This is a genomic window from Pantoea sp. KPR_PJ, assembly GCF_041386365.1.
Taxonomy (GTDB): Bacteria; Pseudomonadota; Gammaproteobacteria; order Enterobacterales; family Enterobacteriaceae; genus Pantoea.
The window spans coordinates 1-57,671 of record NZ_JABMIK010000010.1; the positions used below are offsets into that span (position 1 = coordinate 1).

51 protein-coding genes are annotated in these 57,671 nt (G+C 56.5%); 42 read left to right on the forward strand and 9 right to left on the reverse strand.

Annotation, left to right across the window (positions count from 1 at the left end):
* Window positions 1-1,180 (forward strand): autotransporter outer membrane beta-barrel domain-containing protein (locus tag HP564_RS17785; RefSeq protein WP_371245159.1); only part of this gene is annotated, 1,180 nt, incomplete at its 5' end.
* 56 nt (window positions 1,181-1,236) lie between these two features.
* Here the strand turns inward: HP564_RS17785 and HP564_RS17790 are convergent.
* Together HP564_RS17790 and HP564_RS17795 are read right to left on the reverse strand one after the other, a co-directional pair.
* Window positions 1,237-1,440: an Hha/YmoA family nucleoid-associated regulatory protein gene (locus tag HP564_RS17790; RefSeq protein ID WP_371245160.1), complete on the reverse strand. Its 204-nt coding sequence runs from the start codon at window positions 1,438-1,440 to the stop codon at window positions 1,237-1,239.
* Window positions 1,441-1,878: 438 nt separating this feature from the next.
* A complete protein-coding gene (locus HP564_RS17795) occupies window positions 1,879-2,319 on the reverse strand; it encodes a PACE efflux transporter (RefSeq protein WP_371245161.1) in 441 nt (146 codons plus the stop codon).
* A 565-nt stretch (window positions 2,320-2,884) separates the two neighbouring features.
* Here HP564_RS17795 and HP564_RS17800 point away from each other — a divergent pair.
* Complete coding sequence (locus HP564_RS17800; protein ID WP_371245162.1) at window positions 2,885-3,142, forward strand: TraR/DksA C4-type zinc finger protein; 258 nt, start codon at window positions 2,885-2,887, stop codon at window positions 3,140-3,142.
* A gap of 1,382 nt (window positions 3,143-4,524) precedes the next feature.
* Entirely contained in the window at window positions 4,525-5,403 is an 879-nt protein-coding gene (locus tag HP564_RS17805; protein ID WP_371245163.1) for a glycosyltransferase family A protein, read from the forward strand.
* A 381-nt stretch (window positions 5,404-5,784) separates the two neighbouring features.
* Here the strand turns inward: HP564_RS17805 and yddG are convergent, their stop codons facing one another.
* Window positions 5,785-6,696, reverse strand: coding sequence for an aromatic amino acid DMT transporter YddG (gene yddG, locus HP564_RS17810; protein WP_371245164.1), 912 nt, complete (start codon window positions 6,694-6,696; stop codon window positions 5,785-5,787).
* A gap of 1,295 nt (window positions 6,697-7,991) precedes the next feature.
* Here yddG and HP564_RS17815 point away from each other — a divergent pair.
* The 10 genes from HP564_RS17815 (at window position 7,992) to HP564_RS17860 (ending at window position 16,129) form a co-directional block, all read left to right on the forward strand.
* The gene (locus tag HP564_RS17815) at window positions 7,992-8,288 is read left to right on the forward strand and encodes a hypothetical protein (RefSeq protein ID WP_371245165.1); all 297 of its coding nucleotides are present in this window, start codon (window positions 7,992-7,994) and stop codon (window positions 8,286-8,288) included.
* A 132-nt stretch (window positions 8,289-8,420) separates the two neighbouring features.
* Window positions 8,421-8,954, forward strand: a complete 534-nt coding sequence (locus HP564_RS17820) for an SRPBCC family protein (RefSeq protein WP_371245166.1) — start codon at window positions 8,421-8,423, stop codon at window positions 8,952-8,954.
* On the forward strand, window positions 8,955-10,121 hold the full coding sequence (locus HP564_RS17825; protein ID WP_371245167.1) for a zinc-dependent alcohol dehydrogenase: 1,167 nt from the start codon (window positions 8,955-8,957) through the stop codon (window positions 10,119-10,121).
* Window positions 10,122-10,191: 70 nt separating this feature from the next.
* Window positions 10,192-10,467, forward strand: coding sequence for a putative quinol monooxygenase (locus tag HP564_RS17830; protein WP_371245168.1), 276 nt, complete (start codon window positions 10,192-10,194; stop codon window positions 10,465-10,467).
* 413 nt (window positions 10,468-10,880) lie between these two features.
* The gene (locus HP564_RS17835; protein ID WP_371245169.1) at window positions 10,881-11,369 is read left to right on the forward strand and encodes a (2Fe-2S)-binding protein; all 489 of its coding nucleotides are present in this window, start codon (window positions 10,881-10,883) and stop codon (window positions 11,367-11,369) included.
* Window positions 11,366-12,358 (forward strand): xanthine dehydrogenase family protein subunit M, encoded by a 993-nt coding sequence (locus HP564_RS17840; RefSeq protein ID WP_371245170.1) that lies wholly within the window; start codon window positions 11,366-11,368, stop codon window positions 12,356-12,358. The genes HP564_RS17835 and HP564_RS17840 overlap by 4 nt, the downstream gene beginning before the upstream one ends.
* A gap of 23 nt (window positions 12,359-12,381) precedes the next feature.
* Window positions 12,382-14,649, forward strand: coding sequence for a xanthine dehydrogenase family protein molybdopterin-binding subunit (locus HP564_RS17845; protein ID WP_371245171.1), 2,268 nt, complete (start codon window positions 12,382-12,384; stop codon window positions 14,647-14,649).
* A 187-nt stretch (window positions 14,650-14,836) separates the two neighbouring features.
* Window positions 14,837-15,142, forward strand: a complete 306-nt coding sequence (locus tag HP564_RS17850; protein ID WP_371245172.1) for a hypothetical protein — start codon at window positions 14,837-14,839, stop codon at window positions 15,140-15,142.
* A gap of 208 nt (window positions 15,143-15,350) precedes the next feature.
* Entirely contained in the window at window positions 15,351-15,833 is a 483-nt protein-coding gene (locus HP564_RS17855) for a MarR family winged helix-turn-helix transcriptional regulator (RefSeq protein ID WP_371245173.1), read from the forward strand.
* 65 nt (window positions 15,834-15,898) lie between these two features.
* On the forward strand, window positions 15,899-16,129 hold the full coding sequence (locus HP564_RS17860) for a hypothetical protein (RefSeq protein WP_371245174.1): 231 nt from the start codon (window positions 15,899-15,901) through the stop codon (window positions 16,127-16,129).
* Between the two features lie 20 nt (window positions 16,130-16,149).
* On the opposite strand, the gene HP564_RS17865 is transcribed toward HP564_RS17860, so the two are convergent.
* Together HP564_RS17865 and HP564_RS17870 are read right to left on the reverse strand one after the other, a co-directional pair.
* Entirely contained in the window at window positions 16,150-16,404 is a 255-nt protein-coding gene (locus HP564_RS17865; protein WP_371245175.1) for a hypothetical protein, read from the reverse strand.
* A 570-nt stretch (window positions 16,405-16,974) separates the two neighbouring features.
* On the reverse strand, window positions 16,975-18,021 hold the full coding sequence (locus HP564_RS17870) for an SDR family oxidoreductase (protein WP_371245176.1): 1,047 nt from the start codon (window positions 18,019-18,021) through the stop codon (window positions 16,975-16,977).
* 735 nt (window positions 18,022-18,756) lie between these two features.
* On the opposite strand from HP564_RS17870, the gene arnB reads away from it, so the two are divergent.
* The 7 genes from arnB to arnF are packed head-to-tail and all read left to right on the forward strand — an operon-like array spanning window position 18,757 to window position 26,130.
* Window positions 18,757-19,893, forward strand: coding sequence for a UDP-4-amino-4-deoxy-L-arabinose aminotransferase (gene arnB, locus HP564_RS17875; RefSeq protein ID WP_371245177.1), 1,137 nt, complete (start codon window positions 18,757-18,759; stop codon window positions 19,891-19,893).
* Window position 19,894: 1 nt separating this feature from the next.
* Window positions 19,895-20,878: an undecaprenyl-phosphate 4-deoxy-4-formamido-L-arabinose transferase gene (arnC, locus tag HP564_RS17880; protein WP_371245178.1), complete on the forward strand. Its 984-nt coding sequence runs from the start codon at window positions 19,895-19,897 to the stop codon at window positions 20,876-20,878.
* On the forward strand, window positions 20,878-22,842 hold the full coding sequence (gene arnA / locus HP564_RS17885; protein ID WP_371245179.1) for a bifunctional UDP-4-amino-4-deoxy-L-arabinose formyltransferase/UDP-glucuronic acid oxidase ArnA: 1,965 nt from the start codon (window positions 20,878-20,880) through the stop codon (window positions 22,840-22,842). The genes arnC and arnA overlap by 1 nt, the downstream gene beginning before the upstream one ends.
* 11 nt (window positions 22,843-22,853) lie before the next feature.
* Window positions 22,854-23,738, forward strand: a complete 885-nt coding sequence (arnD, locus tag HP564_RS17890) for a 4-deoxy-4-formamido-L-arabinose-phosphoundecaprenol deformylase (protein WP_371245180.1) — start codon at window positions 22,854-22,856, stop codon at window positions 23,736-23,738.
* 30 nt (window positions 23,739-23,768) lie between these two features.
* Entirely contained in the window at window positions 23,769-25,430 is a 1,662-nt protein-coding gene (gene arnT, locus HP564_RS17895) for a lipid IV(A) 4-amino-4-deoxy-L-arabinosyltransferase (protein ID WP_371245181.1), read from the forward strand.
* Entirely contained in the window at window positions 25,427-25,759 is a 333-nt protein-coding gene (gene arnE / locus HP564_RS17900; RefSeq protein WP_371245182.1) for a 4-amino-4-deoxy-L-arabinose-phosphoundecaprenol flippase subunit ArnE, read from the forward strand. The genes arnT and arnE overlap by 4 nt, the downstream gene beginning before the upstream one ends.
* Window positions 25,756-26,130 (forward strand): 4-amino-4-deoxy-L-arabinose-phosphoundecaprenol flippase subunit ArnF, encoded by a 375-nt coding sequence (gene arnF / locus HP564_RS17905; protein WP_371245183.1) that lies wholly within the window; start codon window positions 25,756-25,758, stop codon window positions 26,128-26,130. The genes arnE and arnF overlap by 4 nt, the downstream gene beginning before the upstream one ends.
* A 119-nt stretch (window positions 26,131-26,249) precedes the next feature.
* Here the strand turns inward: arnF and HP564_RS17910 are convergent, their stop codons facing one another.
* A complete protein-coding gene (locus HP564_RS17910; protein ID WP_371245184.1) occupies window positions 26,250-27,329 on the reverse strand; it encodes an alcohol dehydrogenase catalytic domain-containing protein in 1,080 nt (359 codons plus the stop codon).
* Window positions 27,330-27,432: 103 nt separating this feature from the next.
* On the opposite strand from HP564_RS17910, the gene HP564_RS17915 reads away from it, so the two are divergent.
* From HP564_RS17915 to mqo, 3 genes are all read left to right on the forward strand, one after another.
* A complete protein-coding gene (locus HP564_RS17915; RefSeq protein WP_371245185.1) occupies window positions 27,433-28,203 on the forward strand; it encodes a helix-turn-helix transcriptional regulator in 771 nt (256 codons plus the stop codon).
* Between the two features lie 257 nt (window positions 28,204-28,460).
* Window positions 28,461-28,709, forward strand: a complete 249-nt coding sequence (locus tag HP564_RS17920) for a hypothetical protein (protein ID WP_371245186.1) — start codon at window positions 28,461-28,463, stop codon at window positions 28,707-28,709.
* A 722-nt stretch (window positions 28,710-29,431) separates the two neighbouring features.
* Window positions 29,432-31,087: a malate dehydrogenase (quinone) gene (mqo, locus tag HP564_RS17925; RefSeq protein WP_371245187.1), complete on the forward strand. Its 1,656-nt coding sequence runs from the start codon at window positions 29,432-29,434 to the stop codon at window positions 31,085-31,087.
* 236 nt (window positions 31,088-31,323) lie between these two features.
* Here the strand turns inward: mqo and HP564_RS17930 are convergent, their stop codons facing one another.
* A complete protein-coding gene (locus tag HP564_RS17930; RefSeq protein ID WP_371245188.1) occupies window positions 31,324-31,686 on the reverse strand; it encodes a DUF4174 domain-containing protein in 363 nt (120 codons plus the stop codon).
* A 688-nt stretch (window positions 31,687-32,374) separates the two neighbouring features.
* Between HP564_RS17930 and HP564_RS17935 the strand changes: the two genes are divergently transcribed.
* Together HP564_RS17935 and HP564_RS17940 are read left to right on the forward strand one after the other, a co-directional pair.
* Window positions 32,375-32,551, forward strand: a complete 177-nt coding sequence (locus HP564_RS17935) for an integrase core domain-containing protein (RefSeq protein WP_371245189.1) — start codon at window positions 32,375-32,377, stop codon at window positions 32,549-32,551.
* Between the two features lie 111 nt (window positions 32,552-32,662).
* Window positions 32,663-33,604 (forward strand): Rpn family recombination-promoting nuclease/putative transposase, encoded by a 942-nt coding sequence (locus tag HP564_RS17940; RefSeq protein WP_371245190.1) that lies wholly within the window; start codon window positions 32,663-32,665, stop codon window positions 33,602-33,604.
* 154 nt (window positions 33,605-33,758) lie between these two features.
* On the opposite strand, the gene HP564_RS17945 is transcribed toward HP564_RS17940, so the two are convergent.
* Together HP564_RS17945 and HP564_RS17950 are read right to left on the reverse strand one after the other, a co-directional pair.
* Window positions 33,759-34,313: a pyridoxamine 5'-phosphate oxidase family protein gene (locus HP564_RS17945; protein ID WP_371245191.1), complete on the reverse strand. Its 555-nt coding sequence runs from the start codon at window positions 34,311-34,313 to the stop codon at window positions 33,759-33,761.
* 182 nt (window positions 34,314-34,495) lie between these two features.
* The gene (locus HP564_RS17950; RefSeq protein WP_371245192.1) at window positions 34,496-35,605 is read right to left on the reverse strand and encodes a lactonase family protein; all 1,110 of its coding nucleotides are present in this window, start codon (window positions 35,603-35,605) and stop codon (window positions 34,496-34,498) included.
* 686 nt (window positions 35,606-36,291) lie between these two features.
* Here HP564_RS17950 and atzF point away from each other — a divergent pair.
* The 17 genes from atzF to HP564_RS18035 all read left to right on the forward strand — a co-directional run bounded on the left by atzF (window position 36,292) and on the right by HP564_RS18035 (window position 57,618).
* Complete coding sequence (gene atzF / locus HP564_RS17955; protein WP_371245193.1) at window positions 36,292-38,088, forward strand: allophanate hydrolase; 1,797 nt, start codon at window positions 36,292-36,294, stop codon at window positions 38,086-38,088.
* A 2-nt stretch (window positions 38,089-38,090) separates the two neighbouring features.
* A complete protein-coding gene (gene uca / locus HP564_RS17960; RefSeq protein WP_371245194.1) occupies window positions 38,091-41,708 on the forward strand; it encodes an urea carboxylase in 3,618 nt (1,205 codons plus the stop codon).
* Window positions 41,709-41,717: 9 nt separating this feature from the next.
* Window positions 41,718-42,416: a GntR family transcriptional regulator gene (locus HP564_RS17965; RefSeq protein WP_371245195.1), complete on the forward strand. Its 699-nt coding sequence runs from the start codon at window positions 41,718-41,720 to the stop codon at window positions 42,414-42,416.
* Window positions 42,417-42,447: 31 nt separating this feature from the next.
* Complete coding sequence (gene urtA / locus HP564_RS17970; RefSeq protein ID WP_371245196.1) at window positions 42,448-43,716, forward strand: urea ABC transporter substrate-binding protein; 1,269 nt, start codon at window positions 42,448-42,450, stop codon at window positions 43,714-43,716.
* A gap of 74 nt (window positions 43,717-43,790) precedes the next feature.
* Window positions 43,791-45,356: an urea ABC transporter permease subunit UrtB gene (gene urtB, locus HP564_RS17975; protein ID WP_371245197.1), complete on the forward strand. Its 1,566-nt coding sequence runs from the start codon at window positions 43,791-43,793 to the stop codon at window positions 45,354-45,356.
* Window positions 45,356-46,432, forward strand: a complete 1,077-nt coding sequence (urtC, locus tag HP564_RS17980; RefSeq protein WP_371245198.1) for an urea ABC transporter permease subunit UrtC — start codon at window positions 45,356-45,358, stop codon at window positions 46,430-46,432. The genes urtB and urtC overlap by 1 nt, the downstream gene beginning before the upstream one ends.
* A complete protein-coding gene (urtD, locus tag HP564_RS17985; RefSeq protein WP_371245199.1) occupies window positions 46,425-47,216 on the forward strand; it encodes an urea ABC transporter ATP-binding protein UrtD in 792 nt (263 codons plus the stop codon). Before urtC ends, urtD begins: the two co-directional genes overlap by 8 nt.
* A 1-nt stretch (window position 47,217) precedes the next feature.
* A complete protein-coding gene (gene urtE / locus HP564_RS17990; RefSeq protein ID WP_371245200.1) occupies window positions 47,218-47,916 on the forward strand; it encodes an urea ABC transporter ATP-binding subunit UrtE in 699 nt (232 codons plus the stop codon).
* Between the two features lie 518 nt (window positions 47,917-48,434).
* Window positions 48,435-48,827: a RidA family protein gene (locus HP564_RS17995; protein WP_371245201.1), complete on the forward strand. Its 393-nt coding sequence runs from the start codon at window positions 48,435-48,437 to the stop codon at window positions 48,825-48,827.
* Window positions 48,827-49,798, forward strand: coding sequence for a D-2-hydroxyacid dehydrogenase (locus HP564_RS18000; protein ID WP_371245202.1), 972 nt, complete (start codon window positions 48,827-48,829; stop codon window positions 49,796-49,798). Before HP564_RS17995 ends, HP564_RS18000 begins: the two co-directional genes overlap by 1 nt.
* Before the next feature lie 75 nt (window positions 49,799-49,873).
* Window positions 49,874-50,761, forward strand: a complete 888-nt coding sequence (locus tag HP564_RS18005; protein WP_371245203.1) for a transporter substrate-binding domain-containing protein — start codon at window positions 49,874-49,876, stop codon at window positions 50,759-50,761.
* Window positions 50,762-50,837: 76 nt separating this feature from the next.
* Window positions 50,838-52,364 carry an amino acid ABC transporter permease/ATP-binding protein gene (locus HP564_RS18010; protein ID WP_371245204.1) on the forward strand — a complete coding sequence of 509 codons (1,527 nt, stop codon included), beginning with the start codon at window positions 50,838-50,840 and terminating at the stop codon, window positions 52,362-52,364.
* Window positions 52,351-53,391, forward strand: a complete 1,041-nt coding sequence (locus HP564_RS18015; RefSeq protein WP_371245205.1) for an alpha-hydroxy acid oxidase — start codon at window positions 52,351-52,353, stop codon at window positions 53,389-53,391. The genes HP564_RS18010 and HP564_RS18015 overlap by 14 nt, the downstream gene beginning before the upstream one ends.
* Complete coding sequence (locus tag HP564_RS18020) at window positions 53,391-54,317, forward strand: ABC transporter substrate-binding protein (RefSeq protein WP_371245206.1); 927 nt, start codon at window positions 53,391-53,393, stop codon at window positions 54,315-54,317. Before HP564_RS18015 ends, HP564_RS18020 begins: the two co-directional genes overlap by 1 nt.
* Window positions 54,314-55,702 (forward strand): dihydroorotase family protein, encoded by a 1,389-nt coding sequence (locus HP564_RS18025; RefSeq protein WP_371245207.1) that lies wholly within the window; start codon window positions 54,314-54,316, stop codon window positions 55,700-55,702. Before HP564_RS18020 ends, HP564_RS18025 begins: the two co-directional genes overlap by 4 nt.
* A gap of 2 nt (window positions 55,703-55,704) precedes the next feature.
* A complete protein-coding gene (locus tag HP564_RS18030) occupies window positions 55,705-56,466 on the forward strand; it encodes a GntR family transcriptional regulator (RefSeq protein ID WP_371245208.1) in 762 nt (253 codons plus the stop codon).
* A 36-nt stretch (window positions 56,467-56,502) separates the two neighbouring features.
* Window positions 56,503-57,618, forward strand: coding sequence for a mandelate racemase/muconate lactonizing enzyme family protein (locus HP564_RS18035; RefSeq protein ID WP_371245209.1), 1,116 nt, complete (start codon window positions 56,503-56,505; stop codon window positions 57,616-57,618).
* Window positions 57,619-57,671: the final 53 nt, after the last annotated feature.

Genomic DNA, 57,671 nt, shown 5'->3' on the forward strand with positions numbered 1-57,671 from the left:
CACACCGGCAGCGTCAGACACACCGGCAGCGTCAGACACACCGGCAGCGTCAGACACACCGACAGCGTCAGACACACCGACAGCGTCAGACACACCGGCAGCGTCAGACACACCGGCAACGTCAGACACGCCGGTTGCAGGCGATGTCAATCCGGATACGGACACTGAAAAATCTGCCCAGGATGCGGCTGCTACAGATAAACAGGAGAATAAAGAAGAAGCCGAATCAGAAGAAAAAGTAACCGAGAAAGTGCCAGCGTTTAATGCGGATGACTGGTTTACCATTCAGGACAATCAGCCTCTGATTCGCAACACCCGCGCGCTGATGGCCTCGCGTCAGTACCTGTTGAGTGAAATGGTTAGCCAGTTGCATAACCGAAGTGATGTCATGCGGGGCTCACCGGAACGCAGCGGTGCCTGGGCAACGATTGAACAGCGTAAAGGCAGTTTCTTCGGCTTTAGTGCCGATCAGCAAACGCTGATTACAGGCTGGGATGCGCTGTATGACCGGCATCTTCTGGGCGTCAGCGCCAGCTATTCGCAAGGTCGGGTTAAAGGTGCGGGTCAGGAAGAACATCGTATGGCAACGGTTGGTGCTTATTATTCCTGGCAGTCGGAAAATGGATGGTTTGTAGATGCAGCCAGCCGATATCTGTTCCTTAACCAGGCGTTTACGTTTGATCCGGTGCTGGGAATAAATGACCAGAAACGCGACAGCCATGTGCTGGTGGGGGGGATAAAGACGGGGTATCAGGTTGGCTTTGCTGACAATGCCCTGGTGATTTCACCCTATATCGGGGCGAGTGCAGGCGTGCTGTCCGGATACAGTATGAAAGGCAAAGATGCCGAAATCGCTATCAGCTCAGCGAACCCCGTATATGGCATCGCGGGCATAAAGGTTGAGAAGCGCGGGCTTGGAACCGAACTGAAAAACGTCAATCTCAGTACCAGCCTTGAGTATCAGTATTCACCCGGAAAAAACGGCGCAAAAACGATGCTTGCCGATCGTCAGTCAGGGCGACAGTACGATGCCTGGTCTGATAACCGCTACCGGGCAAAAGTCGGTGTGGAGGGAGCAATCAATCGCGATCTGTCGGTAAACGCAAAAGTTGAACGCACTTTTGGCGGCGATTTTAAAACCGACTACAGCGGTATAGTCGGCTTCTCTTACCATTTCTGATTTAAATGTGTAAGCGCATCACGTCTGCAAAAGTGATGCGCTTTTTTACGTCATGTTCAGAATACCTGTCGCCAGATCTCAGCCGGGATCTCATTATAAAGCTTATTCATAATCAGCTCTGCTTTACGGTGGTCGTAAGCGCCTTCAAAAGAGCAAAGATCGGTCAGCGGAATTTTTTTACGCATATAGCTGGTAAAAATGTCAAGAATATCCGTAGAGGGGCAGTTCCTGAATTTTTCTAAATAATCTGTTTTAGTCATTTGTTGCTATTTCCGAACTAAACATTTCCTGAGCCATGCTGCTTAACAGCATCGCCTGGAATCCTTTTTTATTACCAGTTAATTCTCTGGCTTGCTCACCATGCTGAAATTTTATCGATCAACATGTTTTGCTGTGGCTGCATTTATAATGGCAGGCGCAAAAGAGGTCAACCTGATTGCATGAGAGCAAAATACCCGCAAAAAGGTCATAAAAGCGGGATAGCTGTCCAGGGAGAATAGCATCTGCAATCCTTAAAATGTTGTAATGTAAGGATTATTTCTGTTATCCGTAACGAAGGCAAGAAACTGATTATAACGGCAGGCTAACAAATATGAAGAAAGTAGCTAACGGCAGTTTCCAAAATTAAATTTCGGCAGCGGAGCCGTTTATTTTTGGTTGAGCTTTTTCGCCGGGCGGAAGAGGCGAATGTTGAGATATCATCTTTTACGACTAAGCCTGTAATCTCTGACTGTGTCCCACAGCAAATTGAACAGCAGCGTATAAATCAGGAAAAACAGTACCAGCCCGCATTCCAGTCTGAGCGCCGCAAGTAGCGAAATATCAAGCCACCAGGCAGCAAAGGGAATGAGCACCATCAGCAATCCTGCTTCAAAAGTCACCGCGTGAAGACTTCTTATCAGCAATCCTTTTTTGAAGCCCATATGTATCTGAAGGCGATCAAAAATCAGGTTAAAGAGATAGTTCCAGAGCATTGCCGTCAGGGAGGAAACAACCGTTAACACGCCTGATTGTGCCGGTGCTGCCGAGGTAAATAAAACCAATATTGAAAAGACCAGAAGGTTGGCCATTATTTCAAAACAGATCGCGTGTAATACGCGTTCGGTGGCGCTACGCGCCAGAGATAGTGGTAGACTCACGGCTTGTTTCTCTCAGCACCCATCAGGAAGAGCCTCATAAAAAATTACGGCTTAATAAACCGCAAATCATAATGCAGGTTCTCTCAGAGTTATTACTCATTTTTTAATGATGTATTGATGTGGGTCAATTTCTCTTTTTGAACAGAGAGGTTTGTTTATATTTTATTTGGTTTCACTATTTTAACTTTACACTGATGTCAACCGGCTTACTCATTGCTGGAAAGAATGTCTCTTCCTGATAAGGAACGACGCTCTCATTCCCGGCTGTCTGCTCGATTTCTTCTGGAGCCATAACATGAAAAGTTCGCATTCAGGTTATTCCCGGCGCGATGTGTGGGGGATCATGCTGCTGCTAAGTATGGGATTTTGGGGTAGCGTTACGCTTTTCGTATTCACGCTTACGCGATGACGTTTAATTCTGTTCGCTGGAGGCCTGACGAAGCGGAAAAGTGCGCGGATAAGGCAGTGAACGATCGTCTGGCGCCGTTTATTTCTTCCCGGAATCTGTTCGGGCGTAAAATAAATGCTGGCGTTATTTGCCTGCAGAATGTTTGAGGCTGACAATATGGCAGACATTATTGACGAAGCATCCGCAGCCATTGAGCGGACTGAAGACGCTGAAGTCGCGATTATTCGCAACAGGCTGACTGGTCCAGGTCGAAGCACCTGCGAAAACTGCGGTGAAGCAATACCCGCAGCGCGCCGTGAGTTGCTGCCTTCCGTAACAACCTGCATTACCTGCCAGGAAATTCTGGAACTGCGCCAGCGTACCGGACAGATCGCTGCTCGCAGGGGCGGGCCGGAGCAGGACAAAGATCTGTAGTGTATTGTCTGTTTCTGCCTGATATTCCTGTTACCCTGATTACGTATCAGGCGATATGCACCGGCTGCGCATCCCGAGAATTTAAAGCATTGTCACAAACCGCAAGAATATTTCTCTGGCGAATCCCGTCCCAAAACGCTGGTCAGTGCTGATCCTGTCGACGTCGCTGACCGTTAGCTGTCAGCATTGCACCCGGTGTCCTGCAGCTCGATTCAGGCAATATAATACCTGCATTCAGGGACACAAAGTTTCTGATTCTGACTCAGCCCTCGAGAAGCAGGCCACCTCGGCACTGAGTATCGTTAAGCGCACGGTAAGATGATTGAACGCAGGCGTGCTGTGTTCTGCGTTGTTTGCATATTCTGGTGCGGCATTTATACGTTAAATTGATGAACACTCTGCGTGGTTAGCACCATAACAGCGGATGAGTACAGGCTGTCACATGTTGACACGCTATTTAAGCTGTTTATTCGATAATGTTACCTATTAAAATTATCATATGGTAAATACCGAGCCAGGGAGATCTGTCATTTTATGAGGTTTTTTGACGCTGGAAAGAGTAATAATGCGACTCTCTTGTAAGCTGACAGATGTGATTATTTTTCTGGTTGTGTATGTGTTTGCTGGATGCCTCGTCTGGTTATTTCTGAGTAAGCTACATTCATTTGTGCGGTTCATTTTTCATTGATTTTCTGCCTGTGAGCGCGTTTATTTATCGTAAGGATTGCACGTCTCGAATATCGTGCGAAAGATGAGTTGAGGGAGATGTTTTAACCAGTCATGGTGATATCGTGGCGTTTTAATGAAAAGGCACTCAGCGGTGTCAATCATCACTCGGGCATGATTTTTACCGATAATAAAAACAAGAAGGGCGAGGCCTGCAAGGCCCCAGCCAAGCATAACTGTGCTGATTCTTCCTGATGATGCAGACATACCTTGAGCGTTTTTGTAGAAGCCGGACAGGCCTGAAATGTTAACAAGCTCTGGACAGATGATCCTGCCATTTAGATGCTTGAGGGCCAGTCAATCTGTCTGTTATAAGAACAGATATAAGAACGGTATGATTAATGTTATCTTTTGAAGAGCGTAAGCGTAATAAAAGCAGTTTTTTTTCACTGGGGTGTCCTGAATCATCTGCATTTTCGCACTAATGATAACACGCTGGCACAATTTTTAATGACGGTAGCATATTAAATAGCATATCTCTTACTATTGAGATAAACAGTGAAATGTTTATTCTCAAATGAGAGTGCAGGATGATTCTATGTGTCTTGTATTATAATAAATTTTTAAATTAATCGCGGTGAGCATATTATACTTATCTTTTTGTCTGTGGTGTATTAGCATTGGGGCTATGGCGGAATTAACTCAATGAATTAAACATGACCTCTGGAAGAACATTAAATTTTTGCCGCGCCTTATACGGCCAAAGACATGCCAAGGATAAATCCCATATTGACCTCACCCTCATAACGCATTTTTATTGTAATCAGATGACGATTGAATCCGTCACGTCGTTACTCAGGCAGTATGAGACCTATCCCGACAAGATACTGGACAGAACCGAGTTTATTATCGTTGATGACTGTTCTCCACTGAAATATGACCTGCCTGAACTGAATTTGAATTTTCGCTGGTTAAGGATCACTACTGATATCCCGTGGAATCAGGGAGGGGCTCGTAATCTCGGCGTCACGTTTGCTAAGTCTGATAAAATTGTTATGTCTGATCTGGATCATGCCTTTCCTGCCGATACGCTGAAATATCTGGTGAACCACCCCAATCCGGGGCGCAACTTTTATAAGCTGTGGCGCAAAAAGCCTGATGGCTCGATTTATAAAGGTCACGCTAATCTGTTTTTTATGAGTCGCGCTCGTTTCCTGCGTTTTTATGGTTATGACGAAGAGTTCAGCGGTCACTACGGGGCTGAGGACTATCGTTTTGTTAAATACCAAAAGTATCAGGGATCGCGTCAGGGCTATCTGCCCAAAACGGTATATTGCTATGAGCGATCGCTGGATCGTGAACAGAGTTATCACAGTCTGACGCGCGATCTGTCGGCAAATACGCCTGTTGATTTGCGTAAAAAAAACGAATGCAGCCTGTTCGGTAAGGAAGCTGGACACAGTCGCCTGTTCCTGAACTTTGAATGGGTTACGCTGGCACAGGGGATACGTCGTCCTGCTTCAATACCCACCGTACGCCGCTACTGGCGTTTGCTGTGGTGGTGGCGCTGGCTGAACGCCCGGGCGGCGAAGTGACAGGCCTGCTGTTACTGCGTTGCCTGGGATGTGGAAAGCGCAGGAGCATTCTTTCCCGGCTGTTTGAAACCGATGCGGAACTCTGTGAGACCTGCCTGCATCAACTGCGTGCACACCTTGATCTGCGTGAGCGCGGTTTATTTGCGAATGCTTGCCGGGACACCGAAGCAAACTGGCCTGCTGCCGTACCTGAACGCCATGAGTGAAGCCGGAACCGGCGCTAACATTCGCAGATGCCTTCTGCAAGTCTGTTACGCATCAGACCCGGCTGCTGTAGTGACCGGCTCACCGACAACAAGCCTCTGAATTTGCTCAAACCGTTCTCTTCTGCGGTTTCTGACTGGATGAACAAGGAAGGCAGAGAGCCTTCCCTGAGGGATGTTATCCCGCTTTGCGGAGTGTTTTTTGTCGTTCTGATGATCGGGTCGACCACCAGCATAGCAGCGATCCCAGGCAGACCATGGCCGTTCCCTGCCAGAAAGCGAACGTCAGGCTGGAACTCAGGATAACGGCTGCCAGCACCGATGAGATAATCGGGATAAAATAAGATGCCGCTGCCAGCAGGTTTACGTTGCCGTGCAGAATACCCGTATTCCAGGCTGCATAGCCAAAGCTCATTGCCATCGCGGCCAGCGCCAGACTGACCAGCACCTGTGGCGATAGTGAGAAGGCTGGCTGAGGTGAAGCCAGAAACTTCAGCCATAACGTCAACGCCGTTAAGATGAAAAAAAGCGTAATGCCATTGCTGCCGTTGGCGATTTTTTTTGTCACTACACAGTACAGGGCCCAGATAACCGCACCGCTAAACGCCAGCCCGTAACTCAACGGGTTATCCATCAGATTACTGCCGATCTCGCTGAGCGAAAATCCGCTATCGCCACCCAGTACCCGACCTATTCCGACAACTGCAAGCAGAACGCCGGGAATAATCAGTGGACTGGTTCGTTGTCGGTTAACCATGACCGTCAGCACAATCGTCATGCTGGGCCAGAGATAATTCACCATGCCGACTTGAATTGCCTGGCGGCCATTATGGGTAAACCCAAGCGACAGTGACAGGCAAAGCTCATAACAGACAAAAAGCACGCTGCCGATGATCAGGTAGCGGCGGGGAAACGACCGCAGGCTGGGAATACCTACGGTAAAAAGTAACAGGATGGCGCTTAAGCTATAAATCAGTGCGGCACCACCCACCGGTCCAAATCCTTCGCTGACGCTCTTTATCAGCCCTACAATCGCGCTCCATAGCAGAATAGCGATCAGGCCAATGAGCGTCGCCTTTTTTTGAGACATACCTGCTACCTCTGGTTTCGTGCTGTCTGCCTGTCTTCGGGGTGAACCGCCAGCATACTGCAAATCTCAGGGTTCTGTTTGCTCCTGCATTGTATCCTGATGATTTGAAAGTGAACATTTTTCCGCCTCCTGAATCAGCCGATCATCTTGCGCAGCGCAAGAAGGCAATGATGTCGCCTGTGCTGCTCTCTGTGGCAACATAAAGCACAGCTTTTGAAGCAACAGAGCAGGGTGACCCTTATCCGCAGCGTAGAGCGATAAACTGACGCGGCACCCGTCTGTGATAAGCGCTGAATGAGCACAATCAGGTTATACCTGACCGCGGTTAGCAGCGCGTAATCTGTTTTCGCCTGCATCTGCCATCAGCCCGTCTTTACCGCAGGAGCGTTGTCAGCAACAGAAGCGGCGTTAGGGCTGCAACAGGCATCAGCGAAGGGTGACAAGGTAACTTTTCAGCGAGCAACACATTATCACGCCATAAATGTTTCAGCGGTTTCTCGCCTGACCTGCCAGTTAAGGCCTACGCCTGACCTCGTCTTATAGCCGTTTTGCATGCGGAAAGCGCGTCCAGGTACTGACGGCTAACGCCATTTTCAGCCTGAAAATCACCATGCCAGACAATCAAACATTCCCATATAATCATTTGATAAAAAAGAAAAAAATCTCAGGCGCAACGGCCGGTAAAAGGAAAAATCAACCAGAGGCTGTTTTCCTGTAAAGGCGTCCTTATCGGATATTGTTTTAGCGACAGATTGACCAACGGACGTAAGCAAGGCTATCAGATCGCTGCGTCTGCTTTTGCCGTTGCCAGATGAAACAGCAAAGGGCTTATGTCGGGCGCAGAGCAGGCACAAGGCGCATCGCGTAGCAGAAGCTGTCAGCGGTTTACTTATATTCCGTATAAATCGTCACCATGCCCGGTGATGTCGTCCCGGCAAAAACTTTATAGCGTGCGCCAGGTCAGCAAGCCGACGTTGTCCTTACTTCTCGTCATTGAAGCCAGAGAGAGCCACAAGGCGACAGACAGAGCATGGCTGTTTTCCTTTTCAGGATAACGATCAACATTAACGAGATATTTTTGCCCCGGGCGGCTGCTTCTGTCATGCCTGCTGCTGAACAGCTTAGTCGGCCTCCTGAAAAGCATCCGTTAAGCAATACGCTGTCATTCAGGGAAAACAGGGATTTAGCAGAAAAGGAGCGGGCATATCGTCATGACAGGGCTGCTGATTTTTTCATGTCCCCTGCGTTTGTCCTGTATTGCACTACCCTTATTCTTTCACGCGAGAGGAGGAAAAATGGCTGATTCAATACTGATCGAAACGCTGCAATTTGGCCCCGACAATGCGCCAGTACAGAAGTATGAAATCTATGGTGACGATGAAAAAACGCCAACCTATGCGCTGATTTATCGCCAGCAAGACGGCGACTGGCAAAAGCTTGACGAAAAGCTGTCTTTTGCGGCAAGGGATGAGCAAAAAGAAGTGGCCGTTGCCATGGATTATGGCTCCGGTGACAGCTTACCTGAGCTGCGTGACCTGCCGGGCGAAGCCCGGGAGCGCTGTGAACAGCACTGGCAGAGCAGCCAGCCCTGAACTATGCCGGGAACCTTTCCCGGCTTTTCTTAACCCTCTCTTCAGGAATTAAGGCTACGGGTCCGCTCGCAATATCCCTCTCATGAACTTAACTCAAATTATCTATCCTGTTTCAAGCCTGAGGGGGGCCGTTTGGCTAATACATCACAATCTGAAGCCGCAGGCGAGGTGCTGACGCTTCGCCGCTGGATAAGCGTTGGGCTTCCCGCCACGGAGCTGTTTGCGCTCTGGCTCGAGCCCGACACCTTACCGCGCATCATGAGCCATTTTGCAACTGTCACGCCGGTTAATAAAAGCGATGCGCTGTGGCAGACAGAGGGTCCGCTTGGCAAACATTACCGGTGGGAAAGTCGTATCGTCGAGGCGCAGCCGGGTGAAATTATCGCCTGGCAGTCACTGGATGGCGCAGACATTCCTAATCAGGGCGAGTTGCTGCTGCGTCCTGCTCCCGGCGAGTGGGGAACCGAACTGACGTTGACGCTGAGGTTTACGCCGCCGGGCGGCGCGCTGGGCAAAAAGGTCACCACCTTCTTCGATCTGCTACCGAAAGAGATGGTCAGTAAAGCGCTGCATCGCTTCAAAAGTCTGGCCGAAACCGGCGAGATCCCCACACTGGATGGCCAGCCCGCTGGCCGTCACGCCGAACGTCAGGATAAGGAGAAATAGATGCGCGCACTTTGCTGGAACGGTGTTAACGATCTCAGCGTCGAAACCGTGGCCGATCCGGGCCTGCTCAATCCCCACGATGCCATTATCCGCGTGATCCTCACCACCACCTGCGGCTCCGATCTGCATGTTATTGATGGTCTGATCCCCAGCATGCGTGAGGGCGATATTCTGGGCCATGAGTTTATGGGCGAGGTGGTTGAGGTGGGCAGCGCGGTGAAGCATATCCGACGCGGAGACAGGGTTGTGGTGCCCTCGTTTATCTCCTGCGGCTCCTGCTGGTACTGCCAGCATCAGCTGCCTTCCTGCTGCGATAACACTAACCCGCAGTGGGAAAAAGGCGAAACGGTACTGGGACACGCGACTGGGGGTATTTACGCCTATAGCCATGCCTTTGGCGGCTACGCAGGCTCGCACGCGGAGTATGTTCGCGTGCCCTTCGCCGATAACGACTGCTTTGTGGTTCCCGAAGGCGTGACGGATGAGCAGGCGCTGTTTCTTTCAGATGCGGCTCCTACCGGTTACATGGGCGCAGATTTCTGCAATATCCATCCTGGCGATACCGTCGTGGTCTGGGGCTGCGGCGGCGTAGGGTTAATGGCGCAGCAAAGCGCCTGGCTGATGGGAGCGCATCAGGTTATCGGTATCGACCGCTACCCGGAACGGCTGGCGATGGCGCGCGACTATGCAGGCAGTATCACCCTGGATTACACCCAGGTTGATATCAACGAGGCACTGCTGGAGCTGACCGGCGGACGCGGCCCCGACAGCTGTATTGATGCCGTGGGCATGGAAGCGCGCGGAGAAGGGCTCAGCCAGGTTTACGATAAAACCAAACAGCTGCTGCATCTGGAAACCGATGTGGGTGCTGCGTTGCGTCAGGCACTCTACGCCTGCCGCAAAGGCGGCAATATTGCTATCCTCGGCGTGTACGGCGTGATGGATAAGTTTCCGCTGGGACTGATGATCAACAAAAGCCTGACGATTCGCACCGCGCAGCAGCACGGGCAGCGCTATATGCACCGGCTGCTGGAGCACGTCGCTAAAAATGAACTGAACCCGGCCTTTATGGCGACCCACCGCTTCTCGCTGGAGGATGCGCCGCGCGGCTATGACATGTTTAAGCATAAAGAGGATGGCTGCGTGCGCGCGATTTTTGCGCCATGACGCGGCCTCTTTCGCCGTGGGGCCGTCGGGTGTAAAAAGGACAGAAACCAGGATGATAAAAAGGAATAGCATGATTAAGCTGACTGGCCGGTTAGTTTGCACCAACAGTGACGAGACAGCACGTATACGCCGCTATCTTCCGGCACATACCAGACTGACGAAGCAAGAGGCAGGCTGCCTCCTTTTCGAGGTAAAAGAAACTGACGATCCGCTTGTCTGGACGGTTGAGGAGCTGTTTGAGAGTCAGGAGAGTTTTGACGCACATCAGGCAAGGACTAAAGCCTCGGTCTGGGGGCAGGAGACTCGCACCATTGCCAGAGAGTATGTTATTACTGAGGTGGTTTGAGCCATCTTGTGTAAAAGGGACCCGCCGCATGGCCGGTTCCTTTTTTTATGACAGCCGTCTCAGGCAAGGGGGCGCCTGAAGCGCTCAGCGCCACCCCTGATATCGGCGTGTTCATCCTGAGGCCCGTATGCGATCAGACGCCTGAATACAGGCCGGGCAGCGAGCTTCCGTTCGCTGCGCAATGTCTCTGCGGCCGGTGTCACTCGCGCTTTCTGCTCCCGTGAGACCGTACTGCTTACTCGCCATTCGCCCCCTTCACAAGGCCATACCACGCGAATAAGGCAACAGTTTTGCAGAATCTGGCGATCCCGCTTTCGTCTCGCCGTCTAGACTTAACCCACTGCACCTCACAATTCATTCTACATAACGTGCATAACTCCCTTTTTAAACCTGTTAAACACTGGAAAAGAGCTATGTCAGATAATCTACGTTTGCAACTGGAGATCAATGGTCAGCCGCACACGCTGCTGGTTGATCCCCGCATGACTTTGCTTGATGCCCTGCGTGAACACCTGACGCTGACCGGCACCAAAAAAGGGTGCGATCAGGGCCAGTGTGGTGCCTGTACCGTACACATCAACGGAAAACGGGTGCTGAGCTGCCTGACGCTGGCTGCACAGGCGAATGGCCAGTCCGTCACCACGATTGAAGGTCTGGCGCAGCCGGACGGCACGCTGCATCCGGTGCAGGCGCGCTTCCTCGAGCACGATGCCTTTCAGTGCGGCTACTGTACGCCAGGACAGATTATGTCTGCTGCGGCCTGTATCAGTGAAGGGCATGCCGGTTCGGCCGATGAGATCCGCGAGTATATGAGCGGCAACCTCTGTCGCTGCGGTGCCTATCCCAATATTGTTGAGGCGATCCAGCAGGCTGCCGCCGATCTGAGCAGGGAGGCAACATGAATCCGTTCAATTATGTTGCCGTCAGCAGCGCGGAAGAGGCTCTGCATCAGAAGCAGAACGACCGCAGCCGTTTCCTGGCGGGCGGCACCACGCAGATTGACCTGATGAAATGTGATGTCGAACAGCCTGACGCCCTGATTGATATCAACCAGCTGACAGAGATGCGTGAGATTGACGTTGGCGTCGACACGCTGCGCATCGGCGCGCTGGCGCGCATGAGCGATGTAGAGAATCACGCTGACTGCCGTCATGCCGCGCCTGCAATTTATGACAGTCTGTGGCAGGCAGCGTCACCGCAGTTGCGTAACATGGCCTCCATCGGCGGCAATCTGTTGCAGCGTACCCGCTGCGTCTATTTTCGCGATCCGCACACCTTTTCTGCCTGCAACAAACGTCAGCCAGGTTCGGGCTGTGCTGCACGCGAGGGTATTAATGGCAACCATGCCATTCTGGGCACCAGCGAGAGCTGTATTGCTGTCTATCCGGGCGATCTGGCCGTGGCCCTCACCGCATTTGATGCGGTGGTGATCGTGCGCAACGCGGCCCAGCGCGAACGTCGAATCCCGATTGATGAGTTTTTTCTGCTGCCGGGCCAGACGCCACACCAGGAGCACGACCTGGCGGCAGACGAGATGATCGTTGCCGTGGAGTTGCCGTTAACCCCTGCACTTCGCCACTCGCATTATCTGAAAGTGCGTGACCGCAGCTCCTATGAATTTGCCGCCGCCAGCGCCGCGGTTGGCATTGAGCTGGAGGGCGATCGCATTCGCGATCTGCGCATTGCGGTCGGTGGCGTCGCGACGAAACCCTGGCGCGCGCGTCAGGTCGAGGGCGCGCTGCGCGGCCAGCCTTTCGAGGAGCAGACGCTGCGTCGCGCGGCGGAGCTGGTGGTCCAGGACGCGGAGCTGCTACCGCAAAACCAGCATAAGAAACTGCTGGCACCGCGTGCCATCGCCCGTGCGCTGATGAAAGCGGGCGGAATGGCGTAACCCCCTGTAACAGAGGACAAGCAATGGATACGGCAGAAAAAAACTATCAGGCACTGGGCGAAAGGCGCGAGCGCGGTGACGGCACGGTAAAAGTCACCGGCGAAGCAACCTATGCAGCTGAGTATCAGCCAGAAAACGTGGTGTATGGCGTGGTGATCCAGTCCACCGTTGCCAGTGGGCGCATTACCCGCATGGAGACGGACGATGCCTGCCAGGCGCCGGGCGTACTGGCGGTCTACACCCATCTCAACAGCTTGAAAATCAACAAGCCTACCGCTATCGCAGACGGCGGCGCAGCGCAATCGACCTATACGCCCATACAGGATGACAAGATCATCCACAACGGTCAGAACATTGGCCTGGTGGTGGCGGAAACCTTTGAACAGGCGACCTGGGCCGCCAGCCTGGTCAGCGTAGAATATGAGACCGAACCCGCGCTGGTCTTCCTTGACGATCCGCGCGCTGAACGCAAAGAGAGCAGCGCGACCAACATCGATCTCGGTGATGCTCACCAGGCGATGGCGCAGGCTGAGGTGAAGATTAAAAGCCAGTATGTGACCCCGCGCGAATACAATATGCCGATGGAGCCGCACGCCTGCATCGCCTCGTGGCAGGATGGCAGGATGACGGTCTGGGAGCCGAGTCAGTGGGTAATGGGCGCGCAGACGGAAATTGCTGAGTGGCTGGGCATTGAGCAGAAGCAGGTGCGGATCATCTCTCCCTATGTGGGCGGCGGCTTTGGCTCTAAACCCGTCCCCTATACGCATGTCGCCCTCGCCTGCGTCGCTTCACGCGCACTGGGTCGGCCGATCAAAGTTGCCCTGACGCGTCCGCAGACGTTTACGGGCCTGGGCGGTCGTCCAGCCACCATCCAGAATCTGGAGATGGGTGCGTCACGCGACGGTAAGATTCTGGCTATCGTCCACGACGGCCTGAGCGATACCTCGCTCATTGATACCTTCGCTGAAGGCACCAACAAGGTCACGGGCCGCCTCTACGCCATACCTAATGTCTATTCGCGCCACTACGTTGCGGCGATTAACACCGTTACCCCGGGCTGGATGCGCGCGCCGGGTGAGAATCCCAGCACCTTCGGTCTGGAAGTGGCGATGGATGAAATGGCCTATGCGCTGGATATTGACCCGCTGGAGTTTCGCTTGCGCAACTGGGCCGATCGCGACTATCAGCTTAATGCGCCGTGGAGCACGCGTCGCCTGAAAGAGGCGTACGCGGCGGCGGCTGAGGCATTTGGCTGGGAAAAGCGCAGCATGGCACCGCGCTCTATGCGGGAGGGGCGCGAACTGATTGGCTGGGGCATGGCAACCGCTACCTATCCGGTCAGCCGATCCCCGGCCGAAGCAAAACTGATATTCCACCGTGACGGCAGTCTGGTGGTGCAGAGCGCAGGAGCGGACATCGGCACCGGCACCTATACCATTCTGGCGCAGACCGCTGCTGAAGTGCTGCAAATTCCCTCCAGGCAGATCCGCGTTGAGCTGGGTGATACGGATCTGCCGCGTGCAGGCGTGGCAGGTGGGTCACAGCTGGCGGGAAACCTGACCGCGGCGGTGCATAAAACAGCAGAAGCGATGCGTGACAAGCTTTTCACCCTGGCGACGCAGTCGCCCGACTCGCCGCTGTTTCAGGTTGAACGCGAGCAGCTGGTGCTGCGTGATGGCGCGGTCTGCGTGAAGCAGCAGCCAGAGCGGGCTATCCGTTACGATAAACTGGTGCAGCTGAATGACTCGCTAACGCTTTCTGTGCTCTCTGGCACCTTCTCTCAGGAAGAGAGCGAAGAAGAGCGTGATGAGGCTGTGCACTCGATGTCAAAAATGACGAAGCCAGAAAAATTCTCTGCACACAGCTGGGGCGCCCAGTTCGTGGAGGTGCGCGTCGATGAGGATTTTGGCACCGTGCGGGTAAAACGACTGGTCTCCGCTTTTGACAGCGGCCGTCTGTATAATCCTCAGCTGGCACGCAGCCAGTGGATTGGCGGCATGGTGATGGGGCTGGGTCAGGCGCTGCTGGAGGGGGGGGCCATCGATCCGCGCAACGCGCGCGTGGTGAATAACAACCTGGCGGACTATCTGATTGCGGTCAATGCCGATGTACCTGAGATCGTTACGATTGACGTTGGCGAGCCGGATCACCATGCAACGCTGATGGGCGGCAAAGCGGTGGGTGAGCTGGGTATCGTCGGGATGGCGGCTGCGATCAGTAACGCGGTCTATCATGCGACCGGTAAACGCATTCGCGATTTACCGCTTTCCCTCGATAAACTGATTGACTAAAACCTGGCGGCGATGTTCTGAGCATCGCCGCTCTGTTCTTCTCACTCACAAGCAGCAGTTTTAAATTTTTGTGAATGCAATGTTAATTTTAGTGCCATTCATAATAAGATGCGCTGGATATTAAAACTGATGCTAAAAGGGAGCGCATCATCATTTTCATGGACGACTCTTTCTGAGGATCCTGATGATGGCATCGTCCATTACAAATGGTATTGCAGGTCTTGGTCTGGTGTTAATGAGTACGCTGCCGGCCGTTGCCGCAGAAGGCACAGTCTCTCTTAGCGGTGTTATCAGCCAGGAGCCTTGCCGGGTCACACCGGAAAACAGTCAGCTGACTGTTTTCTGTGTTGACCAGGGTCGTGAGCAGACGCAACAGGTCACTGTCAGGCAGGTAACAGAAGGGCAGGTCAGTCTGCCTGGCGTGACTGACATTAGCCTGACCTATATGAATTTACAGAAGACACAGGCGGTGGTGCAGGTGGACTATAACTGATCAAACCCGGCGCAGCGCTGTAGCCTGTAGCACAGCGCTGTCACTTTTCGCCATGTGGGGTTGTCAACTTTACGCTGCGCAGGGCGATTCATTCAGTCATTATATTGACATCAATTTAATTTGGTTCAATATTATCAGCGCTGGATCAGATGGGCCTGGGCCTGCATCGGGAATCAGTATCTGAATACAGACAGAAAGTGGCAACGATATGAACGACGAATTACCTGAAACCTGCGGCGGGACGCCAGAGGGTAATGCTCCCGTGACGGTGGATCAGTTTCTCTGCTTTGCGCTCTATTCCGCGTCGCTGGCGATGACCAAGCTTTACCAGTCGCGGCTAAAACCGCTGGGGCTGACCTATCCCCAGTATCTGGTACTGCTGGCACTGTGGGAAACCGATAACGTCACCGTCTCTGAGCTGGGGGCGCGCGTACATCTTGATTCCGGTACGCTCAGCCAGCTTCTTAAAAGACTTGAGCAGTCTGGCCTGATTAGCAGACGGCGTGATGTCGGGAAGGATGAGCGCAGGGTATTGATCACCCTGACCGAACAAGGGCGCAAGCTGAAGGTTGAGGCGGCAGGCGTCCCGGCAGACATGATCTCCGTGATGGATACCCCGGTTGAGGAGTTATCCGAGCTGACGCGCAGAGTCGCCACGCTGCGCCAGAAACTGATCGACGCTATTCCCTGAACACTTTCGGCAGACGTTCTTGACCTGCGGAAATTTAACCTGACCGGCCCGGACCGTTAACCGAAATGAGCAAAATGAACGAAAACGCGTTGAACAGTGAAAAAGTGGAAAACCTGGATGATGCGCACGCCGTCATCGGGCAAATCGCCTCTTTGTTGTTTAAAACGGGTCGACCGCTTGAGGTGGATAGCCTGACAACACTGTTAAAACAGCGCGCCGATCAAACCGTCAGTTCACGACTGAAAAAAGAGTATGACGCTGCACTAGCGTTGATTGCGGAAAAAACAGAGTCCTGATGCCGATCGCAGGAGCGTGCCTAGTGAAGAGTGATATTACCGTCGATAAACAGGCTGTCGTCCTGCTGTTCGCTTTGGTCAGTCAGGGCGCTGAGGACTTCAATAATAGCCCGTTCGCAGGCTTCCCTTCTGTCACTACGGGTTTCAGTTGCAGCCATCTCACGTAATTTTGTGACCACCTGACCGGCGTGAACGGGCGTTCCCTGCGCCAGCAAGGCCATAACGGCTTCACCCATCAACACGTTAGTCAGCTTTTCGTCATCATCTATGCTCATATGGTCATCAGTTGTTATGTTATGCCCTTATCCCCGGCCAAAGCTGGTCTGTTCTGTCGCCGTTAATCTCTTATTTTGCTATGAAGAAAATGGCCAGCTGTCCGCTGCAGGATAAAAGCTTACCAAGTTTATGGCGGGTTTGCGTCAGGAATTTCCTCTGATCGTTTAAACTCCTCTCCTCTCTTTCTGCTTCTCCATTTCAGGCCAGTCTGCCTGGCTAAGCGCGCCGACCGGACTGTACCTGATGTCATGCCTGTGTCCTGACGCCCCCGCTGCCCTGTTAAACGCGGCCTGAATGGGTGGAGGTGAGGGCAGAGGGTTCAGGGATGATCGAGCGCCTGGCACCCCGCGCTGGCAACAACCCCCGTATGCGAGGTGGCTGAACCGTTTGCTGCGACCGTGCCTTTCACCTGCACTGCCGTTTTAATCGCTGCCTCCCGCCGAGAGTAGCCTGCCTGGTTGCGTGACTATCGTCTCTGGGCCGTTAGTTCGCGCGATACAGCTTTCGGTGGCGATGCGATAGCGCGCCGCGCGGATGCCCCCGTTCAGGAGGCGTGTTCAGCGCACACCTTACGGAATAAGTCTGCTGCGCCGCATCGCCTCCAGATGGGCAATCAACACCTCATCAGAACGTTTGATCATGGCATTAAAGCCTTCCTGTCGCGCCCGGGTGACGTCAAAGATGGCATCTTTCCGTACGTGAAAGATGAGATCACCAAAGCCGCCCAGAGCCAGTCGGTCGATGTCGTGCTCTTTCAGCTGCGCCTTCCCGGCAATCGAGGCCCAGAGCGGTTTCAGGGCGCTGAGCCGCTCGCTGAGCGACACGGGTTGCGCCTCGCCAACGGGCACGCCGAACCAGTCCGCCAGTTTTGGCCAGACGTGACTCCAGCGAAAAACGTCGCCGTTAGTGATATTAAAGGCACCATATTTTGCCTGTTCAGCTGCCCAGACGGCGCTCTGGCCAAGGATGCGGCTGTCGGTAATATTGACCAGCGTGTTGCGCCAGGCGTCTTCGGGACCGGGAAAGTGCAACGCCGTGCCCGTTTCCCGACAGAGGGTGCCATAGACGCCAATCAGATTGCCGAGGTTCATCGGCGATCCAAAAGAGTGCCCAATGACAATATCGGGACGCAGCGCGGTCCAGCCAATGCCACTCTTCTCTTCCAGCGATCTGGCGTAGTCTTCATGACGAAAATAGAGATTTGGCGGAAAATGGCGGCTGTCTTCTTCGCGTGCGGGCGTGCGATAGACGCCCAGGTGCGCGCCATATACCTTGCCTCCCTGAATAAAAATAATCTGTCTTAGCACGTGGCTGGCGCTGCGTACCGCCGTCACCAGGTTTTCAAACATCAGCGCGTTAATGTCCGCCTCGACGCCAGGATTCGCCTCCTGCTTCAGGGCGGCATAAAAGATATGCGTTACCGACTCCAGCGCAGCGCGCTGCCGGTTGAGATCGTCCAGCGCGGTCAAATCGGCGCTGAGATGAGCCGAGACGTGAGGGCTGTGTGATGAACGACCCAGCGTCGTAATCTGCCAGCCTGCCTGATGAAAGGCATCGTGAGCGGCAAAACCTACGACACCACTGGCTCCCACGATAAGGACATGCTTGTTGTTCATTTTTCTCTCCGTCTGGTTTTTCAACCTGGCTGGCAGTTACGCCTGGGAATTAATTCTGGATGGCGGTGGGAAGAGTGCCTGAAAAAATAGCGCTAAAGCGCGCAGGGCCGGTCATTTCATGTCGCTCAGAGCATGCCTGCCGTTTCGTTATAAATGAGGACGTTAACGTTTATTTTAAGCGAAATGGCGTCTGCGCATGTTCCCGGGTTAATGGGATGGCAGGTAGGCGTTATTCGCGCGTGGAGGACTGGCTGACATGTTGACTGAACGGCTATTTTTTCTCATCTGATGCCGTTTATCTGTTCGTATCCGCGGTTATCGGGCTATTTCTGCCGCTCGGAGGGCTTTGCGCCGGGTAAATACGACGCTTTTATTAAGTGAACATTAATTTTTTTACAATATGACGTGCGTTTGGCTGCCGTTTATTTAATTCCAAAATGAATAACACATACAGCGAAAATGTTAATAAAAGATAAAACTTTTTACATTTGCGCCGGGGCCATCTTTTTTTTGTTTAATGTTTCGTTAAGTTTCGGTGACTAATGTGGACATTCAAAGCAGGCGTCGCTCACCGTGATTGTTTTATTCGGGAAGCGAGAGAAAGTGCCGTACAGACGCCGTTTTATTTTTTCCTTTTTTACGCTGACTGTTTAAATGAGTGGTTCGCTTGCTCCCCTTAAATATGAGTGAGATCGCTCCCTTTTCCTGACCCCTTATTATTTACGGGATTTAACAATGGAATTTCTTCCCTTTTCTCGACCCTCACTCGGCGAGGAGGAGTTAGCGGCAGTAAATGCGGTATTTAAATCTGGCTGGATCACCACGGGTCCACAGGCCGCAGCGCTGGAACAGGATTTTTGCGAATTAACGGGGAATCAGCATGCGATAGCCGTCAGCTCTGCCACCGCAGGCATGCACGTCGCGCTGCTGGCGCTGGGTATTGGGCCGGGCGATGAGGTCATTACGCCTTCACTGACCTGGGTTTCAACCATCAACATCATTACGCTGCTGGGCGCAACGCCGGTCATGATCGATATTGACCGCGATACGCTGATGGTCACGCCTGAGCTGATTGAAGCCGCGATGACACCCCGCACCCGCGCCATCATCCCGGTGCACTATGCAGGTGCGCCGGCAGAGATCGATGCCATTCGTACCCTGGGTGAGCGATACGCCATTCCGGTTATTGAAGATGCGGCACATGCGACAGGCTGCCAGTTTCGTGGCCAGCCTGTCGGCCAGCGCGGTACGGCAATCTTCTCGTTTCACGCCATCAAAAACATGACCTGCGCCGAGGGCGGGCTGATCGTCACGGATGATGCAGAACTCGCCGATCGTATGCGAAGCCTGAAATTCCACGGGCTGGGCGTTGATGCCTATGACCGACACACGCACGGGCGCAAGCCGCAGGCGGAGGTCATCATGCCCGGGTTTAAATATAACCTGCCGGATATCAGCGCCGCGATTGCGCGTGTACAGCTCAGCAAGCTGCCAGTGTTTAACGCCCGTCGCGCTGACATTGCCCGGCGTTATTTGCATGAACTGGCGGATACCCCCTTTTTGCCGCTGGCTCAACCGGCATGGCCGCACCAGCACGCCTGGCATCTGTTTATTCTTCGCGTCGATGAGGCAACCTGCGGCATCAGCCGTGACGCCCTGATGGAAACCCTGAAAACGCAGGGGATCGGTACAGGTCTGCATTTCCGCGCGGCGCATACCCATAAATTTTACCGCGAACGCTATCCCGATCTCTCTCTGCCTGAGACGGAGTGGAACAGCGAGCGTATCTGTTCCATTCCGCTGTTTCCCGAGATGCGCGATGAGGATGTGTCGCGCGTCATCGCGGCCCTGCGTCACGTTGCTGGAGTATAAGATGCTGGAAGACAAGACCATCCGTAAAATTTCCGTGGTGATCCCGGTCTACAACGAACAGGAGAGCCTGCCGGAGCTGGTGCGCCGTACCGACGCTGCCTGCGCCTCGCTGAAGCTGGAATATGAAATTCTGCTGGTTGATGACGGCAGTGTCGACCGTTCCGGCGAGATGATTGCCGATGCCGCGGATATGCCCGGCAGCCACATTACTGGCGTGCTGCTTAATCGTAACTATGGCCAGCACTCGGCAATTATGGCGGGCTTCAGCCACGTCAGTGGCGATGTGATTATTACCCTGGATGCCGATCTGCAAAATCCGCCTGAAGAGATCCCTGCGCTGGTTAAGGCTGTACAGCAGGGCTATGACGTGGTGGGTACAGTGCGTCAGAACCGTCAGGACAGCTGGTTTCGCCGTCGCGCTTCACGCGCCATCAACCAGCTGATTCAGCGCGTCACCGGTAAAGCCATGGGCGACTACGGCTGTATGTTGCGCGCCTACCGCCGCCACATCGTTGACGCCATGCTCAACTGCCACGAACGCAGCACCTTTATTCCCATTCTGGCGAACACCTTTGCACGTCGCACGATCGAACTGCCGGTTGCCCACGCTGAGCGTGAATTTGGTGACTCAAAGTACAGCCTGATGAAGCTTATTAACCTGATGTACGACCTGGTGACCTGTCTGACCACCACGCCGCTGCGTCTGCTGAGTATCGTCGGCAGCCTGATTGCGCTGGCAGGCTTCGCTTTCTCGCTGGTGTTGATGGTGCTGCGGCTGTTCCTGGGGGCGAGCTGGGCAGGCAACGGCGTCTTCATGCTGTTTGCCGTGCTGTTTATCTTCGTGGGCGCGCAATTTATCGGCATGGGGCTGCTTGGTGAATATATCGGCCGCATTTACAACGATGTCCGCGCCCGACCTCGCTATTTCATCCAGCGCGTCATCCACCCACAACAAGATCTCTCTTCTGTCCAGGAACTTAAATAATGAAAACGATCGTCTTTGCCTATGCGGAAATGGGCTGTGCAGGCATTAATGCGCTGCTGAACGCCGGTTTCGACATCTGCGCCATTTTTACCCATGCTGATACGTCACCAGAGAGTCACTTTTTTGATTCGGTCGCGCGTCTGGCCGCTGAACGGGGCATTCCGGTCTATGCGCCAGACGATGTAAACCATCCGCTGTGGGTGGAACGCATCAAAGCGATGGCACCGGACTACCTCTTCTCTTTTTATTACCGTGCGCTGCTCAGCGATACCATTCTGAGTTGTGCCCGCCGCGCCGCCCTGAATCTGCACGGTTCGCTGCTGCCAAAATACCGGGGACGCGCGCCGCTCAACTGGGTGCTGGTCAATGGTGAAACCGAAACCGGCGTCACGCTGCACCATATGGTGAAGAGCGCTGACGCGGGTGACATCGTGGCGCAGCAGCGTGTTGCGATCGATCCTGAGGATAACGCGCTGACCCTGCACCGTAAGCTGGTCGCCTGCGCGACGCAGCTGTTGCAGGATGCCTTGCCTGCCCTCAGAGAGGGTAACGTGGTGGCGGTTCCACAGGATCACAGCCAGGCCACGGTCGTCGGCCGCCGCACGGCAGAGGATGGCCGTATTCAGTGGGAGCAGTCCGCGCAACAGATTAATAATCTGGTTCGCGCCGTCACTCACCCCTGGCCAGGGGCATTTGCCTTCGCCGGGACGGTGAAATTTACCCTGTGGAAAGGACGCGTTCATCACGACACGCCAGCGGCCAGACCAGGCACGGTATTATCGACAGACCCTTTTCTGGTTGCCTGTGGTGAAGGGGCGCTGGAGGTGATCACCGGCCAGAGCGACAGCGGCGTCTACATGAACGGCAGCCAGCTGGCGCAGAGCCTGGGCATGGTACCGGGTGCGCTGCTCTACTCTCAGCCGGTAGCGGCGGTGAAGCGGCGGACCCGCGTGCTGATCCTGGGCGTCAACGGGTTTATCGGCAATCACCTGACCGAACGTCTGCTCCAGGATGATAACTTTGAGGTTTATGGGCTGGATATCGGCTCAGATGCCATCAGCCGTTTCCTCGACCAGCCGCGTTTTCATTTCGTGGAGGGTGACATCAGCATTCATTCAGAATGGATCGAATATCACATCAAGAAATGCGACGTTGTCCTGCCGCTGGTGGCGATTGCCACGCCGATTGAGTACACCCGCAATCCGCTTCGCGTGTTTGAGCTCGATTTTGAAGAAAACCTGAAAATTATCCGCGACTGCGTTAAGTACAAGAAACGCATCATTTTTCCCTCAACCTCAGAAGTGTACGGCATGTGCACCGATCAGCACTTTGACGAGGACCACTCCAGCCTGGTGGTCGGGCCGATCAACAAGCAGCGCTGGATCTACTCGGTCTCCAAGCAGCTGCTCGATCGCGTGATCTGGGCCTACGGCGAGAAAGAGGGGCTGCGCTTTACGCTGTTCCGTCCGTTTAACTGGATGGGGCCTCGCCTCGACAACCTCAACGCCGCGCGCATTGGTAGCTCACGCGCCATCACCCAGCTGATCCTGAATCTGGTGGAAGGTTCGCCAATCAAGCTTATTGACGGTGGGGCGCAGAAGCGCTGCTTTACCGATATCAGCGATGGTATTGAAGCGCTGTTCCGCATTGTTGAAAACAAAAATCAGAACTGCGACGGACAGATCGTTAACATCGGCAACCCGGAGAACGAGGCCAGCATTAAAGAGCTGGCAGAGCGACTGCTGGCCAGTTTTGAACGCCATCCGCTGCGTCATCGCTTTCCGCCGTTTGCGGGTTTCCGCGAGGTGGAGAGTAGCTGCTATTACGGCAAAGGTTATCAGGACGTCGAGCACCGCAAGCCGTCCATTAAAAACGCGCGCCGCCTGCTGGGGTGGACGCCGTCGGTGGGGATGGAGACCACCATTGATAATACGCTCGACTTCTTCCTGCGCACGGTAGAGTGACAGGACGCGCCATGAAAAAAGTGGGATTGCGCGTTGATGTCGACACCTGGCGAGGCACTGAATGCGGCGTTCCGGCGCTGCTTGAGCTGTTCAGCCTGCATCAGCTACAGGCCAGCGTCTTCTTCAGCGTGGGGCCGGACAATATGGGGCGTCATTTATGGCGCCTGCTCAAGCCGCGCTTCCTGTGGAAGATGATGCGTTCGCGCGCGGCTTCGCTCTACGGCTGGGATATTTTGCTGGCAGGCACCGCGTGGCCCGGACGAGATATCGGGCGCGGCCTGGAGGCGGTTATCCGCGCCGTCGCCGATCATCACGAGGTGGGCCTGCACGCGTGGGATCATTTTGCCTGGCAAACCTGGGCCGGCGTGTGGCCAGAAGAGAAGCTGGTGGAGGAGATTGCGCGCGGCAAACAGCGGCTGGAGGCGATTATCGGCGAAGCGGTCACCTGTTCCGCCGTCGCGGGCTGGCGGGCAGATGGCCGGGTGGTCAGGGCCAAGCAGCATTTTGGTTTCCGCTACAACAGCGACTGTCGGGGCAACGGCCCCTTTTTGCCCAGGCTAAGCGATGGGGGGCTGGGAACGGTGCAAATTCCGGTCACGCTGCCCACCTGGGATGAAGTGGTAGGGCAGTCGGTGAGCGCCGAAGGCTTTAACGACTTTATCCTTGAGCAGATAGAGGCCGCCACCGGCTCGCCGGTGTATACCATCCATGCCGAGGTAGAAGGTATCGTGGGTTTACCTGACTTTGCCAGCCTGCTTGAGCGTGCGGCCCAACGCAATATTCGTTTCTGCCCGCTCAGCGAACTTCTTCCCGACGATCTCACCACGCTGCCCACGGGCAGGGTGGTGCGTGGTCACCTTGCCGGGCGTGAAGGCTGGCTCGGCTGTCAGGAATAGCCACTTCAGTTCTCTTTTCAGGAGTTACGGATGCGTACCGGCACCAGAACTGCGCTACTGATTGCGTTTTTTGCTCTCTATTATGTGATCCCCATAGAGTTTCGCGCCCTGTGGCAGCCCGATGAAACCCGCTATGCCGAGATCAGCCGTGAAATGCTGGTGAGCGGCAACTGGATCGTGCCGCACTTTTTTGATTTACGGTATTTCGAAAAGCCGGTGGCCGGTTACTGGGTCAATAACCTGGGCCAGCTGCTGTTTGGCCACTCCCGCTTTGGCGTACGCGCCGGGGCGATTGCCGGTACGACACTCAGCGCCGGGCTGATTTACTGGCTGGGCAGGCAGATGTTTGCCAGCCGTCAGGTTGCCCTGACGGCCAGCATCATTTTTATGACCACACTGCTGGTGTATGGCGTCGGCACCTATGCGGTGCTGGACCCGATCCTGCTGCTGTGGATGGTGGCGGCCATGTGCAGCTACTGGCGGGCAGTACAGGCCAGCACCACGCAACAGCGTGCGTTTGGCTATCTGCTGCTGGGTGTGGCCAGTGGTATGGGGTTTATGACCAAAGGATTTCTGGCGCTGGTGGTGCCGGTGCTGGCGATCCTCCCCTGGGCTATCTGGCAGCGCCGGCTGGGTGAGCTGCTGCGCTGGGGACCCGTTGCTGTCGCAACAGCCGCCGCGATCAGCGCACCCTGGGCGCTGGCGATTCACCAGCAGGAAGGTCAGTTCTGGCATTACTTTTTCTGGGTGGAACATATCCAGCGTTTTGCCGAACCCAATGCACAGCACAAAGCGCCTTTCTGGTATTACCTTCCGGTTCTGCTGGCTGGAAGCTTACCCTGGCTGGCACTGCTGCCAGGCGCATTACATAAGGCCTGGCGTCAGCGCAGCCAGCATGCTGGCGCGCTTTATCTGTTGAGCTGGGTGCTGCTGCCGCTGCTGTTTTTCAGCATCGCCAAAGGCAAGTTGGTGACCTACATCCTGCCGTGCTTCGCACCGCTGGCGCTGCTGATGGCGCACTATGCCTGTGGCAACGCGGTCCAGCCAGTCAGCGCGTTTAAAATAAACGGCTGGATTAACCTTCTGTTTGGGTCAGCGGCGGCGCTGCTGATGCTGACTGGGCTGGCCCCCTGGGGGCTGGCACACCATCCGCTTTATCATCAAGGCGAAACGGCCCGCGTACTCGCAGGTGCCGCCGCGTTTGCAGGGTGGGGCGTAATGGGCTGGCTGAGCCTGAAGCCGGGAGGGAACCGCTGGCAGCTGGCCGCGCTTTGCCCACTGCTACTGGCGCTTCTGGTGGGTTTCGCCATGCCACAAAGGGTGCGCGATGCCAAACAGCCGGAACGCTTTGTGAATGCGCTGCACGCAAAGCTGATGCAGAGCCGGTATCTGCTGGCGGACAATCCCGGTATCGCTGCTGCCGTGGCATGGAACGTGAAGCGCAGTGATATCACTTTCTACGATGCCAAAGGTGAACTGGAGTATGGGCTGGGCTATGCCGATGCTGCCACCCGTTATGTCCGTGCTGAACATATTGTCGACTGGCTGAGCGAGCATCGTCGACAGGGCAACGTTTCGCTGGTGCTGATGCTGGATGCCGGTGACAGCGCACCCGATCCGCACCTGCCCCCGCCGGATGCGGTTTATCGTCAGGGACGGCTGGTCTGGTATGGCTACAACGCCACGCCATGAATCTGATCCTGATCCTGCTGGTCAGCCTGCTCAGCTGTGCCGCCCAGCTGTGCCAAAAGCAGGCGGCCTCTGCCGATATCCGGCAGGATAAAAGACGGCTGGTAATGTGGATCGCCCTGAGCCTGCTGCTGCTGGGCGTCGCAATGCTGCTCTGGCTGGCGGTGCTGCGCGTGGTTCCCGTCAGTGTGGCCTATCCGATGCTTAGCCTTAACTTTGTCCTGGTGGCGGTCGCTGCGCGGCTCATCTGGCACGAAACCTACACGCGACGGCAGTGGCTCGGCACGCTGGCGATTGTGGCGGGTGTGGCGCTGATGGGAGGGCATCTGTGAAAGGGGTTGCGCTGGCGCTGTGCAGCGTGCTGCTGGTGTCGCTGGCACAGTTGCTGCTGCGTGTTGCGATGCGAAATTTGCCCTCTCCGGAAACGTGGCTTCAGCACGGTCAGTTTCTGCTTCTGCTGGGAACGGGGCTGGGTGCCTATGCGCTGTCCATGCTGTGCTGGATAGTCGCACTGCGCTATATGCCGCTTAACCGGCTCTATCCTCTGCTGAGCCTGAGCTACGTGCTGGTCTGGCTGGCCGCGATCGCTATCCCGGTGCTGGGCGAGTCCTTTCGCTGGAGCAGTTTTGCTGGCGTTTTGCTGATTTTGCTGGGAGTGACGGCGATAACGCTGCCGCAGAAACAGAAAGGCCAGGTGAGTTAAGCCCTGCCTTTTTAGCTTTACCAGCCGCCACAGCATCCCTGCTGTTGCCATCAGCGATCCCGGACCCAACAGGGAGAGCGGCAACTCAACGCGTGACGCCGGGCGACAGTGGGCGGCAGTCAGGGGCGAATAACCGTCAGGTTGAAGGGGCCGCTCTGTTGAGCGGCAGAGTCAACCGCACGATTGATCTGCGCCAGCGGAAATTCACTCACCGCATAGTGATCAAGATCCAGAAGCCCGGCGCGTATTAGCCCCACCAGCGTATGAACGGCCTGGGGGGCATACATCCACTGTCCTTTCAGGGTGATCAGGTTGCGCATAATCCAGGGATAAGGAAGAGCCAGATCCTCCCCGCCGAGCATTCCGACGCCGCCCATCAGCACCACGCGACCACAGGGCCTGACGGCCATAATGGCGTTACGCGCCACGGAAGCCTGGGCGGAAGGGGGGAGAAAATCCAGTACGGCATCCACAGGCTCTCCTGCCGCCTGACGCATCGCCTGCGTATCCCTGTCTGCATCGCCCGTCAGCGCCAGGGTAACAACACGCGAACCAAATCGCCTGTTAAGATCCTCGAGCACACGCATATTGCGCCCCGGTGCCACGACGCGCTTCGCCCCCATGGCAAGGGCGACCAGAACGGCAGAGCTGCCAAAATTACCTGTGGCACCGCTGACCAGCACCGTTTCACCCGCCCTCAGTTCCATCGCCAGCAAGCCGCCATAGGCAATCAGCAGCGTCACAATGGCGCACCATTTGCTCGCTTCCGCAGGATCGATGTCTCCGGTGGGGATGGCATTTTCCGTCGGAATCCGTATCTGCTCGGCAAAGGCACCATCAAGGTGGTACCGCTGGATTTTCTTTCCGCCTTCACCGCGCGCGCTCCATCCCTGGAGCACAATTTCAGGTGACAACGCGTTATCCCGCGAACGAACCGTGGGATCGCAAAATACCCAGTCACCCGGCTTCAGGCGTGCTGAATCCGGTCCCACTTCCCGCACCCGGCCAATCGCACCGCAGCCGGGAATGACCGGAGGGGGCAGAATATAGTTTCGCTGCCCGCTAAACACCTCGTTCGCGTAAGAGAGGAGAGGGGCAGCAACCACGTCAACCAACACCTCGCCCGTCCCCCTTACCGGCGCGGGCACATCCTTAACATTAAGTGGCTGACCAAAGGATTCAAGCACTGCAGCTTTCATAACAACGCTCCTTATTCAACACAGATAGGTCACTATAAGGTGGCGGAGAAGAATAAAAAATAAGCTACTTTTATACAGGTATAAACCACTAACAGGCTAAGCAATGACCAGAAACAGTGAGCTCGGTAATTTTCTGCTCTCGCGGCGTGCGCGGCTCAGGCCCGAAGGGGAGGAGCTTAGCCCTCACCGGCGACGCAGAACTCCCGGCCTGCGAAGAGAGGAAGTGGCCGCTAAAGTCGGGATAAGCACGGAATGGTATACAAAGATTGAGCAGGGGCGCGTCAGCAAACTTTCAGAACGCATCATCGCCTCGCTGAGCAAGGCGCTGATGCTCAATGAGACGGAACTGGCGCACCTGCGCGCGCTGACCCAGGCGCAGGCCGTCAATGATATCGGTCAGGAGATCCCTGAGGCGCTGGCGGCACTGGTACAGGGACTCCGGGATCCGGCTTACGTTACCAATAAGCGCTGGGACGTGGTGATCTGGAATCGCGCCGCAGCCGAACTGATTACCGATTTTGACGCACTCGACGCGGAAGAGAGAAACATTATGGTCTTTATGCTTACGACGACTGAGGCGCGAGAGCGCTTTGGTGCGAGCTGGGAGCAGGAGGCGCGGCGCATGTTAAGCCTGTTTCACGCTGACTATGCGCTGAACGCCCATGACAGGTTATTCACCAGGCTGGTGGCGCGTTTTGAACGTGAGTGTGCCGGGTTTTCGCAGTGGTGGCGCGAGCATGAGATCGCCGCACCGGTGTCCGGGATAAAAACCCTGACGGGCAAAGATCATGTGACAAGACGCTATTGTTACTCAACGTTTATCTCAAACGATGCTAAGCAGCTCAAGCTCGCGCTTTATACGCCTTACGCGTGACCGGTCTGGTTGAACCGCAAAACTATCTGACCCCGACAGGGGCGCTTTTTGGCCCTAAAAAGAACCGTTAACTGCCGTGAGGACAGGTCGCGCGTGCGCCGGATGGCGTAGCCTGTGCCTTTCAGTAAAGCGAGCACGGGTCCGGCGCGGTTCAGGTCGCGCGGAAAGCCAAACGCATAGAGAAATGGATCAATTAGTGTCATAATTCGCCATCGTTAACCCCCGTGATAATTGATAAGGTAAACAAGGTGTTATTAATGCGTGAACGGGTGAAAAGTAAAACTAAAAATCCCTTTTATAATCTGACCGGAAAGCAGTGGGTGCTGCTGGCGGGTGGGTGCGTTCTGGCTGCTGGCGTGATGCTGATTTTGCATCACAGAGACTCGGTTAATAATGCACTCGATACCGGTGCATGCCTGGCTGATGAAGGGGTAAAAGACTTTTTTGGTATGTTGAAGCACCTGCTGCATCAGGCTTATCGTTTCGTGTTTAAAGCCTGTGGTTAACTAGAATAGCGCTATAAACCTGTGAAGGAGTATATGAATTTCGAACTGAAATTTAACGGCCGCCCTTAACAGGAAAAGCAATAAAGCATATCCGCCCGCAAGCGCAATCACGACCCATAAAATATCTTTCAACAGCGAAGCGGAAAAAAGTCTCTTCACAAAAGTAAACCGTCCCTGCAGGTAAATTTAGCGAATGCCGACAGCGGGTGCCGCTGGCAACCTCAGATATTAGCAAACGCGCAGAGCCAATACTTATCTCTAAAAGCAACAACTGCAAAACAATAACTGGCTATAGCAGATTTTCAGCGTCCCAGCTCGAGCGTAAATATGATGTTAACTGACAGATAAAATAAAGCATAAGAGCAAACGACCCGAGGGACTATCAAAATATTAATGAGCCGCACCCTTGTTTAAGGAGTATTTGTGATCGGTGTCACCAATTAAATGGCAAAAGCGACCGGGAAAGCCCTGGATTTTTGATAAAAAAATTATCGGGTGGTCAACGGGAGGGCGCAGATTTTAAATCATGGCGCTGCACGGCGGTGATATTCAGCGGTAAAGCCTGAAGATGTGAATTTTTTAATTACAATAGTGTTTATTTATTTTTAAAATTAAAAATTTGTCAATTTTTTGATGTTGTAATTTATGTGTGATGTTTAAAAAAGAATATGAGTACGTTAAAATATTGCTTCATTCACCTATTTTTGACAGTACTTATTATAATGTTGCAACAAAATAAGTTTTTCCCTGCGTTATCCCTTATCGCACTGTTAGTGAGTTCAGCGGCACATGCTGAAGACGCGACTGAGAAAACAGACGTACTTCTGATTGGCGGCGGTATTATGAGTGCCTCAATGGGCACGTTACTGCAAGAACTTCAGCCCGACTGGAAACAGCTGATGGTTGAAAAGCTGGATGGTGTTGCACTCGAATCTTCCAACGGCTGGAACAATGCCGGTACGGGCCACTCAGCCAATATGGAGCTGAACTACACGCCAGAACGTCCGGACGGTTCGATTGAGGTTTCTAAAGCGCTGGAAATTAACGAAGCCTTTATGATTTCCCGCCAGTTTTGGTCATCACAGGTAAAGCGTGGCGTGCTGAACGATCCCCACAGCTTTATCAACTCAACGCCACATATGAGCTTCGTATGGGGTGACAAGAATGTTGATTACCTGACCAAACGTTACGCTGCGCTGCAACAGACTACCCTGTTCCAGGGCATGAAGTTCTCTACCGATCAGAACCAGATCAAACAGTGGGCGCCGCTGATTATTGCCGGTCGCGATCCGCAGCAGAAAGTGGCGGCCACCTGGACACCGGTCGGCACCGACGTGAACTATGGCGAGATCACCCGCCAGCTGGTGGGCAGCCTGAAAAAAGATGACAACTTTACGCTGGAAACCTCTTCTGAAGTCACGGGCTTCAAACGCAACGGCGACAATTCCTGGCACGTCACCATTACTGACGTGAAAAGCGGTAAAGCGCACGCAGTCGATGCGAAATATGTCTTTATCGGCGCAGGCGGCGGTGCTCTGAAACTGCTGCAGGAAACCGGGATCCCGGAAGCGGACAACTATGCAGGTTTCCCTGTCGGCGGCTCTTTCCTCGTCACGGAAAACCCGGAGATCACACGTCAGCATGCTGAGAAAGTGTATGGTCAGGCTTCAGTGGGTGCCCCGCCGATGTCCGTTCCTCACCTGGATGCCCGTTTCCTGGACGGCAAGCGTGTTGTACTGTTCGGGCCATTTGCGACCTTCTCTACCAAATTCCTGAAAAATGGCTCGTTCCTCGATCTGTTAAGCACGACAACGACGAAAAACGTGGGTCCGATGACTGACGTTGGCCTGGATAATTTTGACCTGGTGAAATACCTGATTGGTCAGGTGATGCTGAGCGACGAAGATCGATTTGAAGCGCTGAAAGAGTATTACCCGTCAGCGCGCAAAGAAGACTGGAAACTTATTCAGGCGGGTCAGCGCGTACAGATCATCAAGAAAGATGCTGAAAAAGGCGGCGTACTGAAGCTGGGTACTGAAATTGTCACCGATAAGCAGAAAACCCTGGCTGCGCTGCTGGGGGCCTCTCCGGGTGCCTCTACCGCCGCGCCTATCTCTATCAACGTGATGAAAGAGTTGTTCCCTGAGCAGTTCAAATCCGCTGAGTGGCAGAGCAAGATCCGCAGCATCGTTCCCAGCTATGGACAGAAGCTGAACGGCAACGTTGCCCTGACTCAGCAGGTTTGGGACGAAACGGCGGCCACGCTGCAACTGGTTAAACCGCCGGTGATCCAGATGCAGGACGCTCAGGCTGCTCCTCAGGCGCAACCTCAGCAGCCTAAAGCCGCGGCTGAAGCTCAGCACGATATGGCGCTTTAATCCTGCTGGATTATCAACAAACCCCTGAAGTGCTCTTCAGGGGTTTTTTATTGCTCTCGCTGCTTCGCGCTAAACAGGTCAGTTAACCCGCCGCCGCGGCACTGAAGAGACAGATACACTTTTCAGACGTCATATCAGAGCGACAGGCAGCGGAAGCAGGGATTTTCACCGTGGCTCTGACGGTCACCGCCTCTCTTACTGGCAGCCTTTTCTGGCCTGACGTGCGGTGTCTGAGATCAGCGCAGATTCGCCTTACGCATGGGCATGCTGTCTATCGTTGCGAGCAAATCCCCGGAAAGAACAGGTCTGTTTTGACGTCGTTTTATCCCGCCATCTTTACCCACCAGCAGAACCTCAAATCCGCCTGGCCTGAGCCTGGTACGGAGTTGCCCTCTGGCCGCGGGCGAAGTATCGCTCAGCACGATGATATCGCGTTCGGCTAACGCAGACTGGCTTTGTTTCAGAATGGCCATCTGTCTGACATAGTCAGCATCCTGTTCAGAGGGGGCAAAAATAATGACGGGGCGTTTCTTCCATTGATACTGTTCGAGGCTGGCCATATCCGGAGACAAAGCGTGGAACATCGTGGTTGCTGCCATCAGGGCAGAACTACACATTACCAGCGACAAGGCTAACAGCAGCTTGCCTGACGCCATAACGGCACGACGGAATAAGGGCGAGGGTATAAGCACGTTACGTCTGATATTCACCATTTTTTCACCTCAACGGTGCGGGCAGTAAGAGTACAGAGAAGCGCGATCGGACCGACGGCGGACGCCATCTTTATCAACCTTAGTGAAAGTTGACAGGGAGGGAGGACTCTTTACCGGTGTTTACAGCGGGCGAGGCAGAAAGGCGCCATAACGTTGTCTGCATTGAGGCGGTGGGATTTGGCTTACAGAAACTTCTGTTACCTGACAGGTGAATGAGGAGCGGCGGCAGAAACGTCTTTATTTGTCTTGCCGGGAAGGGAAAATTTCAGGTGATTCGCCCTATGCGCATAATACTAATTATGTTAAATGAAATATCTTGAAAGGCGCCTGAACTGCCACTGACTAATAACTGGTTTTCAAACCAGTTTTGCCAGCTTCCCTACCCACATCAACGCCTGTCCAGGAGTCCGCCACAATCCCATCCGCTAAACCGGCCGTTTTCTAGCTGAGCGTACATAAAATCTGCTATGACCTGCTCCCCGTTGATTAACATACCGCCATGTTAATAATGTCTTCATAAGTTACATGAAGGCATTCCCAGGAAGACGCGTTTTTCTGACGAACCAGATTTATTATGGATTTTAACGGACGCTTTCGCGATGAATATTTGTATGAGCACTCATTCAACGATATTGCTTTCATCAGGAAAATCACTAATGACTGGCAGAAGGATGATGACGTGTGTCGTCCACATTCTTCGCTGGATTGCAAGATATCATCTGGATTTACAGAGGGTTGGAGAAAAATTTAGACGTCAATCAAACCGACATAGCTAACGGATCGTCGTATCTAATGCTGGGGGGCAGATATACTTCCTTAAAGTTTTGTTTTTTCAAGCCAGGCATTTAATGAGGCAACACGGATGAAGAAGAGAAACAGCACCCCAACCCCTCATGATGCCACCTTCAGGCAGTTTCTCTCGCAGCCAGAAATTGCCCGGGATTTTATGGAGCTCCATCTTCCGGCAGAGCTGCGCGCGCTGTGCGACCTCAACACCCTGAAGCTGGAGTCCGGATCTTTTGTCGAGGATGACCTTCGCCAGTACTTCAGCGACGTCCTTTACAGCCTGAAGACCACCGCCGGAGACGGCTACGTTCACGTGCTTATCGAGCACCAGTCTTCCCCGGACCGGCATATGGCCTTTCGCCTGCTGCGCTACGCCGTGGCCGCCATGCAGCGCCACCTCGAGGCGGGTCACAGTAAGCTGCCGCTGGTGATACCCGTGCTGTTCTATACTGGAAAACGCAGCCCTTACCCGTATTCCACCCGCTGGCTGGATGAGTTCGACGACCCGGCCGTCGCGGAAAAGCTATACGGCGGCGCCTTTCCCCTGACAGACATCACCGTTATCCCGGATGATGACATCATGAATCATCGCAGCATGGCAGCGCTGACCTTACTGCAGAAGCACATACACCAGCGCGATATGGCTACGCTGACCGACCGGCTGGCCACGCTGCTGATGGCGGACTATCTTTCTTCATCTCAGGTGACGGTGCTGATACACTATTTACTACAGGCGGGAGAGTCGGTTGACTCTGAAGCCTTTGTTCGCGAACTGGCACAGCGTGTGCCGCAACACGGAGACGCACTGATGACCATCGCACAGCAGCTCGAGCAGAAGGGTATTGAGAAAGGACGTCAGGAGGGGATTCAGCTTGGCGAGCAGCGAGGTATTGAAAAGGGTGAGCGCGAAGCAACCCTGAAAATTGCGCGAACCATGCTGCAGAATGGCCTTGACCAGAATATCGTCATGCAGATGACCGGCCTGACAGAAGACGAGCTGGCGCAGATTCACCACTGAGTAGCCCGGCCATTTGCCCGGGCGCTCTTCCGGACATCCAGATACGTCTTCTGATGCGTCCGGTTACTTTTGGGGATCGGGTGTCCGCAGTGAAGCCTGCTAACAAACTCGCCTTATTTCCCCCCCGCCAGCTACATCATGGTCTGCCTCACGTTTAAGGATGGACCTCTTTGTACCCAACCCTTCTCCCATCCGCACCATATTGCAGCAGCGCCCTTTGATTGTTTTCACGCGCCAGTTTGCACCAGTCCAGCAAAACGATGCGGATAAGTATCACACCAAAATGATCCTCAGGGTCATTGTTATCCTGAAATGGGATATCTGCCTCACTTCCTGGCGCAGCGGCTGCATAAGTTTTTTGCGTTCTGGGCGACAATCCTTGCCAGGCTTTTGCCGCCACGTCGCTGTGCGCGGCATGCAGCTCAGCGGTGCCCTGAAGTCGCAGCTGGGTTTTGTTGCTGTAACCCAGTACCGTGACGTCCGGGTTGAGTTTCAGCGCCTGCCACTTTGGGCTGCGCATATCGGTATGGATCTCCAGCGTTCGGTTCGGACGATCGACACCGCGCAGGACCATGGTTCTTGCCTGCGGCTTGCCTTGCTGGTCTACGGACGCCACCGTCAGGTAGCGAAAGCCGCTTTCCGGGTCCTGTGCGCCGTTTTCAAGCGCACACCAGCAATCGTTATCAATCTCCTCGGGGCGTAATGGCATCTGTTCTTCCTGCTTACCGGATAACATCTCTGGTCTGTTTAACTGCCGGGGCATCGCTGCATAGCGCAGCAGTTAAACCGGCCCGCATTGCAGGAAGAATAGCAGGCCTTACTGCATTTGCGACTCACCGTGCTCCACGGGCAGCAGGGTATCGCACTGGCAGGGGGCGCGGCCCCCTGATGCTAATTAAAGAATTTAATGTCTGTAGGCGTGGGGAGTTTTGCTGCGTCACCTGCGGCGTTAAGCTCGCCGCTGTCGGCATTGAAGTGAAACAGGGAGACATTGTTAGAGAAGACGTTCGTCACATAGAGATATTTACCACTGCCATCAAAGGCGAAAGCACGCGGCTCAACGCCGTTAGCGCTGTAACTCACCGGTTTGCCCAGCATGCCATCGGCCTCAACTTTCAATACCAGCAGTTTGTTATCCGAGCCGCGATTAGAGGCGATGACATATTTACCGTCCGGACTCAAAATAATGCCGCCACCGCTGCGATAGGCTGCGCTGTGGTTGTCACTGTTCAGCCTGATATGTGCGACGGGTTTAAGACGGTCCTGATCCACGGTGAACACGACAATTTCAGCGGTCAGTTCAGTGATGACCCAGGCGTGCCTGCCATCCGGTGAAAACACCATATGGCGCGGCCCGGAGCCCGGCGTGAAATTGACGTCACGGGTGCTGTCCGCCTCCAGCGGCTCTGCTTTGTCAGCATGATAGCGGTAGGCATGCAGCTTATCCCCGCCAAAGTCGTTAGCATAGAGATACTGACCATCGGTCGTAAACGTAGTGGCGTGTGCGTGGCCGCCATCCTGACGCCCTTTAACGCCACCGCTGCCGTTTTCATACGCGAAATGCTGTACCTGTTCACCCAGTGTGCCATCGGAATGGATCGGGAAAACAGATACCCCCGCGCCGCCTTTCGCTACCGAGTAGTTGGCTACAAACAGGAACTTACCGTCCGGACTGATAGTCGCATGGGTGGGCTGCTGGCCGTGACTCTCCACGACATTCAGCACCCGCACCTGACCGCTTTTATCCACGCTCAGCGCGGTGACCGTCCCCTTATTCTCTTCATTGGTGGTATAGGCGAAACGGCCATCGCGGGATTTTACAATCCAGGAGGGGCTTTTCATTTTAATTACATCAAGCGGCGTCAGGGTGCCGTCACTGTTCACCTGCATACGATATAAACCTTCGCTGGGATGTTCAGGCTTTTGCTCAGCCGGTGCATCCGGAATCGAAGTCCAGGTTCCCACGAGTGCTGTTTGATGTTGTTGTTCGGCTCTGGCCATAGCGCTCCCCGCCAGTGAAAAAACAGCCAGGGATAATGCCATGGTTATGTGCGTGGCTAAACGGCTGTGAACGTTTTTTTTATGTCGATTCATTTGGGTATCCCGCCATTATTTGAATAACTAACGACTATAGTGGGATTCATTTAAATAGCGGCTGGCGAGGACGATCGAGTTCACAATACAGAAGATTAAATTCAGCAGGCTGGCGCTGCGCTCAATGGCAGTGGATATACGGGGGATGTCGGGTTACCTGAAGAGGCAGTTGCTCATCTTACTCGCCCGGGGGCGGATAATGCGTAGCAGGCCGCAACAGCGGTCTGAACTGACGGGCAGCCTGCACGGATAAACACACCTGTATTACCCTCGCGCCAGGGAAAAAATCGGGGGCTGCCATTACGCATCCGGCCGACGTGCTGGCGAACGGCCATGGACTCCGTGCAGCCTGCCATCTGTCAGACGCTGACCTCCAGCATTCAGCCCGTTTTTTATCTACCACATGCCTGCCAACCTAACAGGGTGACGCTGCTCGCCTCACCTTCGCGACGGTGCTTTATGGTGCAGTCTGTGCATCATAAACAGGCCAGATATTGAACAGCATAAGTAATCCTGCTTATAAACAACAGGTTAACTTTTGGCATAAAGGTTGCTGAATAAATTCCATCTTGTATACCAGATGGAATTCATTCATGGCATCGACTTTCGGCTTTACGCTTCAGGAGTGGCAACGTTGTTTTCAGCAGGAACCGCAGCAGATAGTCCCCCTGCTGGCGGCGCACCTGGCCGCGCTCGATCCTCAGGACAACGCCTGGATCTACCTTGCCACGCCAGCCCAGCTACAGGCACAAACTGAACCGCTGCTGGCACACTATCTGAAGGATCCGGCGGCCTATCCGCTGTTTGGCGTCCCCTTCGCGGTGAAGGACAATACAGACGTAGCAGGCTGGCCCACCACTGCGGCCTGTCCGGCGCTGACCTACACCGCGCAGGCTGACGCCTTTGTGGTTGCCAGGCTGAAAGCTGCGGGTGCCATCGTGGTAGGCAAAACCAACCTCGACCAGTATGCGACGGGCCTGGTCGGTACCCGTTCGCCCTATGGGGCGGTAAGTAATACCTTTAACCCCGACTACGTCAGCGGCGGCTCCAGCTCTGGCTCGGCTTCCGTACTGGCGCGCGGCCTGGTAGGGTTCTCACTGGGAACAGATACCGCCGGTTCCGGCCGCGTACCGGCCGGTTTTAATAACATTGTGGGTCTGAAGCCCACTAAAGGCTGGTTCTCCGCCAGCGGCGTATTACCCGCCTGTCGCCTTAATGACACGCTCTCCGTCTTTGCGCTGACGGTAGAAGACGCCTTCACCGTCGCCAGCATCGCAGGTGGTTATGACGCTGACGACGCCTATTCCCGCCATCATCCGCATACCGCCCCCGCCAGCCTCAGGGCGCAGCCTGCTTTCGCGCTTCCTGCCAGCCCGGAATTTTTTGGCGATAAACAGGCAGAAGCGGCGTGGCAGCAGGCGCTGGATCAGTTACAGGCGTGTGGCGCAACGCTGCATCCTGTTGATTTCAGTCCATTCCTCCGGCTGGCGGAACAGCTCTATGCTGGCCCGTGGGTAGCCGAGCGCACCGTGGCCGTCGGAGAGATGCTGAGCCGGCCGGAAGCGATGGATCCCGTGGTGCATGCCATTGTCAGCGGCGGCCTGAAGTACAGCGCGGTAGAGGCGTATCAGGCGGAATATCTGCGCGCCGAACTGAGCCGCCAGATTCAGCAAACCCTGGCGCACTATGACGCGCTGGTTGTGCCAACCTCACCGACCATCCGCACTCTGGATGAGATGAAGCAGGAGCCAGTGCGCTACAACTCGCAGTTCGGCACCTACACCAACTTCACTAACCTTGCTGACCTGGCAGCGCTGGCGCTGCCTGGGCCGTTCCGTGCTGATGGCCTGCCTGCCGGGATCACGCTGATTGCGCCCGCCTGGCACGATCGCGCGCTGGCGGATTTCGGCGTGCGCTGGCAGCAACAGGTGGCGCTGCCGCTGGGTGCCACCGGCAAGGCGCCCTCTCTGCCCGCGTCTCCCCTGCCGCCCTCCGCCGATCATGTGCGCGTGGCGGTGGTCGGTGCTCACCTGACGGGGATGCCGCTCAATTTTCAGCTCACCACGCGGCAGGCCGTTCTGGTGGAGGAGACCCGGACGGCTGAGCACTACCGTCTCTTTGCACTGCCTGACGGTGCCGTCAAAAAACCCGGTCTGCTGCGTGATGACAGCGGTGCCGCCATCACCGTTGAGCTGTGGGATATACCGCTGGCGCGATTTGGTGAGTTTGTTGCTGAGATCCCTGCACCGCTCGGCATCGGCTCCCTGACGCTGGCGGATGGCCGCAGCGTGAAAGGCTTTATCTGTGAACCGGCCGCGCTTCAGCAGGCGCTGGAGATCACTTCGTTTGGGGGCTGGCGTAACTGGCTGGCAACACAGGAGGGGAAATAATCATGTTCAGCACCGTTTTGATTGCCAACCGGGGTGAAATCGCCTGCCGCGCCATTCGTACCCTGAAACGCCTCGGCGTGAAAAGCGTGGCCGTTTATTCCGATGTCGATCGCAATGCGCAGCATGTGAAAGACGCGGACGTGGCGATTGCCCTGGGCGGTGACAAAGCCAGCGACAGCTACCTGCGCATCGATAAAGTCCTTGCCGCCGCCCGCGAGAGCGGTGCGGAAGCCATCTGGCCAGGCTATGGCTTTCTCTCGGAGAGCCTGCCGTTTGCCGAGGCCTGCGAACAGGCCGGTATCGCCTTTATTGGCCCCACCGCGCAGCAAATAGGTGAGTTTGGCCTGAAACACCGTGCGCGCGAGCTGGCCGCCAGCGCCAGCGTGCCGATGACGCCGGGCACCCCGCTGCTCGGCTCGCTTGAAGAAGCCCTAGTGGCCGCAGCACAGATCGGATATCCCGTTATGCTGAAAAGCACCGCGGGCGGTGGCGGCATTGGCCTGACGCGCTGCGCCGACGATAGTGCGCTGCGTAACGCCTGGGAGAGCGTGCGCCGCCTGGGAGAACAGTTTTTCAGTGATGCAGGCGTCTTTCTTGAACGCTGTATCGATCGCGCACGGCATGTTGAGGTGCAAATTTTTGGCGACGGCAGCGGCAAGGTTGTCGCCCTCGGCGAGCGCGACTGCTCGCTACAGCGTCGCAATCAGAAAGTGGTGGAAGAGACGCCGGCACCGAACCTGCCTCAGGCCACGCGCGACGCGCTGCTCGCCTCGGCCGTGCGCCTGGGGGAGTTAGTCCGTTACCGCAGCGCCGGAACCGTAGAATATATTTATGACGCTGAGCAGGATGCTTTTTATTTTCTGGAGGTGAACACCCGTCTGCAGGTTGAGCATCCGGTTACCGAATGCGTGACCGGTCTCGACCTGGTGGAGTGCATGCTGAAAGTGGCCGCGGGCGATCCCATTGACTGGGCGCGCCTGCAGCAGGCACCTCAGGGCGCGTCGATTGAAGTACGTTTGTATGCCGAAGATCCGCTGAAAAACTTCCAGCCGAGTCCGGGCGTGCTGACCGGCGTTTCCTTTCCCGACGGCGTGCGCGTAGACGGCTGGATCAATACCGGCACTGAGGTGTCAGCCTTTTACGATCCGCTGATGGCGAAACTGATTGTGCACGCCGACACGCGCGATGCGGCGCTGCAAAAAATGACGCAGGCGCTGTCTGCCACCCAGCTGCACGGCATCGCGACCAACCTCGACTATCTGCGCCAGGTTGTGGCTACCGAGGCATTCCGCAGCGGTGAGGTCTGGACGCGCTTTCTTGACAGCTTTACGCCGCACGCCAGCGTGATTGAGGTGCTGCAACCCGGCACCTTCAGCACCGTTCAGGATTACCCTGGTCGCCTTGGCTACTGGGACATTGGCGTGCCGCCCTCTGGCCCCATGGACGATTACGCCTTTCGTCTTGCCAACCGCATTGTCGGTAACCACGAAAGCGCCGCGGGACTGGAATTTACCCTCCAGGGGCCGACGCTGCGTTTTCACTGCGACGCGGTGATCGCCCTGACCGGTGCCGACTGTCCGGCCGAGCTGGATGGCGAAAGCATTGACTACTGGCAGCCTGTTCAGGTTACCGCCGGACAAATTCTGACGCTCGGTCGTGCGCAAAGCGGATGCCGTACCTGTCTTGCGGTGCGCAACGGCTTCGATATGCCGGAATATCTCGGTAGCCGATCGACCTTTTCACTCGGTCAGTTTGGCGGCCACGCCGGGCGTACGCTGCGGGTCGCCGATATGCTGCCGGTTTCGCAGCCGCAGCTGGCGGCCTGCACCACGCCACCGCCGGTCAGCGAGCCGCAGACGCCCGATCGCGCACTGATCCCGCATTACGGTAATGAATGGCGCATCGGCGTGCTGTATGGACCGCATGGCGCCCCCGATTTCTTTACCCAGGCCGCCATTGATGAGTTCTTCGCCAGCGACTGGCAGGTGCACTACAACTCTAACCGTCTTGGGGTGCGTCTGGTCGGTCCGAAACCGAGCTGGACGCGCGCCAACGGCGGCGAGGCCGGGCTGCATCCCTCCAACGTCCACGACTGCGAATACGCCATTGGCGCGGTGAACTTTACCGGCGACTTTCCGGTGATCCTGACGCACGACGGTCCGAGCCTCGGCGGTTTTGTCTGTCCGGTCACGATTGCCAGAGCGGAACTGTGGAAAGTGGGCCAGGTGAAGCCCGGCGATCGTATCCGCTTCCATCCGATAAGCGCGGATGAAGCCGTCGCACGGGAAAAAGCGCAGCTGCACAGCATCAGCACGCTGCGCAGCACGCATGCCGGCGCATTCGAGGTGCCGTCACTGGCGACCAGCGACATCGGTTCGGCCACGCTACTGGCGTCGCTACCGGCGACGGAGACCACGCCTGCGGTGGTTTACCGTCAGGCAGGAGACAAATATGTCCTGATCGAATATGGCGACAATATCCTGGATCTGGCGCTGCGCCTGCGCGTGCATCTGCTGATGAATGCGCTGCGCGACCGCGCGGTTACCGGCGTAGAGGAGCTGTCGCCCGGCGTGCGCTCGCTGCAGGTCCGTTATGACAGCCTGATCCTCAGCCAGCGTGAGCTTATGAGGCTGCTGCTGGGGCTGGAGGCGGAGCTTGGCGACGTCAGCACGCTGAAAGTGCCGTCGCGCATCGTCTGGCTGCCGATGGCATTTGAAGACAGCGCGACCCTCGGCGCGGTGGCGCGCTACAAAGAAACGGTACGCGCCAGTGCGCCATGGCTGCCGAACAATGTTGATTTCATCCAGCGCATCAATGGATTAGCCAGCCGCGAAGCGGTGCGCGATACCCTTTTTAACGCCAGCTACCTGATCCTCGGTCTGGGTGACGTCTATCTCGGCGCGCCCTGCGCTGTGCCGGTCGATCCACGTCATCGCCTGCTCAGCTCTAAATACAGCCCGGCGCGTACCTTTACCGCTGAAGGTACCGTCGGCATCGGCGGTATGTATATGTGCATCTACGGGATGGATTCGCCCGGCGGCTATCAGCTGGTGGGGCGTACCCTGCCGATCTGGAATAAGTTCCTCAAAAACCCACAGTTCGCTGCCAGCGAACCCTGGCTGCTGCACTTCTTTGACCAGGTGCGCTTCTATCCTGTCACGGAGGAGGAGCTGACGCAGCTTCGCGACGATTTCCGCGAAGGTCGCGCGCGCATCCGCATCGAAGAGACGCTGTTTGATTTCGCCGCACATCAGCAGTTTCTCGCCGATCATGCCGAGTCGATTGCCGACTTCCGCCAGCGCCAGGCCACCGCCTTTGAGCAGGAAGTCACCCTGTGGGCGCAGGAGGAGCAAAGCGCGCCGCCAGTCTGCCAGCAGGCAGAGGTCACGGCAGAGGCAGATGAAGAGGCGCTGGCCGTATGCGCTGACATGAACGGCAATATCTGGAAGGTGCTGGTGCAGCCAGGCGAGGCGGTAGAGGCCGGTCAGACGCTGATCATTGTCGAAGCGATGAAGATGGAGCTGGCCATTAGTGCGCCCCAGGCGGGCACGGTAAAACGCATCGCCTGTCAGGCCGGGCGTCCGGTGAGTCCGGGTGACACCCTGCTGTGGCTGGACTGAGGAGGGCACATGAATCTGAGCCCTCGCGGCAAAGGCCGCCCGGAAGCGCTGGCGGAGAAAGTGTATCAGGCGCTGAAGCAGGATCTTTTCGACTTTCGCCTGATGCCTGGCGATCGCTTCAGCGAAAAAGAGATTGCCGACCGTCTGGAGGTCAGCCGCACGCCGGTGCGGCAGGCGCTGTTCTGGCTCGAGCGCGAGGGCTACGTCGAAGTGTGGTTTCGCAGCGGCTGGCAGGTGAAACCGTTCGACTTCGCCTATTTCGAAGAGCTGTATGACTTCCGCACCGTGGTGGAGTGTGAAGCGGTGCGCCGCCTCTGCGCCCTGGAATCAACGCGGTGCATGACCATCCTGGCACCGCTGAAAGCCTTCTGGATAGAGGCGCCACGACAGGAGAACGGCAAAGCGGTCTCTGCAGAAGATGAAGTGTTTCATATGGCGCTGGTGGCTGCCGCTGGTAATCAGGAGATGGCGCGCATTCATGCCGAACTGACGGAAAAAATCCGCATCATTCGCCGTCTCGACTTTACCCGGGAAGATCGCATTGAGGCCACCTGTCGCGAACACGCCCAGATTTTACAGGCCATTTTTCAGCAACAGACCGAGGAGGCGCAGCGCATTCTGACCGATCACATTGCCGTAAGTAAGGCCGAGGTCAGGAAAATCACGTTACACATGCTCCAGCAGGCCAGGCTTCAACCCATTGAATAACTTCATATCAACCATGTAGGGGTTCAGAAAAATGAAAAGACGTTCGTTGCTCAAGGCTTTCGCACTCTCTGCGACGGTGGTCAGCATGAGCCTGTCCTTTGGCGTGAAGGCCGCAGAGACCATTAAAGTCGGGATTATGCATTCGCTCTCGGGCACCATGGCGATATCGGAGACACCGCTGAAAGAGGTGGCGCTGATGACCATTGATGAAATCAACGCCCAGGGCGGCGTGCTGGGCAAAAAGCTCGAGCCGGTGGTGGTCGATCCCGCGTCTAACTGGCCGCTGTTCGCCGAGAAAGCGCGCCAGCTGCTGACGCAGGACAAAACTGCCGTGGTATTTGGCTGCTGGACCTCAGTCTCGCGCAAATCGGTGCTGCCGGTGTTTGAAGAGCTGAACGGCCTGCTGTTCTATCCGGTGCAGTATGAAGGCGAAGAGATGTCGCCTAACGTGTTCTACACCGGTGCCGCGCCTAACCAGCAGGCGATTCCGGCGGTGGAATATCTGATGAGCGAAGATGGCGGCAGCGCTAAACGTTTCTTCCTGCTGGGAACCGACTACGTCTACCCTCGCACCACTAACAAAATTTTGCGCGCCTTCCTGCATGCAAAAGGGGTGCAGGATAAGGACATTGAGGAGGTCTATACCCCCTTTGGCTACAGCGATTATCAGACTATTGTTTCCAGCATTAAGAGATTCTCAGCCGACGGCAAAACTGCCGTGATCTCCACCATTAACGGGGACTCGAATGTGCCGTTTTACAAAGAGCTGGCCAACCAGGGGATTAAAGCGACGGATATTCCGGTCATCGCCTTCTCCGTAGGTGAAGAAGAGCTGCGCGGTATTGATACCAAACCGCTGGTCGGTCAGCTGGCGGCGTGGAACTACTTTGAGTCTCTGGATAACCCCGATAATAAAAAGTTTGTTGCCGCCTATCGTGCCTACGCCAAAGCACACAAGCTGCCTAATGCCGATACCGTGGTGACCAATGACCCGATGGAAGCAACCTACGTCGGCATTCATATGTGGGCGCAGGCCGTGGAGAAAGCGGGCACCACCGACGTGGACAAGGTGCGGGCGGCCATGGCGGGCCAGACCTTTAAGGCACCCGACGGTTTTACCCTGACCATGGATCAGACCAACCACCATCTGCACAAGCCGGTGATGATTGGCGAAGTGGAAGAGAACAGCCAGTTCAACGTGGTGTGGCAGACCGAACAGCCGATTCGTGCGCAGCCGTGGAGCCCCTATATCGCCGGAAATGACAAGAAGCCGGACCATCCCGTCAAAGCGACGCAGTAAGTTGCGTGAGGTGTGCGGCTGCGCAGACGCGCAAACGCACACCCTCTCCAGCCACTCTTAACAGGGCCAGAACTATGTCTATCCGCCGTTATCTCTGCTGTCTGCTGTTACTTCTGCCCTGGCTGGCAAAGGCGGGCGACGGAGCCACCTTTGCGGCCGCCAGCCGCCCGCAGCAGGCGTCACTGCTGCAGCAGTGGGCCGCTGCACCGCAGGCCAGCCGTTTGCCGCTGCTGGATGCGCTGCGCCATGAAACCGTGGTTATCGACCAGAATAAACAGCCGTTTCGGAAACAGGGCGCAGTTCTGCATCCGCTGGACAGTGCGCAGCAGCCGAGCGGCGAAACCAAAAAGCTGTTTATGAATAACCGCCTGCGCGTGTTGATCGCCAGCGCGCTTGCAGCGCATCAGCTGGTCAGCGGTGATGCGGCTGTGCGCCTGCGTGCCGCACAGCAGCTGCAAAACGACGGCGCGGCCGATCAGCTGCCGCTTATCCAGCAGCGGCTGGTCGACGAGCGCGACCCACAGGTCAGGGCTGCTTTGACGATGGCTGCGGCTAATCTGCAACTTGCCAGCGCCGACGCAGCCGTACGCCTGAACGCCGTCACGCTGCTCGGCGAGGCCAGCGATCCCGGGATGCAGGCCAGCCTCAGTCGGCTTACGCAGCCGGGCAACGAACCCGATGCCCGCGTGCGCGCCGCGGCGGCGCACAGTCTTCAGCAGATTAAACAGCGCCTGATGTGGGGCGATCTGCTCGGGCAGGCGTTTACCGGTCTGTCACTGGGATCGATTCTGCTGCTGGCCGCGCTTGGGCTGGCGATCACCTACGGTCTGCTGGGGGTGATCAACATGGCGCACGGCGAGATGCTGATGCTGGGTGCCTACGCGACCTGGCTGGTGCAAAGCCTGTTTCAGCAGTTTGCACCGCAGTGGCTGGCCTGGTATCCGCTGCTGGCGCTGCCGGTTGCCTTTATGGTGACGGCGGTGATGGGCATGGCGCTGGAGCGCACCATTATCCGCCATCTCTATGGTCGTCCGCTGGAGACGCTGCTGGCCACCTGGGGCATCAGTCTGATGCTGATCCAGCTGGTGCGCGGAGTGTTTGGCGCACAAAACCTTGAGGTAGCGAACCCGGGCTGGCTCTCAGGTGGTCTTCAGGTGCTGCCAAATCTGGTTTTACCCTATAACCGTATTGCGGTGATCCTCTTTGTCGTGGCGGTTCTGGCGCTGACCTGGCTGTTGCTCAATAAAACCCGCCTTGGCCTCAGCGTGCGCGCCGTCACGCAAAACCGTGCCATGGCGGACTGCTGCGGCGTGCCAACCGGACGCGTCGATATGCTGGCATTTGGCCTCGGGTCGGGCATCGCGGGGCTGGGCGGCGTGGCGTTGTCGCAGTTGGGCAATGTCGGGCCGGAACTGGGCCAAGGCTATATCATCGACTCTTTTCTCGTTGTGGTGCTGGGCGGTGTTGGCCAGCTGGCGGGTACCGTGGTGGCGGCCTTTGGCCTTGGCATTCTTAATAAAGTGCTGGAGCCACAGATGGGGGCCGTACTGGGCAAAATTCTTATCCTCGTGCTGATCGTGCTTTTTATCCAGAAACGTCCACAGGGGCTGTTTGCCTTTAAAGGGAGGGTCATCGACTGATGAGCCAGCCACTGACATTAACGATCGGGCGAAAAGCGCCGCGGCTGACGCTCAGCATCGTGGCCGCCGTGACGCTGCTGTTGCTGCTGCTGCCGTTCTGCGCCCTGCTGCCGGCCACGCACCCGCTGGCGATCTCCACCTACACGCTGACGCTGTTCGGCAAGATCCTCTGCTACGCCATCGTTGCCGTCGCGCTCGATCTGGTGTGGGGCTATGCCGGTCTGCTGTCGCTCGGCCACGGCCTGTTTTTCGCCCTTGGCGGCTACGCCATGGGCATGTATTTGATGCGGCAGGCCGCAGGCGACGGACTGCCGGCATTTATGTCCTTTCTCTCCTGGCGCGAGCTGCCGTGGTTCTGGGCCGGGACGCAGCACTTTGCCTGGGCGCTCTGTCTGATTGTGCTGGTGCCCGGTCTGCTGGCGCTGCTGTTTGGCTTCTTTGCTTTTCGCTCCAGGATCAAGGGCGTCTACTTTTCGATCATGACGCAGGCGTTGACCTACGCCGGTATGCTGCTTTTCTTTCGCAACGAAACCGGGTTCGGCGGCAATAATGGCTTCACCGGCTTCACCACACTGCTGGGCTTTCATGTCACCGCTACCGGAACGCGCATTGGGCTGTTTGTCGCAACGGTACTCCTGCTGTTGCTCAGCCTCGGCATCGGTTTTGCGCTGGCGCGCAGTAAGTTTGGTCGCGTACTGACTGCGGTGCGCGATGCGGAAAATCGCCTGATGTTTATTGGCTACGATCCCCGAGGCTTCAAGCTGTTCGTCTGGACCCTGTCCGCCGTGCTGTGCGGGCTGGCGGGAGCGCTGTATGTGCCTCAGGTGGGCATCATTAACCCGGGCGAAATGTCGCCGACCAACTCGATTGAGGCGGCGATCTGGGTCGCGCTTGGCGGACGCGGCACGCTGATCGGCCCGCTGCTGGGCGCGACCATCGTCAACGGTGCCAAGAGCTGGTTTACCGTGGCGTTTCCTGAGTTCTGGCTGTTCTTCCTGGGCTCAATGTTTATTTTGGTCACGCTGTTTTTACCGCGTGGCGTGATTGGCCTGCTGCGCCGGAGGCGTGATGACTGAACCTCTTTTTACCCAGCCGCATCCCGCGGATCGTCATCGTCACCAGAGCGATCCGGTGCTTCAGCTGCACAATATCAGCGTCTCTTTCGACGGCTTTCGCGCGCTGACCGATCTGTCGCTGCAGATTGGCGTCGGTGAGCTGCGCTGCGTCATCGGTCCAAACGGCGCGGGCAAAACCACGCTGATGGACGTGATCACCGGTAAAACGCGACCCGACACGGGCGAGGTGATTTACGACCAGGATACCGACCTTACCCGACTATCCCCGCCCGAGATCGCGCGCGCCGGTATTGGCCGCAAGTTTCAAAAGCCAACCGTGTTTGAGGCGCTGACGGTATTTGAAAACCTGGACATCGCGCTGAAAAATGACAAATCGGTCTGGGCCAGCCTGCGCGCGCGCCTTAGCAGTGAGCAGCAGGATCGTATCGATGAGGTACTGAAGCTGCTCCGGCTTCACGGCGAACGTCAGCGCAAGGCGGGGTTGCTGTCGCATGGACAGAAGCAGTTTCTTGAGATCGGCATGCTGCTGGTGCAGGAGCCGCACCTGCTGTTGCTTGACGAACCGGCAGCGGGCATGACCGATGCCGAAACCGATTACACTGCCGAACTGTTTCGAAGCCTTGCCGGTAAGCATTCGCTGATGGTGGTCGAACACGATATGGGCTTCGTCGAAACTATCGCCGATCATGTCACGGTATTGCATCAGGGCCAGGTGCTGGCGGAGGGTTCGCTGCGCGACGTGCAGGCGAACGAACAGGTGATTGACGTTTATCTGGGGCGCTGAAATGTTACAGGTATCAGAACTGCATCAATACTATGGCGGCAGCCACATTCTGCGCGGGCTCTCTTTTGACGCCAGGCCCGGTGAAATAACCTGCCTGCTGGGGCGTAATGGCGTGGGCAAAACCACCCTGCTGAAATGTCTGATGGGACTGATCCCGGCAAAATCGGGTGACATTCGCTGGCAGAACGCGAGCATCAAGACGCTTAAGCCGCATCAGCGCGTACGGGCGGGCATCGCCTGTGTGCCGCAGGGACGGGAAATTTTTCCGCGCCTGACGGTAGAGGAAAACCTGCTGATGGGGCTCTCTCGCTTCTCGGGCGCAGAGGCAAAACGGGTCCCCGAGGATATCTACCGCTTGTTTCCGGTGCTGTCAGAAATGAAGCTGCGGCGCGGCGGCGATCTGTCGGGGGGGCAGCAGCAGCAGCTGGCGATTGGCCGTGCGCTCGCCTCTCGCCCGCAGCTGTTAATTCTTGATGAACCCACTGAAGGGATACAGCCCTCGGTCATCAAGGAGATTGGCACCGTGATCCGTCAGCTGGCGCAGCGTGGCGATATGGCAATCCTGCTGGTCGAGCAGTTTTATGATTTTGCCGCTGAGCTGGCGGACAACTACCTGGTGATGTCACGCGGCGAAATTGTGCAGCGAGGAAAAGGGGAGAACATGCAAAGCGAGGGCGTGCGCAATCTGGTGGCAATTTAGCCCCGAGGCAGCCAGGAGAGGCGTTGCCGCCTCTCCTGCTTTCAGACACCGCGAAAAGCAAAGGTTACCCCACTGCGAGCCAGCCTGATTTCGCGACACCCCTTTCCCCTGCTGCATCACATCCTGAATCACGAACAGGGTATTACCATGCTCAACAGTGCGGCTCTCCTGGTTTATCTGATTTCGGTCAGCCGGCGCCCCGGTTTGAGCGAATCCCCTTGGGTAAAGTCCGTCAGATGCCCCGCCTGTTTTCCTTACAGGGTCGGTGTTGTTTGTCCTCCCCCCTGTTTTATCAACCTGAAGTGCAGGCATAGGAAAATCGTATACGAATAAAAAGTGATGTTGTCACTTTTCTTTTTTATGAATGATTATCAATACAATCAAAAGTTTATTTATTTTGTCAGCGAGTAATTTTATGCGCGATATCTCATCCCGGCCGCCTGAGGAAAATTCAGTGCATTGACACTGATTGAATCGTATACGAAATTGCGGTGAAACGTTCTCGTCAGGATTTCACCATGAAAAGCGTTATTACTTATCCCGGAACCGATGCCAGCGACCGCCCCATGGGACCGGCTCCGCTTTCGCCTGCGCTACTGCATGAACCCATGCTGTTTATCTCCGGCCAGGTCGCCATCGATCCCCTCAGCGGCCAGATAACCGGCAGAGATATCACCAGCCAGACCCGGCAGGTGCTGAAGAACGTAGGCGCTCTGCTGAACGAAGCGCAGATGACTTTCGATAATGTGGTTCGCGTAACGATCTATCTCACCGACCTCACCACCTTCAGCGAGATGAACGCCGCCTATAGCGAGTTCTTTTCGTTTCCCTTCCCGGCGCGCGCTACCGTCGGCATTCAGCTCAACCATCCTGACCTGCTGGTCGAGATGGAAGTCACGGCGATGCGCTGATGCATATTCATATAGAGAACGACGCCAGCGCCCCGTCTGCGCTGCATCTTTCACCAGACGTGCTGCAACAGCATCTGGACAGGCATCCGGAGCTTCGCAACCGCTTTACGCTCTCGGAAAACAGCAACCCCGCCCACACCGCGACGTTCCTCGGTGACTGCGATCTGCTGTGGAGTGGACGCAAGCTGGCGCTCGATAGCTTTCACACGCCGCGCCTGCGCTGGGTACAGATTATGTCAGCGGGGGTTGAGCAGTGGCTGGCACACTGGCCGCCGGGCATCACGCTGACCAACGCCTCCGGGGTCCACGGCGCTAAAGGCGCGGAGTTTATTCTGATGGCCGCGCTGATGTTCAACTTTGGTATTCCGGGCTTTTTACAGGATCAGGCTCAGCGTCTGTGGCGACCGACGTTCGGTGGCTGCGCACGCGGCAAAAACGTGCTGTTACTCGGCGTGGGCGGCATTGGCGCCGCCGCGGCCAGCTTACTGACCGCACAGGGTTATTGCGTGACCGGCGTGACGCGCAGCGGTCGGTGCGACGCCGACGTTGCGCGCTGCATTCGCATAGCGGAGACAGACGATGTTTTGCCGCAGGTGGATGTGCTGGTATCGACCCTGCCGCTGACGCCGCAGACGGAAGGGCTGTTCGACCGTCGCCGTCTTGACCTGTTGCCGGCCCGCGCTGGCGTGGTGATTGTCGGACGTGCCGCCGTGTTTGATTACGCCGCGCTGCGCGAAAAATTGTGCGCCGGAGAGCTGGCAGGTGCGGTGCTGGATGTCTATCCGCAGGAGCCGCTGCCCGTCGACGATGCGCTCTGGTCGACCCCCGGTGTTGTTATGACGCCGCACTGCAGTCTCGACGATCACAGTGCCTACCTGACGGGGTGTCTGGCGGTGTTTATCGATAATCTGGTGCGCGACAGCCGGGGTTATCCGCTGCGCAACCAGGTTGACGTGGCAAGAGGGTATTGAGGTTACCACCACCAAAATAAGCCCCGAAGCAAGGGGCATTGCTTACACATTCACCCGCACCAGGAGAACCTTATTATGAAATTTGCACGCATCGCACTGTTCATCTCTGGCACTCTGCTGGCTGGTCTCGCCAGCGCACACGCCGCCAGTACCGATCCCGTTACCCCGACTGCCAGCGACTTTGCAGCGATGGCGCAGTGCAAGGCGCTGCAGACCAAATATCCGTCACTGAAGGGCAAAGATCTGGTGGTGGGGCTTGGCGGATATACCAAAGGATTTGAAGCCCCGTCCGCGCAGGACCCGAGCGTAATCGAAGGGCTGGATCCTTCCCTGTTTGCGCGTATCAGCAGCTGCCTGGGAGCAACACACAGCTACCAGACAGGCTCGTTTAACGTCCTGCTGACCTCCATCTCCAGCGGCCGTGCTGATATCGGTCCCATGCTGTACGTCACTGACGAACGTCTGAAACAGATCGCCTTTGTGGCGTCTATGCAGGTGCAGGATGGCTCAATTCTGGCAAAAGGCAATCCCAGGCAGATCGCCCGGGTAGACGACCTGTGCGGCAAAACGGTGGCCGCTGCCGCTGGCTCTTATGAAGCCAACAAACTGGTGCCGGAGCAGAGTGCCAGATGCACTGCTGCCGGTAAGCCAGAGGTCAGCCTGCTGATGGTGCAGAATACCGATAACTCGATTCAGGCGGTAAAGAGCGGCCGTGCTGATATCTACCTGACCGAAGCGGGGTCAGCCCGCGCCATTGCCAGCGCCGATCCGTCGCTGGAAAGTGGTTTCACCGTGGATCTGCCCATCATGGTCGGCTTCCCGATTGCCAAAGAGAACACCACCCTGCGCAGTGCGGTGCTGGAGGCCATGAAGATCATCCAGGCGAGCGGCGCGCAGAAGAAGCTGCTGGATTACTGGGGTCAGGGCAGCGCGGCTGAACGTCCGGTTGTTGAACGCGGTTAATGCATAAGCTCAGCCCGATTGTCTGGATTGCCGCAGCGCGTGCATTCCAGACTGTCGCGCTGAGGGAGGTCTCGCTGTGGATGATTTTCTTAAATACCTGACCTTCCCTTACCTGTGGGAAGGTGCCGTTATCGCCCTGCAATTGCTGGCAGGCGCGCTGGCAGGCGGCATCGTTATCGGCTTCTTTCTGGCGTTAGCCAGCACCTCGAAGCACTGGTTTATCCGCATGCCGGTGAAAGTCTACATCTACCTGCTGCGCGGCACGCCCGTGCTGTTACAGCTGATACTGCTTTATAACGTTCTGCCTGAATTCGGCCTGCGCTTCAGCCCTTTCACCAGTGCGCTGCTGGCGCTGATGATTAATGAAACCGCCTTCTGTGCGGAGATCATTCGCGGCGGCATCATGGCCACTGACCGCGATCAGAGCATGGCGGCACAGGCATTTGGCTATTCGCGCACTAAAGAGATGATCCATGTGGTGATCCCGCAGGCGCTGCGCGCCATTCTGCCCACCATGGGCAATGAAACTGTTGGCCTGCTGAAGTCAACATCGCTGGCATCGGTGGTGGGCGTCAATGAGCTGACAATGCGCGGTCAGGCCATTGTGTCGCAGAATTTTCTGTTTATTCCCGTACTGGTGGCCTCCGGTGGAATTTATCTGATCCTCTCGACGCTGCTGGCGGGCGGTCAGTGGTGGCTGGAAAAGTTCTATAACCTTGATGAACGGGCGCGCCGTGCCCGTGCCCGGCTGGCAAAACTGCCGTCAGAAGCCGAGATAATGGCGATGCAGCTACCGAAACGCCGCTGGAATACGCAAACCGCCGCACCGGTGCTGGAAGTGGACAAGTTGTGCGTCGACTACGCTGGCAAAGCGGTGCTGAAATCCCTGTCGCTGACCGTGCGTCGCGGCGAAGTCGTCGTGCTGCTGGGCCGCTCTGGCTCGGGTAAAAGCACCCTGCTGAAATCCATTCTGGCGCTGACGCCCCGCAGCAGCGGCACTATCCAGACTGAAGGGCATTTTATGGGGAGCGATGAACAGGGCCGCGCACTCGCCTCCCGGCATCTTCCGGCCAACCGGGCCAAATCCGGCATTGGCATCGTGTTCCAGCACTTTGCCCTGTTTGATCACCTGACGGCATTAGAGAACGTCATGAGCATTCTGCTGCGGGTACAGGGCGCACAGCCGGAAATTGCCCGTGCCAAAGCGATGCGCGCGCTGAAAATGGTGGGGCTACAGGATTTCGCCGCCTCTTTACCGCATGAACTCTCTGGCGGACAAAAACAGCGTGTCGGCATTGCCCGCGCGCTGGCGGCAGAGCCGCAGATCCTGCTGTTCGATGAGCCGACCTCGGCGCTCGATCCTGAGCTGGTGCGCGAAGTGAATCAGACTATGCGTAACCTGGCGCAAACCGGCATTACCATGATCATCAGCACCCACGACATCGCCTTTGCGTCAGGCGTGGCGGATCGCGTGGTGTTTCTGCAAAACGGCACGCTGATTGAAGAAGGCCCACCGACGATTTTGCTGGATCCGAAGACGCCAGATTTTGCCACCTTCCTTGAACACGAAAAAGTGACGGAGGTCCGGCATGTTAACGCATGATCAAAAGGCAGCCGAACGTCTCGGAAATGCGCTGTTTCGCTATATGCAGGGGCAGCCCGCGGATGGCCTGCCGGGCGACGCCGATGCCAACCAGCAGGCCCTGCGTCGCTTTCGCCTGATCCCGCGGGTGTTACAGGGCAATGAGGCGATGGATACCCGGATAACCCTGCTGAATCAGCACTGGTCTGCCCCGCTGGGCGTCGGCGCATTTGCTGGCGACCGCCTGTTTCATGACGAGGGGCTGTTGCCCATTGCCCGTGCCTGCAAACGTCTTCAGTTGCCGCTGGTGATCTCAGAAGAGACCGTGACGCCGCTGGAGCAGATAGGCGCGGCCTATTCCGGCTGCTGGTTGCAGCTGCGCGCCGCGGGCGATGTCGGGCGCATTAAAGCCCTGATCGATCGGGCGGCCCAGGCTGGTATTCAGCAGATCGTCCTGACGGTGCTCGCGCCGGTGCACCCCGTGTCCGGTTTACAGCCGGGCGGATTTTCGGTTGGCGACGCCCTGAAACAGCGTGGCTGGCACACCATCGGCAGTTCAGAGCCGGGCGTCGCCGCACTGCCCGCCTTTCCGGTCTGGTGCTGGCGGCAGATCGACGAGGTTGCTGCACACTGTGCCGCCCACCACCTGCCTCTGTGGCTGAAAGGAATTTTGCACGAGGATGACGCGGCGCAGGCGGCTCAGCATGGCGTCAGCGGCATCATCGCGTCCAATATTGGGCTGCGTCAGAGCGCGCGCTGGGCAACGCCCGCGCATCGGCTTGGCGCGTTGCAGGCGTCGGCGCGTATGCCGCTGTTGCTGGATGGCGGGGTGCGCTGCGGCAGCGATGCGGTGGTGGCGCGATGTCTTGGCGCGTCGCTCGCTCTCAGCGTGCGGCCGGTTATCAGCGCCCTGGTCGCCGGTGGCGAAAACGCGGTATGCGATCTGCTTTCCGGCTGGATACATGAAGTGGCTGCCATCAGCCACTGGTGTGGCGTCAGCGAGATGGCAGCCCTTAACGGCAGTTTTCTTTGTGAGGAGCGCCACTGATGCATCAGCTCACTTTCAACCAGGGCGATGCCAGCGAGTCACGCATCTACTATTGCGCCCACTATCTGGCCGAGAGTCTGGGTCTGTTTGCCGCCGAACAGTTGCAGGTGACTTTTACCACCAGCGCCTCTGGCGGCCATACCGTTCAGGGCGGCCAGGTGCCTGCCGTACTGAACCGCGAGGCTGACCTCACGCTGGGCGGCCCCATGGTGGTGATGAAGCATTATCAGCAGCACGGCGCAGAATTACGCTGTTTTTGCGCCTCCGTGGCGGCCAGCCCCTGGTTTCTGGCTGCCGCGCAGGCGCAGCCCGCTTTTCATCTGCGCGATCTGCGCGGCAAGCGCGTGCTGGATGTTGGCAATGTCGGCACCGCCACCCTGACCTTTCGCTGGCTACTGGCGCAGCATGGTCTGCTTGATCGGGTGGAGCTGATGGCTGGCAGTGGCGACGAGGCCAGAGATTTCGCCGCCGTTGCCACGGGTGAAGTCGATTATGCGCTGCATGCGATGCATATGCTGGCACCGGCCATTGCCGCAGGTCAGTTAAGCCCGGTCAGCAGCCTCGCCGCGCTGTGTGGCAGGGTTCCCTGGAGCGCTTATATCGCCCGTGCTGATGTGCTGGTTGCCAGGGCGGAGGCGTTCGCCGCATTTTCACGCGCCGTTACGCGCGCGCTGGCGTGGATAGCCACGCACGATGCCACTGAACTGGCTGCGCGCGTTGAGCGTTACTACCCCGGTTATCCCCGGGATGCGCTGGTTATCGGTCTGGCTGCCTACCAGCAGGCACGGGTTTTCGCGCCGGACAGTCACATCCCCCCGTTCGAATTTGATCATTTTAGTCAGCTTCTCAGTGACGCTGGCTGGCTTGAACCCTCTCAGCCGGTGCCCTACCACGCACTGGTGACGCAGGCAGGAGTAGCGGAATGAAAACGTTAATTATTAATGGCCTGGTGGTAACGGAAACCCGCGCGGCACCGGCCGATTTACTGATTGAGGCGGGAAAAATCAGTCGTGTACTGGAGCCCGGTACCATGACGGATGACGTGGATGACATCATTGATGCGCAGGGCTTGCTGGTGTTGCCTGGTGCGATTGATGTGCATACCCATTTCACCGGATCGCACGACTTCCCGGAAAGGGAGCTGCGTGAGGGAACGCGCGGTGCCGCCGCACACGGCGTCACCACTATCGTTGAGATGCCCCACTCGCGGCCGCCAGCCACTACGCTGGAGAACTTCAGCGCCAAGCAGCGCTGGCTGGCTGAAAACTGCTCGGTGGATTATGCCATGTGGGCGGGGCTGGATGGCCGCAACCTGGATCAACTGGCTGCGCTGGATCGGGCGGGTGCGCTGGCGTTTAAGGCCTTTCTCTGCAGTGGCGCAGCCAGCGGCGAAGCCACCGATGAAAAAGGATTACCGCGCCTGGATGACGACGGTTTGCTGCGAGCGATGCGTGAGCTGGCGACCTTTGACGGCCTGATTGGGGTGCACGCCGAAAATCATGACATCCTTATCGGGGCCGGTAACGCGCTGCGTCGTGCCGGACGCAAAGACGCGCGCGCGCATGCGCTGGCCGGACCGGAAATCGCCGAAATTGAAGCTGTAGGCCGCGTGCTGGCCCTCGCGGAAGAGACCGGCGCGCGTTGTCACATCGTCCATGTCAGTTCCGCCCGCGCCGCCGAAACCATTGTGGCCGCGAAAAGCCGGGTTCGCGCCAGCTTTGAAACCTGTCCGCACTATCTGGTGCTGGATGAAGACGATCTGGTGCGTATTGGCCCCAATGCGCGCTGCGGGCCGCCAATACGTCCGCGCCCCGTGGTGGATGCGCTGTGGCAGGTGGTGCTGCGTGGCGAGGTCGATATGATCGCCTCTGATCACTGTCCCTATACCCCCGCACAAAAGCAGGCGGGGGAGGCCAGCATCTGGGAAGCCGGTATGGGGTTGACCGGCGTGGAGACGCTGAGTCCAGTGTTCTTCAGTGCCGCGCATATCGATCGCCACCTGCCGCTGACCGAGTTTGCCCGTATGACCGCCGGTGGCCCCGCCCGTGCTTTCCAGCTGTGGGGCAAGAAAGGCGCTATTGCGCCCGGCTTTGATGCGGATCTGGTGTTTTACGACGTGCAGCAGCGCTGGATTGTGAAAGGCGAAACGTTTCAGGGACTGGGCAAGTGGAGCGCATTTGAAGGGATGCGCTGTCAGGGTAAAGTGGTGCGCACACTTATTCGCGGCGTCACGGTCTATCAGGATCAGCAGATACAGGTTCAGCCCGGCTTCGGCCAGTTCGTGACCCGACAGGCAGCAACAGGACAATAACCATGGCAGGAAAACCCTCTACCCCCGTCCGCAAACTGAGCGGTTCGCCGGCAGCAGACTCCCCCGGCGACGCGCGCTGGCAAGCGGCGCGTCCGCGTACTCTGGTCGACCACGCTGTCGATGCGATCCTCAGCGCCGCGTCGCGTGGCCTGATCTTGCCCGGAGACCGCATCGTCGAGCCGGATCTGGTCAACAGGCTCGGCATGAGCCGCGTACCGATTCGGGAAGCGCTGCGGATTCTGGAGAGTCAGGGCATCGTGACCAGCGAGCCGTATAAAGGCATTCGGTTGATGGAGATCTCCCATCAGCGGCTGGAGCAGATTATCGACGTGCGCATTCCGCTGGAGACGCTGGCCTGCCGCCGCGCCATTGAGGCCGGTCGTAACGGTGCCGGACAGCTTACTGTGCTCTATCAGAGCGTTGCACAGATGCAGACCATGATGCAACGCGATGATGTCTATGGCTTCGCCTCAGCCGATACCGACTTTCACCGCACGCTGTGCAGCTTTGCCCATAACCCGGTACTCAGCAATTTGTGGGAGTCGATCGCCCGTCAGCTCACGGTGATATTTGGCCTCTCCACCATGGGAAAATCGATGCATGACATCATTGAAGAACACCAGCGGCTGATCAACGTCTTTGCCGGGGGCGATATTGCCCTGATGACCGGTGAGATTGAAAACCACATCCGCATCCAGGCGCTGGATGTGGACTACGAAACGCTCATTATGCAGCGCCGACAGCAGCGCACCGCTGTGGGGTGAAGCCTTACTGATTGTCTCTATACCAGGAAAACCACGATGAAGATTACCAACGTTGAGGCGTTTTATCTGCGTCTGCCGGTTATTGAGCAGCGCACAGACAGCTCTCAGGATGCGCTGCTTATTAAAATTACCACCGATGCGGGCGTGACCGGCTGGGGTGAAGTGGATGGCAGTCCCTATGTCACCAAAGCCATTATTGAAGCGCCCTATTCGCACACCATGGTCACAGGGCTGAAATTGCTGCTGGTGGGTGAAAACCCGCTGGAGACGGCACGTCTGTGGAAGAAAATGCATCGGGCGACCATCTATTATGGCCGCAGCGGCGCGGTGCTTCAGGCGATGGCCGGGATAGATATTGCGCTGTGGGACATTAAAGGCAAAGCGCTTGGCAAACCTGTTGTTGAACTACTGGGCGGGGCGATGCGCGATAAAATGCGCGTCTACTCCTCCAATATGTTCCAGTACAGCGTAGAGGAGACGGTCGCGCGCGCGAAGCAGGCTGTCGATACCGGTCATACGGGCGTCAAATTTGGCTGGGAGCCGTTTGGCACCGATGAAGCCCGGGATCTGCGCTATCTCGATGCGCTGCGTGCGGCAATCGGTGACAGCGTCGATCTGATGCTGGATGTGGGCCACGTCTGGGATGCCAAAACGACCGTGCGCCGCAGTCAGCGCTATGAACATCTCAATCTGTTCTGGATTGAGGAGCCTCTGCATCCCGATAACTATGCCGGTTACGGACAGGTGTCGGCCGCCTGTCAGCAGCATATCGCTGCGGGCGAACAGGAGTGCTCGGTGGTGGGCTTTCAGCGTCTGATTGATGAAGGGGGCATTGATATCGTGCAGATTGACCTGACCCGCACCGGTTTTACTCAGGCGATGGAGATTGCCAGCTATGCGCAGAGCCGCGGGCGCAAGGTCTGTAACCACAATTTCACCACCGACATTAATACCGCCGCGTCACTGCATTTCCTGTGTGCCATAGAGAACGCACTGGTGATGGAGTATTGCGTTGAGCCGGGTGAAATCAGTCGTTCACTGGCAAAAAATCCGGTGCGCATTGCCGACGGCTACGCCTGGTTACCCGATGAGCCGGGCCTGGGCGTTGAACCCAGTGAGGCCGTGATTGAGACGTTTCTGGTGCGTAGCTGAAGCGGCGTGAGCAACCTCTTCTGCTGCCCCCTCCGGGTGTGCTGTACAACAGA

Coding starts and splice junctions, on each gene's coding strand:
- HP564_RS17790 (WP_371245160.1), bottom strand. CDS start 1,440: ATGACTAAAACAGATTATTTAGAAAAATTCAGGAACTGCCCCTCTACG.
- HP564_RS17800 (WP_371245162.1), top strand. CDS start 2,885: ATGGCAGACATTATTGACGAAGCATCCGCAGCCATTGAGCGGACTGAA.
- HP564_RS17805 (WP_371245163.1), top strand. CDS start 4,525: ATGACCTCTGGAAGAACATTAAATTTTTGCCGCGCCTTATACGGCCAA.
- yddG (WP_371245164.1), bottom strand. CDS start 6,696: ATGTCTCAAAAAAAGGCGACGCTCATTGGCCTGATCGCTATTCTGCTA.
- HP564_RS17815 (WP_371245165.1), top strand. CDS start 7,992: ATGGCTGATTCAATACTGATCGAAACGCTGCAATTTGGCCCCGACAAT.
- HP564_RS17825 (WP_371245167.1), top strand. CDS start 8,955: ATGCGCGCACTTTGCTGGAACGGTGTTAACGATCTCAGCGTCGAAACC.
- HP564_RS17830 (WP_371245168.1), top strand. CDS start 10,192: ATGATTAAGCTGACTGGCCGGTTAGTTTGCACCAACAGTGACGAGACA.
- HP564_RS17835 (WP_371245169.1), top strand. CDS start 10,881: ATGTCAGATAATCTACGTTTGCAACTGGAGATCAATGGTCAGCCGCAC.
- HP564_RS17840 (WP_371245170.1), top strand. CDS start 11,366: ATGAATCCGTTCAATTATGTTGCCGTCAGCAGCGCGGAAGAGGCTCTG.
- HP564_RS17845 (WP_371245171.1), top strand. CDS start 12,382: ATGGATACGGCAGAAAAAAACTATCAGGCACTGGGCGAAAGGCGCGAG.
- HP564_RS17850 (WP_371245172.1), top strand. CDS start 14,837: ATGGCATCGTCCATTACAAATGGTATTGCAGGTCTTGGTCTGGTGTTA.
- HP564_RS17855 (WP_371245173.1), top strand. CDS start 15,351: ATGAACGACGAATTACCTGAAACCTGCGGCGGGACGCCAGAGGGTAAT.
- HP564_RS17860 (WP_371245174.1), top strand. CDS start 15,899: ATGAGCAAAATGAACGAAAACGCGTTGAACAGTGAAAAAGTGGAAAAC.
- HP564_RS17865 (WP_371245175.1), bottom strand. CDS start 16,404: ATGAGCATAGATGATGACGAAAAGCTGACTAACGTGTTGATGGGTGAA.
- HP564_RS17870 (WP_371245176.1), bottom strand. CDS start 18,021: ATGAACAACAAGCATGTCCTTATCGTGGGAGCCAGTGGTGTCGTAGGT.
- arnB (WP_371245177.1), top strand. CDS start 18,757: ATGGAATTTCTTCCCTTTTCTCGACCCTCACTCGGCGAGGAGGAGTTA.
- arnC (WP_371245178.1), top strand. CDS start 19,895: ATGCTGGAAGACAAGACCATCCGTAAAATTTCCGTGGTGATCCCGGTC.
- arnA (WP_371245179.1), top strand. CDS start 20,878: ATGAAAACGATCGTCTTTGCCTATGCGGAAATGGGCTGTGCAGGCATT.
- arnD (WP_371245180.1), top strand. CDS start 22,854: ATGAAAAAAGTGGGATTGCGCGTTGATGTCGACACCTGGCGAGGCACT.
- arnT (WP_371245181.1), top strand. CDS start 23,769: ATGCGTACCGGCACCAGAACTGCGCTACTGATTGCGTTTTTTGCTCTC.
- arnE (WP_371245182.1), top strand. CDS start 25,427: ATGAATCTGATCCTGATCCTGCTGGTCAGCCTGCTCAGCTGTGCCGCC.
- HP564_RS17910 (WP_371245184.1), bottom strand. CDS start 27,329: ATGAAAGCTGCAGTGCTTGAATCCTTTGGTCAGCCACTTAATGTTAAG.
- HP564_RS17915 (WP_371245185.1), top strand. CDS start 27,433: ATGACCAGAAACAGTGAGCTCGGTAATTTTCTGCTCTCGCGGCGTGCG.
- HP564_RS17920 (WP_371245186.1), top strand. CDS start 28,461: ATGCGTGAACGGGTGAAAAGTAAAACTAAAAATCCCTTTTATAATCTG.
- mqo (WP_371245187.1), top strand. CDS start 29,432: ATGTTGCAACAAAATAAGTTTTTCCCTGCGTTATCCCTTATCGCACTG.
- HP564_RS17930 (WP_371245188.1), bottom strand. CDS start 31,686: ATGGCAGCAACCACGATGTTCCACGCTTTGTCTCCGGATATGGCCAGC.
- HP564_RS17935 (WP_371245189.1), top strand. CDS start 32,375: ATGGATTTTAACGGACGCTTTCGCGATGAATATTTGTATGAGCACTCA.
- HP564_RS17940 (WP_371245190.1), top strand. CDS start 32,663: ATGAAGAAGAGAAACAGCACCCCAACCCCTCATGATGCCACCTTCAGG.
- HP564_RS17945 (WP_371245191.1), bottom strand. CDS start 34,313: ATGCCATTACGCCCCGAGGAGATTGATAACGATTGCTGGTGTGCGCTT.
- HP564_RS17950 (WP_371245192.1), bottom strand. CDS start 35,605: ATGGCCAGAGCCGAACAACAACATCAAACAGCACTCGTGGGAACCTGG.
- atzF (WP_371245193.1), top strand. CDS start 36,292: ATGGCATCGACTTTCGGCTTTACGCTTCAGGAGTGGCAACGTTGTTTT.
- uca (WP_371245194.1), top strand. CDS start 38,091: ATGTTCAGCACCGTTTTGATTGCCAACCGGGGTGAAATCGCCTGCCGC.
- HP564_RS17965 (WP_371245195.1), top strand. CDS start 41,718: ATGAATCTGAGCCCTCGCGGCAAAGGCCGCCCGGAAGCGCTGGCGGAG.
- urtA (WP_371245196.1), top strand. CDS start 42,448: ATGAAAAGACGTTCGTTGCTCAAGGCTTTCGCACTCTCTGCGACGGTG.
- urtB (WP_371245197.1), top strand. CDS start 43,791: ATGTCTATCCGCCGTTATCTCTGCTGTCTGCTGTTACTTCTGCCCTGG.
- urtC (WP_371245198.1), top strand. CDS start 45,356: ATGAGCCAGCCACTGACATTAACGATCGGGCGAAAAGCGCCGCGGCTG.
- urtD (WP_371245199.1), top strand. CDS start 46,425: ATGACTGAACCTCTTTTTACCCAGCCGCATCCCGCGGATCGTCATCGT.
- urtE (WP_371245200.1), top strand. CDS start 47,218: ATGTTACAGGTATCAGAACTGCATCAATACTATGGCGGCAGCCACATT.
- HP564_RS17995 (WP_371245201.1), top strand. CDS start 48,435: ATGAAAAGCGTTATTACTTATCCCGGAACCGATGCCAGCGACCGCCCC.
- HP564_RS18000 (WP_371245202.1), top strand. CDS start 48,827: ATGCATATTCATATAGAGAACGACGCCAGCGCCCCGTCTGCGCTGCAT.
- HP564_RS18005 (WP_371245203.1), top strand. CDS start 49,874: ATGAAATTTGCACGCATCGCACTGTTCATCTCTGGCACTCTGCTGGCT.
- HP564_RS18015 (WP_371245205.1), top strand. CDS start 52,351: ATGTTAACGCATGATCAAAAGGCAGCCGAACGTCTCGGAAATGCGCTG.
- HP564_RS18020 (WP_371245206.1), top strand. CDS start 53,391: ATGCATCAGCTCACTTTCAACCAGGGCGATGCCAGCGAGTCACGCATC.
- HP564_RS18025 (WP_371245207.1), top strand. CDS start 54,314: ATGAAAACGTTAATTATTAATGGCCTGGTGGTAACGGAAACCCGCGCG.
- HP564_RS18030 (WP_371245208.1), top strand. CDS start 55,705: ATGGCAGGAAAACCCTCTACCCCCGTCCGCAAACTGAGCGGTTCGCCG.
- HP564_RS18035 (WP_371245209.1), top strand. CDS start 56,503: ATGAAGATTACCAACGTTGAGGCGTTTTATCTGCGTCTGCCGGTTATT.